At 74.2% G+C, this 55238-nt stretch carries 53 protein-coding genes (1 of these 53 running past the window's edge); 27 read left to right on the forward strand and 26 right to left on the reverse strand.

The genetic code is table 11. The annotated features are described in order from the left end of the window. Positions 1-20: 20 nt before the first annotated feature. On the reverse strand, positions 21-539 hold the full coding sequence (locus tag AB0G11_RS24640) for a hypothetical protein (protein WP_219513923.1): 519 nt from the start codon (positions 537-539) through the stop codon (positions 21-23). A 268-nt stretch (positions 540-807) separates the two neighbouring features. On the opposite strand from AB0G11_RS24640, the gene AB0G11_RS24645 reads away from it, so the two are divergent. Next, positions 808-1530 (forward strand): L,D-transpeptidase family protein, encoded by a 723-nt coding sequence (locus tag AB0G11_RS24645; protein ID WP_357588450.1) that lies wholly within the window; start codon positions 808-810, stop codon positions 1528-1530. Between the two features lie 54 nt (positions 1531-1584). Then, complete coding sequence (locus AB0G11_RS24650) at positions 1585-2112, forward strand: AAA family ATPase (RefSeq protein ID WP_219513927.1); 528 nt, start codon at positions 1585-1587, stop codon at positions 2110-2112. Positions 2113-2142: 30 nt separating this feature from the next. On the opposite strand, the gene AB0G11_RS24655 is transcribed toward AB0G11_RS24650, so the two are convergent. Genes AB0G11_RS24655 through AB0G11_RS24675 form a run of 5 tightly spaced genes read right to left on the reverse strand, consistent with a single transcriptional unit; the run spans position 2143 to position 8197 of the window. Beyond that, positions 2143-3018: an LLM class flavin-dependent oxidoreductase gene (locus AB0G11_RS24655; RefSeq protein WP_357588452.1), complete on the reverse strand. Its 876-nt coding sequence runs from the start codon at positions 3016-3018 to the stop codon at positions 2143-2145. Between the two features lie 29 nt (positions 3019-3047). Continuing rightward, on the reverse strand, positions 3048-4085 hold the full coding sequence (locus tag AB0G11_RS24660) for an ABC transporter ATP-binding protein (RefSeq protein WP_219513931.1): 1038 nt from the start codon (positions 4083-4085) through the stop codon (positions 3048-3050). After that, the gene (locus tag AB0G11_RS24665) at positions 4085-5764 is read right to left on the reverse strand and encodes an iron ABC transporter permease (protein WP_357588454.1); all 1680 of its coding nucleotides are present in this window, start codon (positions 5762-5764) and stop codon (positions 4085-4087) included. Before AB0G11_RS24665 ends, AB0G11_RS24660 begins: the two co-directional genes overlap by 1 nt. Beyond that, positions 5764-6771, reverse strand: coding sequence for an extracellular solute-binding protein (locus AB0G11_RS24670; protein WP_219513943.1), 1008 nt, complete (start codon positions 6769-6771; stop codon positions 5764-5766). Before AB0G11_RS24670 ends, AB0G11_RS24665 begins: the two co-directional genes overlap by 1 nt. A gap of 28 nt (positions 6772-6799) precedes the next feature. Beyond that, complete coding sequence (locus AB0G11_RS24675) at positions 6800-8197, reverse strand: CehA/McbA family metallohydrolase (protein WP_357588456.1); 1398 nt, start codon at positions 8195-8197, stop codon at positions 6800-6802. A gap of 243 nt (positions 8198-8440) precedes the next feature. Between AB0G11_RS24675 and AB0G11_RS24680 the strand changes: the two genes are divergently transcribed. From AB0G11_RS24680 to AB0G11_RS24695, 4 genes are all read left to right on the forward strand, one after another. Beyond that, positions 8441-8911: a hypothetical protein gene (locus tag AB0G11_RS24680; protein WP_357588458.1), complete on the forward strand. Its 471-nt coding sequence runs from the start codon at positions 8441-8443 to the stop codon at positions 8909-8911. A gap of 49 nt (positions 8912-8960) precedes the next feature. Then, positions 8961-9500 (forward strand): GNAT family N-acetyltransferase, encoded by a 540-nt coding sequence (locus AB0G11_RS24685; RefSeq protein ID WP_357588460.1) that lies wholly within the window; start codon positions 8961-8963, stop codon positions 9498-9500. A 47-nt stretch (positions 9501-9547) separates the two neighbouring features. Beyond that, a complete protein-coding gene (locus AB0G11_RS24690) occupies positions 9548-10312 on the forward strand; it encodes an SDR family NAD(P)-dependent oxidoreductase (protein WP_219513974.1) in 765 nt (254 codons plus the stop codon). Positions 10313-10386: 74 nt separating this feature from the next. Then, positions 10387-13650, forward strand: a complete 3264-nt coding sequence (locus AB0G11_RS24695; RefSeq protein ID WP_357588462.1) for a BTAD domain-containing putative transcriptional regulator — start codon at positions 10387-10389, stop codon at positions 13648-13650. A gap of 6 nt (positions 13651-13656) precedes the next feature. Here the strand turns inward: AB0G11_RS24695 and AB0G11_RS24700 are convergent, their stop codons facing one another. Genes AB0G11_RS24700 through AB0G11_RS24740 form a run of 9 tightly spaced genes read right to left on the reverse strand, consistent with a single transcriptional unit; the run spans position 13657 to position 22937 of the window. Then, positions 13657-14256: a YHS domain protein gene (locus tag AB0G11_RS24700; protein ID WP_219510017.1), complete on the reverse strand. Its 600-nt coding sequence runs from the start codon at positions 14254-14256 to the stop codon at positions 13657-13659. Between the two features lie 48 nt (positions 14257-14304). Further along, positions 14305-15735 carry an aldehyde dehydrogenase family protein gene (locus AB0G11_RS24705; RefSeq protein ID WP_357588463.1) on the reverse strand — a complete coding sequence of 477 codons (1431 nt, stop codon included), beginning with the start codon at positions 15733-15735 and terminating at the stop codon, positions 14305-14307. Between the two features lie 22 nt (positions 15736-15757). Beyond that, positions 15758-16804 carry a P1 family peptidase gene (locus tag AB0G11_RS24710; RefSeq protein ID WP_357588465.1) on the reverse strand — a complete coding sequence of 349 codons (1047 nt, stop codon included), beginning with the start codon at positions 16802-16804 and terminating at the stop codon, positions 15758-15760. Then, complete coding sequence (locus AB0G11_RS24715) at positions 16801-17982, reverse strand: M20 family metallopeptidase (RefSeq protein WP_246646062.1); 1182 nt, start codon at positions 17980-17982, stop codon at positions 16801-16803. The genes AB0G11_RS24710 and AB0G11_RS24715 overlap by 4 nt, the downstream gene beginning before the upstream one ends. Beyond that, positions 17979-18779 carry an ATP-binding cassette domain-containing protein gene (locus AB0G11_RS24720; protein ID WP_219510022.1) on the reverse strand — a complete coding sequence of 267 codons (801 nt, stop codon included), beginning with the start codon at positions 18777-18779 and terminating at the stop codon, positions 17979-17981. The genes AB0G11_RS24715 and AB0G11_RS24720 overlap by 4 nt, the downstream gene beginning before the upstream one ends. Further along, positions 18742-19662 carry an ABC transporter ATP-binding protein gene (locus AB0G11_RS24725; RefSeq protein ID WP_357588466.1) on the reverse strand — a complete coding sequence of 307 codons (921 nt, stop codon included), beginning with the start codon at positions 19660-19662 and terminating at the stop codon, positions 18742-18744. Before AB0G11_RS24725 ends, AB0G11_RS24720 begins: the two co-directional genes overlap by 38 nt. Then, complete coding sequence (locus AB0G11_RS24730) at positions 19649-20482, reverse strand: ABC transporter permease (RefSeq protein ID WP_219510025.1); 834 nt, start codon at positions 20480-20482, stop codon at positions 19649-19651. Before AB0G11_RS24730 ends, AB0G11_RS24725 begins: the two co-directional genes overlap by 14 nt. After that, positions 20479-21426, reverse strand: coding sequence for an ABC transporter permease (locus AB0G11_RS24735; RefSeq protein WP_219510026.1), 948 nt, complete (start codon positions 21424-21426; stop codon positions 20479-20481). Before AB0G11_RS24735 ends, AB0G11_RS24730 begins: the two co-directional genes overlap by 4 nt. Beyond that, positions 21423-22937, reverse strand: coding sequence for an ABC transporter substrate-binding protein (locus AB0G11_RS24740; RefSeq protein WP_357588467.1), 1515 nt, complete (start codon positions 22935-22937; stop codon positions 21423-21425). Before AB0G11_RS24740 ends, AB0G11_RS24735 begins: the two co-directional genes overlap by 4 nt. An 86-nt stretch (positions 22938-23023) precedes the next feature. Between AB0G11_RS24740 and AB0G11_RS24745 the strand changes: the two genes are divergently transcribed. The 5 genes from AB0G11_RS24745 to AB0G11_RS24765 are packed head-to-tail and all read left to right on the forward strand — an operon-like array spanning position 23024 to position 27331. After that, a complete protein-coding gene (locus AB0G11_RS24745) occupies positions 23024-23776 on the forward strand; it encodes a FadR/GntR family transcriptional regulator (RefSeq protein WP_357588469.1) in 753 nt (250 codons plus the stop codon). A gap of 23 nt (positions 23777-23799) precedes the next feature. Next, positions 23800-24765: an adenylate/guanylate cyclase domain-containing protein gene (locus AB0G11_RS24750; protein ID WP_308125997.1), complete on the forward strand. Its 966-nt coding sequence runs from the start codon at positions 23800-23802 to the stop codon at positions 24763-24765. Between the two features lie 52 nt (positions 24766-24817). Further along, on the forward strand, positions 24818-25300 hold the full coding sequence (locus tag AB0G11_RS24755; protein ID WP_357588471.1) for a SigE family RNA polymerase sigma factor: 483 nt from the start codon (positions 24818-24820) through the stop codon (positions 25298-25300). Further along, complete coding sequence (locus tag AB0G11_RS24760) at positions 25297-26322, forward strand: hypothetical protein (protein WP_219510029.1); 1026 nt, start codon at positions 25297-25299, stop codon at positions 26320-26322. The genes AB0G11_RS24755 and AB0G11_RS24760 overlap by 4 nt, the downstream gene beginning before the upstream one ends. Positions 26323-26356: 34 nt before the next feature. Further along, positions 26357-27331: an LLM class flavin-dependent oxidoreductase gene (locus AB0G11_RS24765; RefSeq protein WP_219510030.1), complete on the forward strand. Its 975-nt coding sequence runs from the start codon at positions 26357-26359 to the stop codon at positions 27329-27331. Positions 27332-27337: 6 nt separating this feature from the next. Here AB0G11_RS24765 and AB0G11_RS24770 read toward each other — a convergent pair whose 3' ends face one another. Next, positions 27338-27568, reverse strand: coding sequence for a hypothetical protein (locus tag AB0G11_RS24770; RefSeq protein WP_219510032.1), 231 nt, complete (start codon positions 27566-27568; stop codon positions 27338-27340). Positions 27569-27841: 273 nt separating this feature from the next. On the opposite strand from AB0G11_RS24770, the gene AB0G11_RS24775 reads away from it, so the two are divergent. The 4 genes from AB0G11_RS24775 (at position 27842) to AB0G11_RS24790 (ending at position 32224) form a co-directional block, all read left to right on the forward strand. After that, positions 27842-28876, forward strand: coding sequence for a helix-turn-helix transcriptional regulator (locus AB0G11_RS24775; protein ID WP_219510033.1), 1035 nt, complete (start codon positions 27842-27844; stop codon positions 28874-28876). A 117-nt stretch (positions 28877-28993) separates the two neighbouring features. Further along, entirely contained in the window at positions 28994-30103 is a 1110-nt protein-coding gene (locus AB0G11_RS24780) for a hypothetical protein (RefSeq protein WP_357588473.1), read from the forward strand. A gap of 39 nt (positions 30104-30142) precedes the next feature. After that, a complete protein-coding gene (locus AB0G11_RS24785) occupies positions 30143-30658 on the forward strand; it encodes a GNAT family N-acetyltransferase (RefSeq protein WP_357588475.1) in 516 nt (171 codons plus the stop codon). Between the two features lie 48 nt (positions 30659-30706). Then, positions 30707-32224: an acyl-CoA synthetase gene (locus tag AB0G11_RS24790; protein ID WP_219510037.1), complete on the forward strand. Its 1518-nt coding sequence runs from the start codon at positions 30707-30709 to the stop codon at positions 32222-32224. A gap of 51 nt (positions 32225-32275) precedes the next feature. Here AB0G11_RS24790 and AB0G11_RS24795 read toward each other — a convergent pair whose 3' ends face one another. Further along, positions 32276-33076 (reverse strand): NUDIX domain-containing protein, encoded by an 801-nt coding sequence (locus tag AB0G11_RS24795; RefSeq protein WP_357588477.1) that lies wholly within the window; start codon positions 33074-33076, stop codon positions 32276-32278. Positions 33077-33149: 73 nt separating this feature from the next. Then, positions 33150-34106 carry a LysR family transcriptional regulator gene (locus AB0G11_RS24800; protein WP_357588479.1) on the reverse strand — a complete coding sequence of 319 codons (957 nt, stop codon included), beginning with the start codon at positions 34104-34106 and terminating at the stop codon, positions 33150-33152. Positions 34107-34169: 63 nt separating this feature from the next. On the opposite strand from AB0G11_RS24800, the gene AB0G11_RS24805 reads away from it, so the two are divergent. The 3 genes from AB0G11_RS24805 to AB0G11_RS24815 are packed head-to-tail and all read left to right on the forward strand — an operon-like array spanning position 34170 to position 37336. Next, positions 34170-35390: an MFS transporter gene (locus AB0G11_RS24805; protein ID WP_357588481.1), complete on the forward strand. Its 1221-nt coding sequence runs from the start codon at positions 34170-34172 to the stop codon at positions 35388-35390. A 10-nt stretch (positions 35391-35400) separates the two neighbouring features. After that, positions 35401-36504 carry a glycerophosphodiester phosphodiesterase gene (locus tag AB0G11_RS24810; RefSeq protein ID WP_357588482.1) on the forward strand — a complete coding sequence of 368 codons (1104 nt, stop codon included), beginning with the start codon at positions 35401-35403 and terminating at the stop codon, positions 36502-36504. Between the two features lie 10 nt (positions 36505-36514). Further along, complete coding sequence (locus AB0G11_RS24815; protein ID WP_219510039.1) at positions 36515-37336, forward strand: PIG-L family deacetylase; 822 nt, start codon at positions 36515-36517, stop codon at positions 37334-37336. Here the strand turns inward: AB0G11_RS24815 and AB0G11_RS24820 are convergent. After that, on the reverse strand, positions 37317-39689 hold the full coding sequence (locus AB0G11_RS24820; protein ID WP_357588484.1) for a DEAD/DEAH box helicase: 2373 nt from the start codon (positions 39687-39689) through the stop codon (positions 37317-37319). The genes AB0G11_RS24815 and AB0G11_RS24820 overlap by 20 nt on opposite strands. A gap of 230 nt (positions 39690-39919) precedes the next feature. Between AB0G11_RS24820 and AB0G11_RS24825 the strand changes: the two genes are divergently transcribed. Continuing rightward, positions 39920-40348, forward strand: a complete 429-nt coding sequence (locus AB0G11_RS24825) for a hypothetical protein (RefSeq protein WP_219510040.1) — start codon at positions 39920-39922, stop codon at positions 40346-40348. 50 nt (positions 40349-40398) lie between these two features. Here AB0G11_RS24825 and AB0G11_RS24830 read toward each other — a convergent pair whose 3' ends face one another. Beyond that, a complete protein-coding gene (locus AB0G11_RS24830) occupies positions 40399-40767 on the reverse strand; it encodes a hypothetical protein (RefSeq protein ID WP_219510041.1) in 369 nt (122 codons plus the stop codon). 162 nt (positions 40768-40929) lie between these two features. Between AB0G11_RS24830 and AB0G11_RS24835 the strand changes: the two genes are divergently transcribed. From AB0G11_RS24835 to AB0G11_RS24860, 6 genes are read left to right on the forward strand one after another with little or no spacing between them, the layout of a single operon-like run. Then, on the forward strand, positions 40930-43716 hold the full coding sequence (locus AB0G11_RS24835; RefSeq protein WP_357588486.1) for a Na+/H+ antiporter subunit A: 2787 nt from the start codon (positions 40930-40932) through the stop codon (positions 43714-43716). Beyond that, the gene (locus AB0G11_RS24840) at positions 43713-44282 is read left to right on the forward strand and encodes a Na(+)/H(+) antiporter subunit C (protein WP_357588488.1); all 570 of its coding nucleotides are present in this window, start codon (positions 43713-43715) and stop codon (positions 44280-44282) included. The genes AB0G11_RS24835 and AB0G11_RS24840 overlap by 4 nt, the downstream gene beginning before the upstream one ends. Then, on the forward strand, positions 44282-45832 hold the full coding sequence (locus AB0G11_RS24845; RefSeq protein ID WP_357588490.1) for a Na+/H+ antiporter subunit D: 1551 nt from the start codon (positions 44282-44284) through the stop codon (positions 45830-45832). Before AB0G11_RS24840 ends, AB0G11_RS24845 begins: the two co-directional genes overlap by 1 nt. After that, a complete protein-coding gene (locus AB0G11_RS24850) occupies positions 45829-46368 on the forward strand; it encodes a Na+/H+ antiporter subunit E (RefSeq protein WP_357588492.1) in 540 nt (179 codons plus the stop codon). The genes AB0G11_RS24845 and AB0G11_RS24850 overlap by 4 nt, the downstream gene beginning before the upstream one ends. Beyond that, complete coding sequence (locus tag AB0G11_RS24855) at positions 46365-46625, forward strand: monovalent cation/H+ antiporter complex subunit F (RefSeq protein ID WP_219510046.1); 261 nt, start codon at positions 46365-46367, stop codon at positions 46623-46625. The genes AB0G11_RS24850 and AB0G11_RS24855 overlap by 4 nt, the downstream gene beginning before the upstream one ends. Further along, positions 46622-46972, forward strand: a complete 351-nt coding sequence (locus AB0G11_RS24860; RefSeq protein WP_219510047.1) for a monovalent cation/H(+) antiporter subunit G — start codon at positions 46622-46624, stop codon at positions 46970-46972. The genes AB0G11_RS24855 and AB0G11_RS24860 overlap by 4 nt, the downstream gene beginning before the upstream one ends. Here the strand turns inward: AB0G11_RS24860 and AB0G11_RS24865 are convergent. From AB0G11_RS24865 to AB0G11_RS24885, 5 genes are read right to left on the reverse strand one after another with little or no spacing between them, the layout of a single operon-like run. Continuing rightward, positions 46939-47460: a DUF6328 family protein gene (locus tag AB0G11_RS24865; protein WP_219510048.1), complete on the reverse strand. Its 522-nt coding sequence runs from the start codon at positions 47458-47460 to the stop codon at positions 46939-46941. The genes AB0G11_RS24860 and AB0G11_RS24865 overlap by 34 nt on opposite strands. Positions 47461-47517: 57 nt before the next feature. Beyond that, entirely contained in the window at positions 47518-49542 is a 2025-nt protein-coding gene (locus AB0G11_RS24870) for a xanthine dehydrogenase family protein molybdopterin-binding subunit (RefSeq protein ID WP_357588494.1), read from the reverse strand. Then, the gene (locus AB0G11_RS24875; RefSeq protein ID WP_357588496.1) at positions 49539-50510 is read right to left on the reverse strand and encodes a xanthine dehydrogenase family protein subunit M; all 972 of its coding nucleotides are present in this window, start codon (positions 50508-50510) and stop codon (positions 49539-49541) included. The genes AB0G11_RS24870 and AB0G11_RS24875 overlap by 4 nt, the downstream gene beginning before the upstream one ends. Continuing rightward, the gene (locus tag AB0G11_RS24880) at positions 50507-50995 is read right to left on the reverse strand and encodes a 2Fe-2S iron-sulfur cluster-binding protein (protein WP_219510051.1); all 489 of its coding nucleotides are present in this window, start codon (positions 50993-50995) and stop codon (positions 50507-50509) included. The genes AB0G11_RS24875 and AB0G11_RS24880 overlap by 4 nt, the downstream gene beginning before the upstream one ends. A 35-nt stretch (positions 50996-51030) precedes the next feature. Continuing rightward, positions 51031-51810 carry an alpha/beta hydrolase gene (locus tag AB0G11_RS24885; RefSeq protein ID WP_357588498.1) on the reverse strand — a complete coding sequence of 260 codons (780 nt, stop codon included), beginning with the start codon at positions 51808-51810 and terminating at the stop codon, positions 51031-51033. 115 nt (positions 51811-51925) lie between these two features. Between AB0G11_RS24885 and AB0G11_RS24890 the strand changes: the two genes are divergently transcribed. Further along, positions 51926-53089, forward strand: coding sequence for an acetate/propionate family kinase (locus tag AB0G11_RS24890; protein WP_357588500.1), 1164 nt, complete (start codon positions 51926-51928; stop codon positions 53087-53089). Between the two features lie 9 nt (positions 53090-53098). Here AB0G11_RS24890 and AB0G11_RS24895 read toward each other — a convergent pair whose 3' ends face one another. Next, entirely contained in the window at positions 53099-53956 is an 858-nt protein-coding gene (locus tag AB0G11_RS24895) for a hypothetical protein (protein ID WP_357588502.1), read from the reverse strand. 177 nt (positions 53957-54133) lie between these two features. Here AB0G11_RS24895 and AB0G11_RS24900 point away from each other — a divergent pair, with 177 nt between their 5' ends. Then, on the forward strand, positions 54134-55238 hold the 5' portion of the coding sequence (locus tag AB0G11_RS24900) for an ABC-F family ATP-binding cassette domain-containing protein (protein WP_357588504.1). Its footprint extends 620 nt past the window's final position; 1105 of the gene's 1725 nt are visible here — the first part of the coding sequence; it begins with the start codon at positions 54134-54136; the stop codon falls past the right edge of the window.

A 55238-nucleotide genomic window follows, 5' to 3' on the forward strand; every position in this document is an offset into this window, starting at 1 on the left:
CGCGCGGGCGCGCCCGCCGGTCAGTCGTCGTCGTGGTTGCGGTCGTGGTGGCGCCAGCCTTCCCACCAGCCGTTACCGTCGTCCCAGCCGCGGTTCCAGTCGCGGTCGTGGTCGTGGTCGTTGTGCGCCCACCACGGCTCCAGCTCGTGCTGCTTGTGGGGCCACACCGGCTTGTGGATGACCTTTCCGGGAGGGCCCTGGGGGCCCTGCGGACCCGCCGGTCCCTGCGGGCCGCGCGGACCCTCGGGGCCCCTCGGGCCGCGACGGCAGTGGTGGTGGTGACGGTGGCACTTGTGGCGCCAGCCACCCCACCAGCGGTGGCCCCAGCCGTGCCCGCAGCGGCGGTGACGGCAGCCCAGGAGGGGCTTCTCGTGCGCACCGGTGACCACGCCCGCCTGGACGGCGGTGCCGGCCACCTGAGCCGTGCTGGCGCCGGCGGCCTGCGCCGCCGGGAGAAGCATGACGCTGGCGGCAGCAGTCGCGAGGGCCAGGGTGGCGACCCGCTTGAGCGCGCGCGGCGCTCGACTCTCAGTGTTCATGGGCGATCGTTTCCGTTCATGGGTTTATCGATCTGGACGCGGGGCGCCGACTCGCTCGCTCCGCGACAGCCGCAGACATACCCGCACTCCCGATCACTCTTATCCAGTCGAACAGCAATGGATGATCAAAGGATCGCCATTTCCGCGAGGCGTGAGAGCGAAATTCAATTTGTCCGGATTTAGCGGGACAACAATGGCTCGCAGCCCTTTACGGAAAAAGGCATTTCGCCGGGGTGCGCATGCACCGAACAGGGAAACGAAGTGGCGTATGATCAACGTCTTGGTTCTCGCGGTGGGCCTGGGACTGCCCCTCGCTCCCGCCGTCCCCGCACCCGCGGCGCTCGCGCCCGCCGCCCGCGTGGCCGCCGATCCCGCCGCCCCGGCGGGCGTGCTGAGGCCCGGCGACCGGGGCCCCGCCGTGAAGCAGATGCAGCGGCGGCTGCGGGCCGGCGGCTATTTCTGGGGACAGGCCGACGGGGTTTTCGACGAATCCACCCGGGCCGCGGTGTGGGGGTTCCAGAAGAGCCAGGGAATGCGCCCGCGCAACGTGGCCGACGCCAAGGTGCTGCGCGCCCTGGAACGTCCCCGGAGAATGCGCCCGCTGGTGCCGGGCGGCCCCCGCGACCGCGTCGAGATCGACCTGCGCCGCCAGCTTCTCGCCGTTTACCGCGACCGGCGGCCGGTGCTGATCTCCCACATGTCGAGCGGCGCCGGGGTGCAGTTCTGCGAGGGCGGCCGCTGCCGGATCGCGCGCACCCCGGAGGGTGACTTCCGGGTGACCAAGCGGGCCCCGGGATGGACGACGGGGCCGCTCGGGTCGATGTACAACTCGCTGTACTTCGTCGGCGGGGTGGCGATGCACGGGTCGACGAAGGTGCCGCTGCGGCCCGCCTCCCACGGCTGCGTGCGGGTGCCGATGGACACCGCCGACAAGCTGTATCGCCTGGTCGACGTGGGTGAGCCCGTGTACGTGCGGCGCGGCGGGAGGTGAGCCGGCCGCCGGGGGCACGGACCGGCCGGACGGGGTCTCTGCCAGAATGGCCGCATGTCCCCAGCCCGCGCCCTCCTGATCACGGGCACTGTCGGCGCTGGCAAGACCACGGTGGCTGACGCGCTCGGCGACCTGCTCGCCGACGCCCGCGTCCCCGGCGCCGTGCTCGACCTCGACTGGCTGCGCCGCTCCTGGCCGTCGCCGCCCGGCGACCCGTTCAACTCGGCGATGACCGTGCGCAACCTGCGCAGCGTCGCCCGCAACTACCTGGAGGCGGGGGCCGTGCGGCTGGTCCTCGCGGGCGTCATCGAGAGCCTGGAGGAGCGGGGACGCTACCGGGAGGCGCTCGGCGTCGACCTGACCGTGTGCCGGCTGCGCGTCGAGCCCGCCACGCTCCGGCGGCGGCTGGTCCGGCGGCACGACGGCGACGAGGCGCGGCTGCGCTGGCACCTGGCCCGCGCGGGCGAGCTCGACGACATCCTGGACGCGGCCGAGGTCGACGACGTCACGGTGCAGGTGGCGGACGACCCGCCCGCCGCCGTGGCCGCCGCCGTCCTGAAGGCCACCGCCTGGGCCCCCTGACGCCGCCACGAGTCCCGGTACGGCGTTCGGTCAGGTGAGGAGGGGCCGCACCTCTTCCGCGGTGAAGCGGACGAAGCCCGCCGGGTCGGGCTCGTCACCGGTGGGCTGCAGGATCACGGTGTCGGCCCCGGCCTCGGCCAGCCGCGCGGCGGCCTCGGCGATCGCCGCGGCCGGCCCGGCGGCGCCGTACTCCGGCCTGCCGCCGAGGGCGGTCTCGGCCTCGAGCCGGGCGGGCCCGTCGGGGCCGGTGGCGGCGTGCAGGTAGCAGACGAGCTCGTGCCGGTCGTCACGCCCGGCCGCCTCCCGCCCCTCGTCGATGAGCCGGCGCGCCCGCCGTACGTCGTCCGGGGCGGTGCCGGCGACGATGACGGTGCCGTCGGCGGCCTCGCCCGACAGGCGCAGGGTGCGCGGCCCGGTGGCTCCGGCGAGCACCGGCGGCGGCGAGGCGGGCGGCGAGGCGGGCGGCCACACGAGGGCGACGTCGTCGAGCCGCACGTAACGCCCCCGCGTGGTGACGCGCTCGCCGCGCAGCAGCGCCCGGGTGGCCGCCAGGTGCTCGCGCAGCAGCGTGAGCGGCGACTCCACGCGCGCCCCGGTCTGCCCCATCCAGCTCTGCACGCCGTGACCGAGGGCGACGACGGCCCGGCCGGGGAACATCCGGTGCAGCGCGGCCGCCTCCATCGCGGCCAGCGCGGCGTTGCGCAGCGGGACGGGCAGCAGCCCGACGCCGACGCGCAGCCTGCGGGTCCAGGCGAGCGCGGCGGAGGCGGTGGAGACGCCGCCCTCGAAGAAGCAGTCCTCCCACAGCCACAGCTGCTCCAGCCCGGCGTCGTCGGCGGCCTGGGCGACCTCGCGGAGGCGTTCGGGCGGGAGCTGGGGCCGGAACACGGCGCCGAGTGCGGTCATGTGATCCTTTGTACCCGCCGGTCCGGGGCTCAGGCGAGGCCCGTGTCGCGTTCGACGACGGTGAAGCGGTCGGCCACCAGCCCGACGGTGGCGCCGGTGGCGAGCGGCCGGCGGTGCTCGAACGTGACGTGCTCGCCGCCGGGCAGCTCGGCGACGGACTCGCGGCCGGACCCCTGGAAGCTGCTGCGCACCACGGTGCCGGTGAACTGGGCGCCGGCGTCGACGAGGCGCAGGTCCTCGGGGCGCAGGGCGACGTTCACGACGGCGCCGGGCGGGCCGGGCGGCCGGCCGAGCGCGACGGTGGCGCCGCCGCCGAGCGCGAGCCCGCCGTCGGCGGTGACCTCGCCCTTCAGCAGGGTGACGGTGCCGACGAACGAGGCGACGAACGTGGTCTCCGGCCGGTCGTAGACGTCCTCGGGGGCGCCGATCTGCTCGACGCGGCCGCCGTTCATGACGGCGACCAGGTCGGAGATCTCCAGCGCCTCGTCCTGGTCGTGGGTGACGTAGACGGCGGTGATGCCGGTCTCCTGCTGGATGCGGCGGATCTCGCGGCGCATCTCGATCCGCAGCTTGGCGTCCAGGTTGGACAGCGGCTCGTCCATGAGCAGCACGTCGGGCTCCAGGGCGAGCGCGCGGGCCAGGGCGACGCGCTGCTGCTGGCCGCCGGAGAGCTGGCCGGGCCTGCGCTGCTCGCGGCCGGTCAGCCCGACCATGGCCAGCCCGGCCGCCACCTTGGCGGCGATCTCCTGCTTGGGCAGCTTGCGCAGGCGCAGCCCGTACGCGACGTTCTCGGCGACGGTCATGTGCGGCCACAGCGCGTAGCTCTGGAAGACGAACCCGATGCGGCGCTTCCACACCGGCACCCGGGCCAGGTCGCGCTCGCCGAACCGGACGCTGCCGGTGTCGGCCGTCTCGAACCCGGCGACGATGCGCAGCAGCGTCGTCTTGCCGCAGCCGGACGCGCCGAGCAACGTGACCAGCCGCCCCGACGGCACCCGCAGGTCGACCGACTCCAGGGCGGTGGTCTCGCCGAAGGACTTGGAGACGCCCTCGATGCTGATGTCCATCAGATGCTCCGGATGTTGTAGCGGCGGCGCAGCAGGTAGAGGGGGACGTAGACGGACACGAGCAGCACGGTGGTCATGGCCGAGGCGACGCCGAACGGGCTGCCGGGCTGCATGGCGTTGGTGAAGATGACCACGGTCATGGTGACCCACGGCACCGCGTACAGCATGACGGTGGCCGACAGCTCGGTGATCATCTGCAGGAAGCCGACGGTGCCGCCGGAGATGACGGCGGGCCTGATGATCGGCACGACGACGTCGCGGAAGCTGCGCCTGGGCGGCGCGCCGACGCTCATCGCGGCCTCCTCCAGCGACGGGTGCACCTGGGCGAGCGCGGTCTCGATGGACTTCATCACGTACGGGAGCCGCCGGATGAAGTAGGCGACCACGATGATCAGCGCGGTGCCGGTGAGGATGACCGGCAGATGGTTGAACGCCAGGATGAACCCGATGGCGAACACCGTGCCCGGCAGGATGTACGGGACCATGACGAGGTTGTTCAGCAGCGGGCCGGAGATCCGGAAGCGCTTGCGGGCCACGATGTAGGCCACGACCACGCCCGTGACCAGCGCGAGCAGGCAGGCGATGCCGGCGAAGACGAAGCTGAGCACGATCGGCTGCAGCGACTCCTCGAACAGCCGCCGGTAGTTGTCCAGCGTCGGCTCCCACTGCAGGATGCCCGACTGCCAGCGCAGGAAGCTGGTGAGGACGACCACGAGGTGCGGCACGAACCCGAGCAGCAGCGCCGTCCAGATCCCGCCCAGCGTCAGCGCTCTGGGCAGGCCGCGCAGCTCGCGCAGCGGCTGCTCCCGGCCGCCGGTCACGGCGAACGAGCGCCGCGCGACGATCCGCCGCTGCGCGACCAGGGCGAGCCCGGAGACGAGCACCATCACGATGCTGGCCGTGGCGGCGATGCCGGGGCTGGCGGCCACCTCGGACATGAAGTTCTGGTAGACCACGACGGGCAGCATCTGGTAGCCGCCGCCGATGAGCATGGGCGTGCCGAAGTCGGCGAAGATCCGCATCCCGGCCAGGTAGCAGCCGGTGACGATCGCGGGCACCGCCAGCGGCAGCGTCACCTTCCAGTGCGCCCGCCACGGCGTGGACCCGACCGACAGCGCGGCCTCCTCCAGCGCCGGGTCGACCGCCCGGAACGCGTCGTACACCATGAGGAAGATCAGCGCGAACGTGAACCACACGCCCACCCAGATGATGCCGCCGACGCCGAGGATCGAGTCGAACGGCAGCGGCACCCCCGCCTCGCGGGCCGCCTTGGTGACGATGCCGCCGCTGCCGAGCAGCAGCAGCCACGCGTACGCGCCGAGGAACGGCGGCGAGGTCGTCGCCATCGTCAGCAGCGTGAGCACGGCCTCCCGGCCGGGCACCCGGTAGCGGGCCATGACGAACGCGAGCGGCACCGCCACCAGCGCGGCGCCCGCCGCGACGGCGAGGCTGACGACGACGCTGTGCACCAGCGGCGCGGTGAACCGGTCGTCGGCGGCGAACGCGGCGAACCGGTCGAGCGTGAACTCGCCCGTGTCGGAGGTGAACGCGGCCGTGACGATCCACAGCTGCGGGTAGACGATGAAGATCAGCAGGACGAGCAGGGCGAGGAGGCCGGCCAGCCGCCACGGGTCGCGCCAGTTCGCCCGGGAGGAACGGGACCGGGACCGGACGGCCATCAGCCCGCGCTCTTGACCGCGTCGTCGAACTTGGCCAGGATCTCGTCCTTCTGCCCGGCCGCCCACTTCTCGTCCACGCCGGCCCGCTTGAGCTGCTCGACCGGCGGCAGCCCGGTCGGCGCGGACACGTCGGCGCGGGAGGAGCGCCGCTGCACCTGGTCGACCATCGTCTGCTGGGCCTCCTTCGACATCAGGAAGTCCACGAACGTCTTGGCCGCCTCCAGGTGCTTGGCGCCCTTGATGACTCCGGCGGAGCCGATCTGGCTGGACACGCCGTCGGACGGGTAGATCAGCTTGATCTTGGCCCCGGCCTCGATCCACTTGGCGCCCAGGTCCTCGTTGATGAACGAGGTGCCGACCTCGCCGTCCTTGACCATGTTGAACATGGCCGTGGAGCCGTCGAGCAGCCGCGCGTTCTTCGCGAACCGGGTCACGTACTCCCAGTCGTGCAGCGTGACCATGGTGGTGAGCAGGCTGTAGGAGGTGCCGGACGACTTGGGGGTGGCGAAGGCGATCTCGCCGCCGGGGTAGTCCGGCTCGGCCAGGTCGGCGAACGTCCTGGGGTGCTTGCTCGCGTCGGGGAACTTGTCGGTGTTCACGGCGATCGCCTGGAAGAGCAGGTCGGTGGCGTGCCAGACATGGTTGGGGTCCTTGGCCACGGTGGCGGCGTCGTTGGGCAGCTCGACGGGGGCGATCAGGTCGGCGTTGGCCGAGTACAGCTCGGACGAGCCGCCCCAGATGACGTCGCCGAGCGGCCGGTCCTTCTCCGCCCTGACACGGGCGAACGCCTCGCCGGTGCCCGGCAGGCTGATCTTGTTGACGGTGATGTCGGGGTGCGCGGTCCTGAACGCGGCCAGGATCGGGTCCGTGACCTCGGGGCCGCTGACGGAGTAGAGCGTGAGCGAGTTCGCGTCGCCCTGGCCGGCGCCCGCGTCGTTGTTGGTCAGCACACCCGAGCAGCCCGCCAGGGCCAGCGTGACCGCGCCGAGCATGATCCCGTACCGCATGGTGGTGTCTCCTGATCTGAGGGGGGTTTCAGCGGATCCATACCGGGTTGCCGGCGGCCCGCAGCGAGCTGTGGTCGCGCATCGAGCTGGCCCAGAAGCGGGGGTCGTGCCTGCCGGGGTCGGCGTGCGCCTCGGCCCGGTAGTAGCCGGGCCGGTCGATCACGTCCTCGACGGCGATCCGCTGCCACTCCCCCGGCCGGTCCCCGGCCGGGACCACGCCGATGATCAGCCCGTCGCGCAGCACGAACACCACGACCGGCTCGTCCGCCCGCACGTCCACCTCGACGCGCACCCGCCCGCGCCCGGTGCTCGACCCCATCGGCGCGCCGTCCACGCGCATGTCGAGGTCGGCGCCGCGCCACACGGCCACCCGCCCGGCCCGCAGCCCCGCCACGATCCCCGCCCGGCTCGCCTCCTCGGCGTGCACCACGGTCACCACCTGGCCGAGCGCCTGCGCCGGGTCGTGCGGGTCGTGGCAGTCGCTGCCCGCGACGCCGATCACCCGGTGCCCGGCCGTGAGCAGCCGGTCCCACAGGCCGATCTGCGCGTCGTTGTTGGCGCCCTGCTGGAGGTGGGCGATCTCGATGAGGTCGACGCGGTCCCACGGGGTGTCGAAGCGCCGCCACGCCTGGTCGCCGCTGAAGGCGTGGTTGACGCAGAGCAGCCCGCCCTGCTCGTGCACGTCGGCGGCCACCTGGGTCATCGTGTGCTCGGGGCGGTCCACGTACGTGTCGACCCAGCGCGACAGGCCGTGCAGGTTGGCGTGGCCGCGGTGGCTGGTGAGCTCCATCGAGCGCAGCAGCACGAGCTCGTCGTCGTGCGCGGCCAGGTCGTCCCAGTGGGCGGAGGTGAAGTGGTCGGTGACGGCCAGGAAGTCCAGGCGGGCGTCACGGGCGGCCCGCACCAGGTCGGCGACGGGCCTGCGGCCGTCGGAGTGGTGGGAGTGGCTGTGCAGCTCGCCCCGGTACCAGCCGGCGCCGCCGCGCGTGACCTCCCCCGGCGCGGGACGCTCGCGCGGCACGGTTCGCGCCGCCGCCGTCGCCGGCTCCCCGGCCGGGCGGACGCGCACGGTCAGCTCGTACGGCGCGGCCCGCTTGTGGCGGTCGAGATCGAGGCGTACGGTCCATCGGCCGGGCGGGACCGGGCCCGGGACGCATCCCGGCGTCGCGTCGTGTCGCCCGACGCGGATCACCAGCCGCCTCGGCCCCGGCCCGCCGGGACACTGCACGTGCCCCCGGAACGTTCCCGCGGGGTCGAGGAGCACCGCGTAGATCTGGACGACGTCCATGACCTTGTCGTACGCGAGCTCCAGCTCCAGCTCGCCCGCGCCCTCGGGGACGTCCAGCGGGTAGTGCAGGTAGTGCAGGTCCAGCGCGGGCTCCGGCAGGCTGGTGGCCACGCTGAGCAGCTCGATCTCCCTGATCATGGTGCCGCCGGACTCCCGTCTTCCTTGCCGATCAGTGACAGCTTTCTATCCGGGAGATGAACAAAAAGTCAACGTTTGTTAAGACATAAGGTGAATCTGTCGTATGGTCGCGGGGACATCCCGGCTTTCCGCGGAGGGGCGGAGTGCGGCAAGCCGGTTGAAATCGCCGGTCATTCACCGGCAAGCCGGTTGAAACCGCCGCATCGCACAGTGAGGCCATCCACCAGGAAGGACGGTCCTCCGATGAGCCTCTCCCGCGCCCTCGCCGGTCTCGCAGTCACCGCCACCGCCACCATCACCGTCGCCGCCCTCGCCCCCGCCGCGCACGCCGCCCCCTCCGCCGGGTCGTGGGGCCCGTACCAGGCTCCCGGGAAGCGCGCCGTCGCGGCCGGCACGCTGACCGCCACCGGTGAGGACCACGCCGACCTGCCGACCGCCGACGCCGTCCGGATCAGCGGCACCGTGCGCGACAACACGCGCGGCGCCGCGTGCGGGTGGGCGGTCTTCCGCATCACCTACCGCTCGGGCGGCGAGCTGCCGTTCCGGCACCGCTGGGCCCGCGACTGCTCCTACCGCACCCCGAAGCACTTCACGATCAGCCACGGGGACGTCTACCAGGTCGAGCTCAAGGTCTGCGCCGAGCCCAAGGCCGCCAAGCCCTCCCTCACCTGCCTGTACGCGGGCACCTGGAAGACCCTCTACCTGTCGAAGTGACCGCCGGCCGGGCCGGAAAACCTGTCGAACCGCGCCGGAGCCGGGTGGTATGCGTGTGCGGGTGGACTTCTACCTGCGGACCGACCGCCTGGCCCTGCGCCGCTTCACCGAGACCGAGGCCGACGCCGACCTCCTGTACGACCTGCACAACGACCCCGAGGTGATGCGCTACCTCAACGGCGGCAAGCCGGTCCCCCGCGAGGTGATCACCGGGGAGACGCTGCCGAGGTTCGCCGCCGGGGGCTTCTACGCCGCGTTCGACGGGGAGACGTTCATCGGCTGGTTCCTCCTGAACGGCCCCGCCGAGGGGCCTGAGCTGGGCTACCGGCTGCACAAGGCGGCCTGGGGCAAGGGCTACGCGACCGAGGGCTCGCTGGCGCTCATCGACCGCGCCTTCTCCCTCGGCGCCCGGCGCGTGTACGCCGAGACGATGACGGTCAACCGCGGCTCGCGGCGCGTCATGGAGAAGTGCGGGCTGCGCTTCGTGCGCACGTTCTTCCAGGACTGGCCGGACGTGATCGACGGCTCCGACCAGGGCGAGGTCGAGTACGAGATCACCCGCGAGGAGTGGGAGGCGCGCCGGTCCTGAACCACCCGGCCTGGTGCACTGGTCAGACCAGTCGTTAGGGTGCCTCCATGGCATACGAGCGGTTGTTCCGCCTGGACGGGCGGCGTGCGGTGGTCATCGGAGCCGGTAGCGGCATCGGCAGGGAGTCGGCGCTCGCGCTGGCCGCGCACGGCGCCGACGTCGTGTGCGCCGACCGCGACCTGGCCGCCGCCACCGCCACCGCCGAGCGCTGCGGCGGCGCCGCCCGGCTGCTCGACGTGCTCGACACCGGCGAGCTGCGCGCCGCCGCCGCGGCCGAACACCCCGTCGACGTGCTCGTGTTCACCGCCGCCACGAACGTGCGCAAGCGGCTGCTCGACTACACCGGCGAGGAGTTCGACCGGGTCGTCGACCTGAACCTGCGCGCCTCGTTCGAGGTGATCCGGGCCTTCGGCGCGGGCATGGTCGAACGGGGCCGCGGCTCCATCATCGGCTTCGCGTCGATCCGCGCCTCCGTGACCGAACCCGGCCAGGGCGTCTACTCGGCCACCAAGGCCGGGCTGGTGCAGCTCCTGCGCACCGCCGCCGCCGAGTTCGGGCCGTCCGGGGTGCGGGTCAACGCGATCGCGCCCGGCGTCGTCGAGACGCCGCTGACCAGGCAGATCAAGGACAACCCCGCCTGGTACGACGCCTACGCGGCCAAGAGCGCGCTGGGCCGGTGGGCCACGGCGGAGGAGATGGCCGGCGCGGTCGTCTACCTGGCGAGCGACGCGGCCAGTTTCGTCACCGGCTCCGTGCTCCACGTCGACGGCGGCTGGACCGCCGTCGACGGCCGCTTCGACCCACCGAACTAGCGCCCCGCCGAGACAGCCGCCTCCCGGTCCGGCTGCCGCCCGCCGGGGCCGGCGTGGCGTGGCAGAGTGGGGCCATGCGCATCGGGGTGCTCGGGCCACTGGAGGTGGTGGCGGACGGGGGGCCGGTCGACGTCGGCGGGTTCCGGCTGCGGGCGCTGCTCATCCGGCTGGCCCTGGACCCGGGCGGCATGGTGACCTCACGCGCCCTGGCCGAGGCGCTGTGGCCCGACGGCGGCCCCGCCAACCCGGCCCCGGCCCTGCACTCGCTCGTGTCCCGGCTGCGCCGCGCCCTGCCCGGCCGCGACGCCCTGCGCTCCGAACCCGCCGGGTACCGGCTCGACCTGCCCGGCGACAGCGTGGACGTGACCCGCTTCGAACGGCTCGCCGCCCAGGGGCACCGGGCGCTGCGCGAGGGCCGCCCGGACGCCGCCCTGCCCGCGCTCGCCGGCGCGCTGGCGCTGTGGCGGGGCGAACCGCTGGCCGACGCCGCCGCCCTCCCCTTCGCCGCCTCGGCCGCCGTACGCCTGGAGGAGCTGTGGCTCGGCGCGCTGGAGGACCGCATCGAGGCCGAGCTCGCCACCGGGCACCGGCCGCCGGGCGACGTGGCCGAGCTGGAGCAGCTCACCGCCGCCCACCCCCTGCGCGAGCGCCTGCGCGCCCTCCACCTCCGCACGCTCGCCGCCCACGGCAGGCAGGCCGAAGCCCTGGCCGCCTTCGAGACCTACCGCCGCCTGCTGGCCGCCGAACTCGGCACCGACCCCGGCCCCGACCTCCGCGCCCTGCACCTCCACCTCCTCCACGGCACACCCCCCACCCCCCTCCCCTCCGACCCCCCGCCCCCCGGGGCCACGCCAGACGGCGCACACCCGAGGGAACTTCAGGACCGCACTCCCTCCGTAGCGGACGAGCGCGAAGACCAGCGCCCGAGCAAGGGTGAGCGTCCCCACGGAAGCCAAACCCCGCACGGGGGCGAGGGCCCGCACGGGGCCGAGGGCGCGCACCTCCCGGGCTCCCGCACCGGCCCGTCCGGAGAGGGGCCGTTCGGGGGTGAGGGGCGGGTGCCGGTGGCCTTGACGGAGCTCGTCGGGCGGGAGGCGGAGCTGCGGCTGATCGCCGCGCGCCTGGCCGCCGGTCGGCTGGTGACGCTGGTCGGCCCCGGCGGCGTGGGGAAGACGCGCCTCGCCATCGCAGCCGTGGCCACCGGCGGGGTGCCCGCCGAGGCGCGCCGGAGCGATCCCAGCCGTCGGGTGTGGTGGGTGGGGCTGGCGGCGGTGGCCGACGCGGGGGACGTGGCGCTGGCGGTGGCGCGGGCGTTGGGGTTGCGGGTCCGGGCGGACGCCGTGGAGCAGCTGGCCGAGGCGTTCGCGGGGGCGCGGGCGCTGCTGGTGCTGGACAACTGTGAGCACGTGGCGGACCCGGTGGCCCGGCTGGTGGAGGCGCTGCTCGGCCGCTGCCCCGGTCTGCGGGTGCTGGCGACGAGCCGGGAGCCGCTGCGCATCGACGGGGAGGCGCTGTGCCCGGTGGCCCCGCTGCCGCTGGAGGAGGCCGAGCGGCTGTTCTCGGCGCGGGCGCTGGCCGTGCGGCCGGGGTTCGTCCCGTCGGGGCGGGTCGGTGAGGTGTGCGCGCGGCTGGACGGGCTCCCGCTGGCGATCGAGCTGGCCGCGGCCCGGCTGCGGACGATGACGCTGGACCGGCTGGCCGACGGGCTGCCGCGCGGGGACGGCCCGTTCCGGCTGCTGACGGGCGGCAGCCGGACGGCCTCGCCCCGGCACCGGACGTTGCGCGGCGTGGTGGAGTGGAGCTGGGACCTGCTGGACGGCGGCGTCCGGGAGGCGGCGGAGCGGGCGGCGGTCTTCCCGGCGAGCTTCACGGCGCAGGCGGCGGCCGGGGCGGGCGTCGGTGAGGACGCGCTGCACGCGCTGGTGGACAAGTCGCTGCTGCAGCTCGACGGCGACCGCTACCGGATGCTGGGGACGATCCGGGAGTACGGGCTGCTGCGGCTGGCGGAGTCGGGCCGGTTGCGGGCGGCGCGGGAGGCGCATGCCGCGTGCTTTCTCGCGCTGGCCGAATCCGCGGGGCCCGAGTTGCGAGGGGCCGGGCAGCTGGGCCGGGTGGCGCGGCTGGCGGCCGAGCGGGACCATCTGCTGGCCGCGCTGCGCACCGCGTGCGACCACGGCGACGCGGATGTGGCGGTGCGGCTGGGTGCGGCGCTGGCGATGTTCTGGACGGTGCGCGGTGAGCACGCGGAGGCGGTCGCCCGGCTGCGCGCGGCCCTTCAGGTGCCGGGCCGGTCCGCGCCGGGTCCCCGGCGGACGGCGGTGGCCGTCTTCCTGCTGAACGCCCTGATGACGGGTGATCTGGCGGGCGCGGCGGCGGCCCTCCCCCCGGGCGACCCCGGCGGTTCGGGTGAGGAGGGAGCGCTCGGGGCGTTCGCGGGGGCGTTGCTGGCGCTGGCCCGTGGCGAGGCGGACAGCGGGCTGAGCGGGCTGGAGCCGTACCTGGAAGCGGGGGATCCCTGGACGCGCGGGATGGTGTGGCTGGCGCGGTCGCTGCTGCGCGGCACCGACGCCGGGATGGCGGCGGGGCGCGCCGATCTGGTGGCGGCGGTCGCGGGGTTCCGGGAGGCCGGGGAGCGGTGGGGGCTGGCGTTGACGCTGATGTCGCTGGCGTCGGTCGAGATCGCCGCCGACGCGTACGATGCGGCCGTGGCGGCGCTGGAGGAGGCCGAGGGACTGGCCGCCGACCTGGGCACGCACCACGAGCTGGGGGTGTGGGTGGCGATGGTGCGCGTCCACGCCGGGCAGCCGGAGGGGGCCCGGGCGCGGCTGCTGCGGCTGGCCGAGGAGGGCGAGCCGGGGCCTGGCGGGCCGCGGCGGGCGGCCGTGGCGCGGGTGGCGCTGGCGGACCTGGCCCGCTGCGAGGGGGACCTGGGCGAGGCCGGCCGGCAGTTGCGGCTGGCGGGCGAGGAGGGCGACACGCCGTACCGGACGTTGTACGCGGCGGGGGCGGGGCGGCTGGCGGTCGCCGCCGGGGAGCTGGAGGCGGCGGCCCGCTGGCTCGGGGAGGCGCTGGCGCTGGCGGCGGCGATGCCGGACCCGCCGATGGTCGCGCAGGTGGGGGTGGGGCTGACGGATCTGCTGCTGCGGCGCGGCGAGCCGGTGCGGGCGGCGGAGACGCTGGGCGCCGCCGAGGCGGTGCGGGGCGGCCCGGACGCGCGTCATCCGGACGTCGTCCGGCTGACGCGCGCCCTGCTGGTCACCTCCGGGCGCCGGGCCGCCTTCGAGCGCGGCCGCCGCCTGGACCGGGCGGCCGCGCTCGCCGCGCTGCGGGCGGTGTGAGGCGCGTCAGGAGCGGGCGGCCTGCCTGGCGCGCCTGGCGACGTAGGCGTCGCGGCAGCCGGAGCAGCAGAAGGCGTGCAGGACGCCGTCCTCCTCCAGGGTGACCGCGTCGTCGTCCAGGGGCACGATCACGCCGCACATCGGGTCGCGGGCGGCGCGGCCCTCGGCGAGGTCGGTTTCGACCGGCGCGTTCAGGAGTTCCACGATGCCCTCGGACGTGGTGGCGCGCCCGTTCAGGCCGATGCCGCCCTCGGGCACGCCCAGCACGTGCACCTGCACGTCCGGGTCCCGGCCGTCGGACTCCCTGAGGACCTTGGTCGCGTACGAGACCACCGCCTCGCTCATGTCCTTGCGCCAGGGGCCGGGAACGTACACGCGGACCAGGTAGCGGGGCCGGTCGGCGGGGCCGAGGGCGCGTCCGGCGGCCACCCACACGTCCGGTTCGTGCACGACCACCTGGAACATGGACCGGAACACCTCGGCGGTCCCGTCGCCGATCAGCTCGCCTCCCCCGGTCAGCTCGTGGAGGGAGCCGAGGCGTTCGGCGACGAGGCGGCGGTCGGAGTCGAGGACGCCTTTGGGGACGAAGAGTTCGATGAACATCATGCGGCCCAGCGTGCGGCCGGGGCCTGCCGGGCCGCTGTCAGGTGGCTGTCAGGACGGGCGGATGATGGCCATCCGGGTGACGGTCAGCTCCTCGATGGCGAAGCGGGGCCCCTCGCGGCCCGCGCCGGAGTCCTTGACGCCGCCGTACGGCATGTTGTCCGCCCGGAAGCCCGGCACCTCGTTGACCACCACTCCCCCGGCGTCGATGCGCTCGATCGCGGCGAACGCGGTGGCCAGCGAGCGGGTGTAGACGGAGGCGTGCAGGCCGTACCGGGAGGCGTTGACGGCGTCGAAGGCGGCGTCGAGGTCCGGCACCGGGCGGACGCATACGACGGGGCCGAAGATCTCCTCGTCCCACACCTCGGCCCCCTCCGGGACGCCGGTGAGCACGGTGGGCGCGATGGCGCGGCCGTCGCGGACGCCGCCCGTCACGACGCGGGCGCCGGACGCGCCGATCCGGTCGAGCACCCGGTCGGTGGCGGCCGGGTCGATGAGCGGCGCGACGCGGGTGTGCGGTGAGCGCGGGTCGCCCACGGTCACGTCCTTCATCCGCTCGGCCAGCAGCGTCAGGAACTCCTCGTGCGCGGCCTCCTCGACGAGCACCCGCTGGACGGAGATGCACGCCTGGCCGGAGGCGTAGTAGCCGCCGCGCACCACGGCGTCGGCGGCGGCCTCCAGGTCGGCGTCGGCGGCGACGACGAGGGCGGCGTTGGAGCCGAGTTCGAGCAGGACCTTGGTGGGGGCGGCGGCGCGGGCGATGGCGTGCCCGGCGGCGGCCGAGCCGGTGAACGACACCGCGCCGATCCGCCGGTCCTCCACGAGCGTGCGGCCGACCTCGACGTCTCCGGTGACGAGCTGGACGGCGGCGGGCGGCAGCGCGCCGGAGGAGCGCAGCAGGTGGACGAGCCAGAGCGTGGCCAGCGGGGTGGCGGGGGCGGGCTTGACGATCACCGGGCAGCCCGCCGCGACCGCGGGCGCGATCTTGTGGGCGGCCAGCAGGAGCGGGTAGTTGAAGCCGGTGATGCCGACGACGACGCCGATCGGCCGCCGCGTCCAGAACCCGATCAGGCCCTCGCCCGACGGGAGCAGGTCGAGCGGCACCGTCTCGCCGTGCAGCCTGGCCACCTCCTCGGCGGCCGTGGCCAGGGTGACGACGGTGCGCGCGACCTCGACCTTGCAGTCGGCCAGCGGCTTGCCGGTCTCCAGGACGAGCAGGCGCTCGAACTCCTCGCGCCGCTCGCGCAGCGCGTCGTGCGCGGCCGTCAGCGCGGCACGGCGGGCGTGCGACGGGAGCGCCGCCATGATGGGGGCCACGGCCAGCGCCTCGTCCACCGCGCGGGCCGCGAGCGCGGCGTCGCCGACGGGCGCGCGGGTCACGACCGAGCCGTCGTACGGGAAGATCACGTCCGAGGTGGCCGGGGCTTCCACCCAGCCGTCGCCGACCGGCAGCCCGGCGGGCCACTCCGCCTGAAATGTCATTTCATTTCCCCCAATTGATCGCTCATCGCAGCGCGCTCGGGAACGCGTCCAGGTACGCCGGGGCGCCCTCGCGGCCCGTCGCCGCCAGGATCGCGTGCGCGACGGCCCGGCTGAACACGTCCGCCCCGGCCGACAGCAGGTCGTGCAGGTGCGCCTCGCCCGTCCCGAACACCTCCGGCTCCGCGCCCGGGGAGGGCCGCGCGCAGGTCGCCAGGCCGAAGACGGTGTCGCCGTCGACCATCGTGTGCGCCGGGCGGATCGCCCTCGCCAGGCCGTCGTGCGCCACCCCGGCCAGCTTGCCGCACTGCGCCTTGGTCAGCGTCGCGTCGGTGGCGACGACGCCGATGGTGGTGTTGAGCGACGTGACGTTCGCCTGCTCCCAGGCGGCCACGTCCCGCGGCGACGGCGGTCCCAGGTGATCGAACTCGCCCGGCAGCCCGTAGCGGGTGCCCGACAGCACCCCGCCGCCCGGGTCCAGCACCGACCCGGCGGCGTTCACCACCACCAGCGCGGCCACGGTCACCCCGGCGTCCAGGACGGCGCTCGCCATCCCCACGCCCCCGGCCAGCCCGCCCGCCACCGCCCCGGCCCCCGCCCCGACCGACCCGGCGGCGGGCGCCCCACCTGCGGCGCCGCGTCCCGTCGAGGGCAGGGCGGCGTCGCAGGCGGCGTGGCCGAAGGCGGCGTCCGGGGTCGCGCGGAAGGCGCCGCCCCGGCCGAGGTCGTAGATGACGGCGGCCGGGACGATGGGCACGACGCCGCCGTCGACGGGGAAGCCCACGCCGGCGTCCGCGAGCCGGTCCATGACGCCGCAGGCGGCGCTCAGCCCGTACGCGCTGCCGCCCGACAGGACGATGGCGTGGACGCGTTCGACGAGGTTGCGCGGGTCGAGCAGCTCGGTCTCGCGGGTGCCGGGGGCGGCGCCGCGCACGTCGACGCCGGCGACCATGCCGCCCGGCGGGGCGAGGATGACGGTGGTGCCGGTGCGGTAGCCGTCGCCGACGCGGTGGGCATGGCCGACGCGCAGGCCGGGGACGTCGGTGAGGGCGTTGGCGGGGCCGGGTCTCACGTGAGGGTCCCGGTGAGGAAGCGGCGGGCGGCCTCGGCGAACACCCGGGTGCACCGGACGATCTCGTCGACGGAGACGTGCTCGTCGGCCTGGTGGGCGATCCACTTGCCGCCGGGCCCGTACACGACGGACGGGATGCCGCCCCAGTGGGTGAGGACGGTGCCGTCGGTGGAGCCGGGGACGCCGCCGTAGACGGGCTCGGCGCCGGTGACGTCGCGGTGGGCGGCGGCGAGCGCGGCGACGACGGGGGTGGTGACGGGCACGTCGACGGGCGGCCGGTCGACGAGGACGGCCACGTCGGCGGTGATGCCGTCGCGGGCGGCCAGCGTGGCGACGCGGGCCGCGACGTCGTCGTGGGAGACGCCGGGCACGGTGCGCACGTCGACGAAGACGGAGGCGGTCGCGGGGATGACGTTGACCTGTTCCTCGGTGCCGGCCCGGACCACGGTGGGCGTGACGTACACCTCGCCGAGGTGCTCGTGGGCGGGGTGACGGCGCTGGAGCTCGGCCTGGAGGTCGCGCAGCGCGGTGAGGAGGTCGCCGACGGCCTCGATGGGGTTGCGGCCGTGCTGCGGCATCGCGCCGTGCGCCATCTTGCCGGTGAGGTCGACGCGCAGCCGCAGCGCGCCCTTGGCGACGGCGCAGATCTCGCCGGCCTCGGGCTCGGCGACGATGGCGCCGTCGACGCCGGCGGCGAGCCCTTCGGCGACGAAGTGGTGGGCGCCGAGCATGAGGCCCTCCTCGTCGGCGAGCGCGCACACCTTGATCCGGCCGGGGAACGGCCCGGCGAGCTGGAGCGCGCGGGTGGCGTAGAGGGTGGCGGCCAGGCCGGACTTCATGTCGGCGCTGCCGCGTCCCCACAGCTTGCCGTCGCGGATCTCGCCGCCGAACGGGTCGACGGTCCACTCCGACAGGTCGCCCTCGGTGACCACGTCGGTGTGGCCCTCGAACATCAGCGTCGGCCCGTCACCGCCGCCGCCCTCGACGACGGCCACCACGTTGGGCCTGCCGGGCGCGGCCTCGTACACGCTGGGCTCCCAGCCCCATTCGCGCATCTTGGCGGCGACGAGGTCGGCGGCGGGCTGCTCGCTGCGGCCGCGCGCCGGGTCGTTGGTGCTCGGGATCCGGACGAGCGCCTGGGTGAACTCGACGACTCCGCGGGCGTCTACCTCGATCAACGAAACCCCTCCAAGGTCGGTACGGCCTGCAGCAGCGTGCGCGTGTAGGCGTGGCGGGGCTCGGCCCAGACGTCGTCCACGGCGCCCGTCTCCACGATCTCGCCGTCGTTCATGACGGCGACCGTCTCGCACACGTGCCGGACGACGGACAGGTCGTGCGAGACGAAGACCAGGGTGAGGCCGAGCTCGTCGACGAGATCGGCCAGCAGGTTGAGGATCTGCCCGCGGACGGAGACGTCGAGGGCGCTGACGGGCTCGTCGGCGACGAGCACCTTGGGGCGGGGGGCCAGGGCGCGGGCGATGGCGATGCGCTGGCGCTGGCCGCCGGAGAACTGGTGCGGGTAGCGGCCGGCGGCGGTGGCGGGCAGGCCGACGGCGTCGAGCAGTTCGGTGACGCGGTCGCCGACGGGCTCGCCGAGGGCGACGAGGGGTTCGGCGACCAGGTCGCGGACGCGCATGCGCGGGTCGAGCGAGCTCATCGGGTCCTGAAAGACGATCTGCAGGCTGTGGCGCAGGAAGCGGAGCCGGCGTTCGGGCAGGCCGGTGATCTCGCGGCCGTCGAAGCGGATGGATCCGGCGGTGGGCCGGTCGAGCGCGCACAGCAGGCGCAGCAGCGTCGACTTGCCGCTGCCGGACTCGCCGACGATGCCGAAGCGCTCGCCCTTGCGGATGGTCAGCGACACGCCGCGCAGCGCGTGGACGGGCTCGCCCGGCCTGGTGAGCGAGGTGCGCGGGCGGTGGTAGACGCGGGTGAGGCCGCTAGCCTCGATCAGCGGGGTGCCAGCATGCGTGGGCATGGCCCTCTCCTGTCAGCGCCGGTGCTTGCTCGCAGGTGGTGTCGGCGTGCGGGCAGCGGTTGCGGAAGACGCATCCGCCGGGGAACGTCCCGGCGGCCGGGACGCTGCCGGCGATGGTGGGCAGCCGGGTGCCGCGCGGGGTGAGTTTCGAGGCGGCCAGCAGGCCCTCGGTGTAGCGGTGGCGGGGCCGGGTGAAGACCTCGCGGATGGGGCCGCTCTCGACGACGCGGCCCCCGTACATGACCAGGACGCGCTCGCAGACGGAGGCGACGACGGCCAGGTCGTGGGTGATGAACAGCAGCGCGGGGGCGACCTCGGCGATGAGGTCGAGCATCTGCTTCTGCACGGTCACGTCGAGCGCGGTGGTGGGCTCGTCGCAGATGAGCAGGTCGGGGCCGTTGGCGAGGGCGATGGCGAGCATGACGCGCTGGCGCTGGCCGCCGGAGAGCTGGTGGGGGTAGGCGCGGGCGACCTGCTCGGGGTGGGGCAGGCGGACGCGGCCGAGGAGCTCGGCGGCGCGGGCGCGGGCTCGGTCGCGGGGGACGCCGTGCAGGGTCATGACCTCGGCGACCTGGGCGCCGACGCGCATGAGCGGGTTGAGCGCGGTCATCGGCTCCTGGAAGACCATGGCCAGCTCGCTGCCGCGCAGGTCCTTCAGGCGTTTCTCGGGGACGCCGACGAGGTCGCGGTCGTGCAGCCGGGCGGCGCCGGTGGCGGTGACGCCCTCGGGGAGCAGGCCCATGAGCGACAGGGCGGTCAGGGACTTGCCGGAGCCGGACTCGCCGATGAGGCCGACGCGTTCGCCGGAGGCGATGGTGAACGACACGTCGTGGACGAGCTCGACGCCGTCGGCGGCGACGGTGAGGCCCTCAACGCTCAGCACGGATCCTCCTGAGCTTGGGGTCGAGGTAGTCGCGCAGCCCGTCGCCGAGCAGGTTGAAGCCGAGCACGGCCAGCGCGATGGCCAGGCCGGGCCACAGCGCCAGGCGGGGGGTGGAGAACAGCAGCTCCTGCGACTCCTGGAGCATGCGGCCCCACGACGGGGTGGGCGGCCGGGTGCCGAAGCCGAGGAACGACAGCGCGGCCTCGGCCAGAATGGCGATCGCGAACGACACCGACGCCTGGACGATGAGGACGGAGGAGATGTTGGGCAGCACGTGGCGGAAGGCGACGGCGGCGCGGCGGCGGCCGGCGGCGCGCGCGGCCAGGATGTAGTCGGTGACCATGACCTGGAGGGTGGCGGCGCGGGCGACGCGGGCGAACGCGGGCACGGTGGCGACGCCGATGGCGATCATCGCGGTGAGCGTGCCGGCCCCGTAGACGGCGCCGAGCATGACGGCCAGCAGCAGCGCCGGGAAGGCGAACACGAGGTCGTTGACCCGCATGATCAGCTCCGACAGCCAGCCGAGCGGCGTCATCCCGGCGATCACGCCGAGCGGGACGCCGATCGCCGCGGCGATGCCGACGGCCACGATGCCCACGTAGAGGGTGGTGCGGGCGCCGACCATGAGCTGGCTGAAGGTGTCGCGGCCGAACTTGTCGGCGCCGAGCAGGTAGCCGTCGCCGGGCTCGCGCAGCTTGCCGGCGGCGTCGACGAGCGTGGGGTCGTGCGGCGTCCACACGAACGACACCAGCGCGGCCAGCACGACGATCCCGACGAGGACGCCGCCGGTGACCAGGCTCGCGTTGAGCCGTCCTCTCATCGCGCCCCCCGCAGCCTCGGGTCGAGCGCGGCGTAGGCCACGTCCACCAGGAAGTTGATCAACAGCACGGCGGCCACCAGCACCATGACGACGCCCTGGACGAGCAGCAGGTCGCGGCCGGCGACGCCGTTGAGGAGCAGGTCGCCGAGGCCGGGGATGACGAACACCCGCTCGACGACGACGGCGCCGATGAGCAGCGTGGCCAGTTGCAGGCCGAGCACGGTGACGACGGGGACGGAGGCGTTGCGCAGCCCGTGGCGCCACAGCGCGCCCATCCGGCCCCGGCCCTTGGCGCGGGCGGTGCGCAGGTAGTCCTCGCGCATCACGTCCAGCACGGCGGAGCGGACGTAGCGGGTGAGCACGGCGCCCTGGACGAGGCCGAGCGACAGCCACGGCAGCAGCAGGCTGCGCAGCCATTCGGCGGGGTCGTCGGCGAACGGCACGTAGCCGCCGGAGGGCAGCGCCTGGGCCTTCACCGCGAACACGAACACCAGCAGGATGCCCGCCAGGAACGCCGGGACCGCGATGCCGACCTGGGAGAAGGCGCTGATGGCCGCGCCCAGCGGGTTGCGGTGGTGCACGGCGGCGAACGTGCCCGCCGGGACGGCGATGAGCAGCGCGATGACCATGCCGCCGAGCACCAGCGCCACCGTGACGTTGAGCCGCTCGGCGATCTGCGGCCCGATCGGGGCGCTGGTCACGTACGAGGTGCCGAAGTCGCCGGTGACGAGCCCGCCGAACCAGTCGGCGAACTGGGCCGCGGCGGGCCGGTCGGTGCCGAACTCGGCGCGCAGCGCCGCCACCGCCTCGGGCGTCGCGTTGACGCCCAGCGCGACCTCGGCCGGGTCGCCGGGCAGCACCGCCATGAAGGCGAACACCAGCACCCCGGCCACGGCGACGCTCGCGACGAACACGCCGAGGCGCTTCAGCAGGTAGAGGATCACTGCTTGGCGAGCCCGGTGAAGTCGAAGGACTCGGAGATGGCGTTCTCCGGCAGGCCGGTGACGCCCTTCTTGGCGACGATCAGGTTGGGGAACAGGAACAGCCAGTCGGCGGCGGCGTCCTGCGACAGCAGCGCGGCGGCGGCCTTGAGGTCGTCGGTCTGCTGCTGCTCGGTGCCGGTGTCGGCGGAGGCGAGCAGCTTGCCGTACTCGGGGTTGTCGTAGCGGAAGTAGTAGTCCTTGTCAGCGAAGATGCCCATGTCGCGTGGTTCGACGTGGTTGATGATCGACAGGTCGTAGTCGCCCTTGGTGAACACCACGTCCAGCCAGCGGGCGGGGAACTCCAGCGGCTCGATCTCGGCGTTGATGCCCACCTGGGCGAGCTGCGACTTGACCACCTGCGCGGAGGCGACGGCGTAGGGCAGGTTGGGGATGCGCATCTTCACGTCGTACGTCTTGCCGCCGAGCAGCGCCTTGGCCTTGGCGACGTCATGGGGGTAGTCGCCGGTGCGGTCCTCGTACCAGGGGTCGGTGGGCGGGGCCATCGAGCCGATGAGCTGGCCGCGCCCGGCCCAGGCGGTGTCGAGCAGGGCCTGGTGGTCGATGGCGTGGCGGACGGCCTGGCGGACCTTCTTGTCGTCGAAGGGCGGGCGGCCGTTGTTCATGGACAGGACGACCTCGCCGTTGGTGGTGCCCTCGATCGTCTGGAAGCGGTTGGTGTCGGCGAACTGCTGCAGCGACTCGGGCGCCTGGACGCTGGAGACGACGTCGATGCCGCCGGTGAGCAGCGCGTTGTTCATGGCCGTGGCGTCCTTGAAGTACTTGAGCGTCACGGTGGAGATCTGCGGCTTGGCGCCCCAGTACTTCGGGTTGGCGTCGAGGCGGATGGAGTCGCCGCGCCGCCAGGCGCCGAGCTGGTAGGGGCCGGTGCCGACGGGCTTGTTGGCCAGGTCGGCGACGCCGGTGCGGCTGAACATGGCGCCGAGCCTGGTGGCCATCGTGTAGAGGAAGCCGTTGCTGGGCCGCGAGAGGGTGACGACGGCGGTGGCGTCGTCCTTCTTCTCCACGTCCTCGACCATGTCGAGCTGCGACTTGATCTTGAGCTTCCAGTCGGACCTGACCCGGTCCAGCGAGAAGACGACGTCGTCGGCGGTGAACGGGGCGCCGTTGGTGAAGGTGACGCCCTTGCGCAGGGTGAAGGTGTAGGTCTTGCGGTCGTCGGAGACGTCCCACTTCTCGGCGAGCAGCGGCTGGATCTGCCCGGCCTGGTCGAGCTTGACCAGGCCCTCGTAGACGTTGACCAGCAGCGCCTGCGGGATCGCCGCGCCCTCGGTGGAGGTGAAGTCGAGGTTGGCCGGCTCGGCCACGAACCCGACCGACAGCGCCTCGGCCTTGCCCCCGGCGCCGCCGGTGCCGCCTGTGCCGCCGTCGCCGGACCCGCCGGACCCGCCGCCACAGGCGGCTACGCTCAGCAGGAGACCGCCCACGGCGATCCATGTCCCGATTCGCCTCATTGTTCAGCCTCCTGGCTAGTGCACTGGTCTGACCAGTAGGCTACGCACACTGCCAGTCCGCGACGGCTCGGGTCAAGGGGGCTTACATGGGTGGTCCACGCTTCGAGCCGGTGCGGACCGTACGCGCCTACGAGCGCATCGTGGAGCAGATCGAGGAGGCCGTCGAGAGCGGCGGACTGCCGCCCGGCGCGCGGCTGCCGAGCGAGCGCGAGCTGATGGCGCAGTTCGGCGTCAGCCGGTCCACCGTGCGCGAGGCGCTGCGGGTGCTGCAGGCGCGCGGCCTGGTCAGGTCGCGGCCCGGCGATCCCAACGGGGCGGAGGTGCTGCCCTTCTCCCCCGCCGCATTACACAAGTCGATGACCACGCTCGCCCGGGTCGACGAGCTGTCGCTGGGCGAGCTGGTGCAGTTCAGGATGGTGCTGGACGCCTCGGCCAACCTGCTGGCGGCGCGGCTGCGCACCGACGCCGAGCTGGCCGAGATGGACGCGGCGATCGGCCGGATGCGCGAGGCGGTCGGGGCGGGCTACGACGCGTTCAGCGCCGCCGACGTGGCCTTCCACGACGCGGTGGCGCGGGCCAGCCGCAACAAGCTCATCCAGATCTGCACCGACGTGGTCCGGTCGATCGTGCTCGGGCTGATCGCCGGGAAGATCGCGGGCTCGGACGACCGGGAGGCGCTGATGCTGCAGAGCATCCGCCACCACGAGGAGGTGCTGGCCGCCGTCCGGGCCGGTGACGGGCCGCTGGCCGCCCGGCTGTCGCGGCGCACGATGTACGACTACTACGTCGGCTACGTGCCGGCCGGCGAGCGGGCCGCTCTGCGGGCCCTGCTGGAGTAGGGGGGCGGGGTAGTGTGACTTCCGTGGCTGAGGAGGATGGGGACGGGGTGGCCGAGGCGTTCCTGCGCGAGCCCCGGCGCTACACCAGTCACCAGGTCGCCGAGATGGCCGGGGTGCCGGTCTACAAGGCCCGGCGGTTCTGGCGGGCGCTCGGCTTCGCCAACGTGGCCGACGACGCCGTCGAGTTCACCGAGTCGGACGTGGTGGCGCTCAAGACGCTGCTCGGCATGGTCAGCGACGGCGTCTACGACGAGGACCACGTGCTGCTGATCGCCCGCTCGCTCGGCCGGGCCGCCGCCCGGCTGGCCGAGTCGCAGGCGGAGATCGGCGCCGAGGCGCTCGACCAGGCCGGGGTGCCGCTGGCCGAGCGGCCCAAGGCGTGGCGGCGCCGGGCCGAGCGGGTGGTGCCCGACCTGGCGCGGCTGCTGGTCTACTCCTGGCAGCGCCAGCTCGCCGCCGCCGCCGGGCGGCTCGCCGTCCAGGACATGAGCACCGTACGGCTGGCCGTCGGGTTCGCGGACCTGGTCGGGTTCACCCGGCTGAGCCGGCAGATCACCGAGACGGAGCTGGCCGCGCTGATCGACAGGTTCGAGGGCCGCTCCGCCGACGCCGTCACCTCGTGCGGCGGCCGGGTCGTCAAGACGCTGGGCGACTCGGTGCTGTTCGTGGCCGACAAGGCGCACGTCGCGACCGAGATCGGGCTGCGGCTGCTGGAGGAGCACGCCCGCGGCAAGGGCATGCCGGAGCTGCGGGTGGGGCTGGCCGCCGGGCCGGTCATCTGGCGGATGGGCGACGTGTTCGGCACCACCGTCAACCTGGCCAGCAGGCTCACCGCGCTGGCCCTGCCGGGCACCATGCTGGCCGATCCGGAGCTGGCCGAGGAGCTGGAGGGCGACCGGGCGTTCCGGCTGCGGCCGGTCGACCGGCTGTCGGTGCGCGGGCTGGGCGAGCTGTCGCCGTTCACCGTGAGCCGCGCCGGGGCAACCTGATCGAGGCCTCGATGCGTCTGTACCGTCAGCAAGCTGATGGGGAGGCGCACCGGTGGCAGACAGGGCCATGTTCCAGGACTTCGTGAGCGCGAGGTCCGACCGGCTGTTACGCACCGCCTACCTGCTCACCCACGACTGGGGCACCGCCGAGGACCTGCTGCAGGAGGCGCTGGCCAAGGCGTGGTCCGCCTGGCCGGGCATCGACGAGCCGGAGTCGTACGTCCGCAGGGTGCTGGTGACCACGTACACGTCGTGGTGGCGCAGGAGGTGGCGCAGGGAGCTGCCGAGCGACACGATCCCGGACGTGGCGGTGCTCGACCCGCCCGCCGACGGCCGGGAGGAACTGTGGCGGGCGGTGGGCCGGCTGCCGGCGCGGCAGCGGGCGGTGATCGTGCTGCGGTTCTACGAGGACCTGGCGGTGACGGAGGTGGCCCAGCTGATGGGCTGCGCGGCAGGGACGGTCAAGAGCCAGACCGCCAAGGCGCTGGCCTCACTGCGGGTGGACGAGTCGATCGTGAAGGAGCTGCGGGGATGACCGTACAGGATCTGCGTGACCTGCTGCGCGAGCGCGCCGACGGGCCGCCGCCGGCGAACCCGGCCCGGCTCGCCCAGGTGCGGGCCCGGGTGAGCAGGACCCGGCGGCGCAGGCGGATCACAACGGGGGTGGCCGTCGCCGCGGCCGTCGCCGCCGGCGCGGCGGTGCTTCCAGGCGCGCTCCCGGACACTGTCACGCCGGGCGGGCGGACGACGGCCGCCACCGCCCCGGGGCCGGAGCTGCCGGAGTCCTTCACCGCGCCCGACGGCGCCGCCTACCGGCGGCTCGCGGTCACCTCGATCGGCCGGTCCGGCGAGCAGAAGAAGACGCTGACCGTCCCGGTCACCGGCAGGCCGCTCGACGTGGCGGTGGCGTGCGACGGCGAGGGGCGCGCGGACAACACCCCGATGGTGTACGTCGGCCGCGCACCCTCGCCGTCCGCCCGGATCGGGGCGTGCTCGTCCCGGATGGAGCTGCTGCCGCTGGTGGTCTCCCAGGGTGACGGGCAGGTCGAGATCACCTTCGACGCCACCCGCAGCGGCGTGTGCGGCCCGGGGATGACGGCCTGCGACGAGGCGGTCCCCGCCGCCTGGACGCTCGGCGTGTACGAGTGGACGCCGCCCGCCGAGCCGGCCGACCCCGCGCCCGTCAAGGAGTTCCCGGCCCGGTTCGAGGGGTGGAAGCTGGCCGGGTCCACCTCCGGGGTGTGGCCGCGCGACTCCGTCGTCCGGCTGGAGATCGAGGGCCACGGCCGCAAGGTCGCGCTCGACCAGCTCTGCTCGGGCGAGCTGGCGCGGCGGATGCGGTTCACCTACCGGGTGGGCGACGAGGAGCCGGCGGGCGGCGCGAACTGCGGCGTGTGGGAGTCGGGCGCGTACCCGGCCGCGCTCACCGAGGTCGAGGTGCCCGAGGGCGAGCGCCTGGTGATCACCGGCGAGGTGGCGGCGTGGGGCGAGACCACCAACCGCCCGGTCCGCTGGTCGGTCGGCGCCTACACCAGGACCGGCGGCTCCGGCGAGTAGGAACATTTCCGGCCTGGCCGCGTTGCATCCTGACATGACCAGGCTCGCGATTCTCGACCGTTCCCTCGTCCGGCAGGGGCACTCCCCCTCGGCCGCGCTGCGTGAGACCGTGCGGTTCGCGCGGCAGGCCGAGGAGCTCGGTTACCACCGGTTCTGGGTGTCGGAGCACCACAGCGTGCCCGGCGTGGCCGGCTCGGCGCCCACCGTGCTGGCGGCGGCCGTCGCGGCGGCCACGGACCGGATCCGGGTCGGCACCGGCGGCGTGATGCTCCCGAACCACCGGCCGCTGGTGGTGGCCGAGCAGTTCGGCGTGCTGGAGTCGCTGTACCCGGGCCGGATCGACATGGGCCTGGGCCGCTCCGTCGGCTTCACCGGCGGCATCCGCCGGGCGCTCGGCCACGGCAAGGAGGACGCCGACGCGTTCGGCGACCGGCTGGCGGAGCTGCTCGGCTTCTTCACCGGCGAGCAGGACGTCCATCCGGGCGTGCACGCGCTGCCGGCCGAGGGGCTGCGCCCGCAGCCGTTCGTGCTGGCCATGGGGGCGGGCGCGGACGTGGCCGCCGGGCACGGGCTGCCGCTGGTGATTGGCGGGGGCGGCGTGAAGCTGCGCGAGTCGGTCGGCCGCTACCGCGCCGCCTTCCGCCCCTCGGCCTGGGCGGCGCGGCCGTACGTGATGGTGGCGGCGAACGTCGCGGTCGGCGAGAGCGCCGAGCGGGCGGCGCTGCTTCAGGCGCCGGAGGCGTGGGCGACGGCGCGCTCGCGGACCGAAGGCTCGTTCCCGCCGCTCGAACCGGCCGGCGCGGTGATGCGGCTGGAGATGACGGCACGCGAGCGGGCGCTGTTCGAGGAGGCGCGCAAGGGCCAGATCCACGGCACGGACCGGGAGGTGGCGATGCGGCTGCACGACCTCGTCGAGCTCACGGGGGCCGACGAGGTCATGGTCACGATGAACACCTACGACCTGGAGGAGCGGCTCGACTCCTACCGGCGGCTGGCCCGGCTCGTCTGAGACGGGTCAGGCGAGCCCGTAGGCGAGCCAGACGTGGCCGATGATCCCGACGGCCGCCAGGCCGAGCGCGGCCAGGAACACCAGCACGAGCAGCATGCGGAACAGCGTGGTGACGACCTTCCTGATCTGCCGGACGGCGTAGACCAGGGTCCAGACGGAGAGCATGGCGAGCAGGCCGTAGACCATGCTGGCCATCGCGATGCCCTCAGGGGTGGGGAAGACTGTGGCGACGAGCATGTAGGGTCCCGTTGTGTGAAGCGCCGATGGGGTCGTGGACGACCTCGCAGAAACTTCAGTTAACCTTCAGAAGATCTACATCGAACTCCTAAAGATTGCATTCCCCCGATAAAGTCGCACTAATCGCCGTGCGGAGTGAGGGTCCCCTGGCCTAGAATGACCTCCCACTGTCCTGCGATCCGCGACCCGGCGCTGAACAGGAAAAATGTGCTCGCATCTGGGCATCAGTAGAGGTTTACTGAAAACACTGAAGTTCAGATGGGGGGTGTCCTCATGACGGATTCCGGTCCGGCCCTTGCACGCCGGCTCCGTTCGCTGCGCACCCGGCAATGGCCGGGCACCCGCGTCACCCAGCCCCAGCTGGCACGCGCGCTCGACGTGAGCGTCCCCCTCATCTCCTCGTGGGAGTCCTCCACCGCGCCGAAGGTCCCGCCGGCCGGCCGCCTGGAGGTCTACGCCGCCCTGTTCTGCACGCCCCGCTCGCTGCGCGGCGACGACCTCGTCCGGCTCGGCGAGGACGAGCTGACCGCCGAGGAGCAGCGGCTGCGCGAGAAGCTGCTGCACGAGCTGCTCACGCTGCGCGCCGCCGCGCTCGGCGAGCCCGGCCACACGGTCTTCCACGCCACGCGCAACCCGTGGCAGTTCGACGACGGCCAGCAGATCACGCTCGTGTGCGGCCGGCTGCCGCCGGAGCTGTTAACGCGCATGCCCTACGTCGTGCCCGAGGACCCCGACTACATCGAGCTCTACACCTACGCCGACCTCGACGCCCTGTTCGAGCTGCACGGCCACATCCGCGCCTGCAACCCGGGCAGCGAGGTGCGCCGCCGCACGCCCCGCGAGCTGGAGCCCGACGACCTGACCGCCCACCTGGTGCTCCTGGGCGGCGTCGACTGGAACGACATCACGACCGGCGTCGTCCACCAGCTCTCCCTGCCCGTCGAGCAGGTCAACGACTGGAAGGGCGAGAACGGCCCGTACTTCGACAGCGGGAGCGAGCGCTTCCACCCCCGGCTGTCCGACGGCCGGCTCGAGGAGGACGTCGCGCTGTTCTACCGGGGCCCCAGCCCGCTCAACAAGGAGCGGACGCTGACGATCTGCAACGGCATGTACGGGCGCGGCACGCTGGGCGTGGTCCGGGCGCTCACCGACAGCGTCTTCCGCGACAGGAACACCGAGTTCCTGCGCGAGCGCTTCGGCGACAGCCCCTCGTTCGCCATCCTGAGCCGCGTCGTCATCCTGAACAACCTGGTGATCACACCCGACTGGACGAGCCCCGCGTCGAGGCTCGTCGAATGGCCGGAGTGACCGCTCCGATCCCTTCTCGCACATCCCGAACGGTGAAGCCCATCCATGAAGCCTTCGCTGAGATCCGGGGACCATCACGGCTCCCACAGGCACCTGCTCCCGGCCCCGGGGGCGGCCGTGGGACCGGCCCGGATCGACGCCGTCGTCGTGCCGACCGCACGGCCCAGCCGCTACCTGGCGCACGCGCTGCGGCTGTCGATGGACCTGCGCTGCCCGCTGGTCGCGCTCTGCAGCGGGAGGTGGACCTCGGCGGCCGAGGTGCGGGCCATGGCGCCGCCCGGCGCGGAGGTCGTGGCCGTCGACGTGGGCGGGGCCGAGGGGCTGACGCTGCCCCGCTTCGAGACCTCGCAGATGCTGCCGAGGATCTTCCGGCGGGGCACCGACACGGCGGCCAAGCGCAACCTGGCGCTGGCCCTGGCGCGGATGCTGGGCTGGGCGCGGATCGTCTTCCTCGACGACGACATCGAGGTGAGCGCGCCTGACGACCTGCGGCGGGCCGCCGGGCTGCTCGACCGGTTCGCCGCCGTGGGGCTGTCCATCGGGGGGTTCCCGGACAACTCCGTGGTGTGCCATGCGTACCGGGCGGTGGGCGGGAAGCAGGACTCGTTCGTCGGGGGCGGGGCGCTCGCCGTGGAGACGACCCGAAATATCGCCTTTTTTCCGGATATTTATAACGAGGACTGGTTCTATCTGCTCGAAGCGGACGGGCTACGGCCGCTCGCCGTCACCGGCCAGGTGCGCCAGGCCCGCTACGACCCGTTCCGCAACCCCGACCGGGCCCGCACCGAGGAGCTCGGCGACGTGCTCGCCGAAGGCGTCTTCTGGCTGCTGGACGAGGGCCGCACGATCGCCGACGCGCACCGGTCCCACTGGGTCGACTTCCTGGCCAGGCGCCGCCGCTTCATCGTCAGCGTGCTCGACCGCGTCCCCGCCGCCGGTCTCGAACCCGGCGAGCGGCGGCGCATGGAGGAGGCGCTGAAGGCGTCGCTGGGCCGCCTCACGCTCATCACGCCCGAGCTGTGCCTGGGCTACCTCGACGCCTGGCGGGCCGACCTGAAGGTCTGGCGCGACTTCGTCACGTGCCTGCGCCCGGCCCGGACCGTGCGCGAGGCGCTGCGCGCGCTCACCGCGCCCGGTCACGCCCCGCCGCACCTGCAACTGAGGCTGCCGAAAGTTGCCGAAGCCCGGCCCGATCCTTCGTCGTCATCTGACAGATTGCCGGTGTGAGCTTGTGATGGGGCGTTTCGTCCCCTGATCGTGGAAGTCATGCGTCATGTCCGGATCAGGGTGGCTTCTGATGGGGATCTCTCCGCGCTCGTCCGCGCTCTGGGGCAGGGGCCGTACTTCGCCGCCCAGCTCCGGCGGCAGCGGGCGGGGCACGGGGTGCTGCTGGTGGCGTGGCACGCCTTCACGCCGGTCGGCGACGTGTACCTGTGGCTAGGCTCGGCCGAGGAGCCGGAGCTGCGCGACCGGCTGCCGGGCGTGCCCCTGCTGACGCACCTGGAGGTGCTGCCGGAGCATCGCAACCGGCGGATCGGCACCCGGCTCGTCGAGGCCGCCGAAGGGTGGCTGCGCGACCTCGGGCACGCGCGGGTGGCGCTCGGCGTCGACCTCGACAACGACCGCGCCGGCTCGCTGTACGGACGGCTCGGGTATCGGGAGTGGGGCCATCCGCCCGTCCGGACCACGCGCCGCGTCTACCGGGCCGACGGGCGGGTCGAGCAGGTGCCGGACGTCTGCCGCATCCTGGTCAAGGATCTGCGTGAGGTCCGGGCGCGCTGAGGGTTAGGATCACCGAACATAGTTCGGGCCTAGTGAGGATGTGCCGGTATGACCTCTCGCCAGCATGCCATCGGTGACCTGTTGCGGCGCTCGGCCGCCCGCTTCCCCGGCAAGACCGCGATCGTCTTCGGAGACCTGCGGCAGAGCTACGCCGACCTCGACCGCACGGTCAACCGCACCGCCAACGCGCTGGCCGCCCGCGGCGTCGGCAAGGGCGACCGGTTCGCGCTGTTCTCGCACAACCACCACGCCTTCGTGGTCGCCTACTTCGCCCTCGCCCGGCTGGGCGCCGTCTCCGTGCCGATCAACTTCATGCTCGGCGCCGACGAGGTCGCGTACATCCTGGAGCACTCCGGCGCGACCGGGATGCTCGTGGAGGAGGCGCTGGCGCCGGTGGCCGCCCGGGCGGCGGGCGAGCGCGTCACGGTGCGCGGCGTCATCGGGCGGGCCGGCGGGTGGGAGCCGTTCGACGACTGGGCCGCCCACGCCGACGACACCGAGCCGGCCGCGGAGATCGGCGACGACGACCCCATCCAGCTCATGTACACCAGCGGGACCGAGTCGCGGCCCAAGGGCGCGGCGCTGTCGAGCCGCAGCCTCATCGCCCAGTACGTGACCTGCGTCGTCGACGGCGAGATGAGCGCCGCCGACGTGGAGGTGCACGCGCTGCCGCTCTACCACTGCGCGCAGCTCCACTGCTTCCTGACGCCCGGCGTCTACCTCGGGGCCACGAACATCGTGCTGCCCGGCGCCGACCCGGCGGCGATCCTGGCCGCCATCGAGAGCGAGCGGGCCACCAAGCTGTTCTGCCCGCCGACCGTGTGGATCGCGCTGCTGCGCCACCCCGACTTCGACCGCCGTGACCTGTCGTCGCTGCGCAAGGGCTACTACGGCGCCTCCATCATGCCCGTCGAGGTGCTCAAGGAGATCGCCGCGCGGCTGCCCCAGGTGCGGCTGTTCAACTTCTACGGCCAGACCGAGATGGCGCCCGTCGCCACCATCCTCGGGCCGGACGAGCAGCTCACCCGGCTCGGCTCGGCGGGCCGCCCCGCGCTCAACGTCGAGACCCGGATCGTCGACGACAACGACGAGCCCGTGCCGCCCGGCGTCGTGGGCGAGATCGTGCACCGCAGCCCGCACGCCATGCTCGGCTACTGGAACGACCCGGACAAGACGGCCGAGGCGTTCCGGGGCGGCTGGTTCCACAGCGGCGACCTGGGCGTGATGGACGCCGACGGCTACCTGTCGGTCGTCGACCGGAAGAAGGACATGATCAAGTCGGGCGGCGAGAACGTCGCCAGCCGCGAGGTCGAGGAGGCCATCTACCAGCATCCCGCCGTGGCCGAGGCGGCCGTGTTCGGGATGCCGGACGAGCGGTGGATCGAGGCCGTCACCGCCGCCGTTGTGCTGCGCGACGGCGCGAGCCTCACCTCCGCCGAGCTGACCGCCTTCCTGCGGGAGCGGCTGGCGCCGTTCAAGACGCCCAAGCGGGTGGAGTTCGTGACCGCGCTGCCCAAGAACGCCAGCGGCAAGGTGCTCAAGCGGGAGCTGCGCGAGGCGTTCTGACAGCGCGGGTTCTGACAGCGCGGGGTTCTGACCTGCGCGGGGCGGCGGTCGCTACCAGGCGTGCAGGGCGAACGGGACCCGGTCGCGGATGTGGGCGATCGCGGCGGCCGGGTAGTCGACGGTGTCCTCCGGCAGCCGGTCGAGCGGCCACCAGGCGACCTCCGCGCACTTGTGCGGCTCGGCGTTGCGCGGCTCGCCCCGCCAGCGGGTGACGGCGTAGAAGAGGCCGACGCGGTCGGGCGCCCGGTGCATGACGTGCGCGAAGGTCAGGTCGGCGGGGTCGATGACGACGCCGGTCTCCTCGCGCGCCTCGCGCACGGCGGCGGCCACCACCGACTCGCCGGCCTCCAGGTGGCCCGACGGCAGGTGCCACAGCCCGTCGGCGTAGCCGGTGCCCGACCGCCTGCCCAGCAGCACCTGGCCGTCGCGGACGAGCATCACGTGCACGTCCACGATCGCCCGGAACCGGTCGGGCGCCGGGCCCGCAGCGGCTCCCGCCCCGCGGCCCGGCTCGGTCGCGGGGCCGTCGCGGCGGTCGAGGGCCTGGAGCCACTTGACCGCCACCGCCGCCACCTGCACCAGCTCGGCGCGCAGCGGCTCCGGGTCGCTCTCCGCCGCCGCCTCCAGGACCTCCTCCATGAGGATGTGCCGCCAGGTCAGCGCGCCGTCGCGGGCCGCCTCGTCCGTCTCCCGCCGCGCCGCGCCGGCCGCCTCGGCCGCCGCCGCGCCACCGGTGCCGTCGGGCAGCGCCTGCATGCCGAACCGCGCGTCCTGCGCCGCCCGTTCCGCCGCCACCTCGGCCAGCACCTTCGCCAGCGACCCTGGCACTCCCGCGTCACCGTCATGCGTCATGGCCGACAAGTGTGCCGCGCCCGCCCCTCGCCCGCACGACCCAGGCCCGGCTTGGCCTGAGATGCCCGGAAGATCAGGGCTGCGGGGCGGGGGCGCGGGCGTGGTCGAGGAAGGCGCGGACGACCGGGGTGAGCGGGTCCCCGGCGCGCCAGGCGACGCCGATCGTCCGGTACACCGGCGGCGACAGCGGGATCTCGACCACCCCGGACGGCACGGGTCCGGCACTGGGCAGGCCGGTGCCGGGCAGGCCGGTGCCGGGCAGGATCGCGACGCCGAGCCCCGCCGCCACCAGCCCGCGCACGGTCTCGGACTCCTGGCCTTCGAAGGCGATCCGGGGCTCGAACCCGGCGGCGGCGCACAGGTCGTCGACGATCCGGCGCAGCCCGTACCCGTGCTCCAGCATGATCTGCTCCTCCCCCGCCAGCTCGGCGGCCCGGACGCTGGAGCGCCCGGCCAGCGGGTGGGCGCGCGGCACCGACAGGACGAGCTCCTGGTCGGTGAGCGCCCGGCAGGCCAGGGCGGGGTCGCCGTCGGGCAGCGGCGCGACGAACACCAGGTCGATGTCGCCTTCGCGGAGCCCGTGCAGCATGTCCTGGCGCGAGCCCTGGACGAGGCTGAACCGCACGCGGGGATGGCGGCGGCGGAAGCTCCGGATGAGGCCCGGCACGAGGGAGCGGCCGAGCAGGTGCAGGAAGCCGAGCCTGACGTGGCCGCTGCCGGGGTCGGCCTCCTCGCGCACCTCCCTCACCCCGGCGGCGACGGTGGCGAGCGCGCGGGCGGCGGAGGCGGCCAGGGTGCGCCCGGCGGCGGTGAGGCGGATGCCGCGCCCGGCGGGGACGACGAGGGGCGCGCCGACGGCGTCGGCGAGGGCGGAGAGGCGTCTGCTGGCGGTGGGCTGGGGGATGCCGAGGAGTTCGGCGGCCCGGGTGACGTGGCCGGTCTCGGCGACGGCGGCGAGCAGCGCGAGGGCGGGGGCGAGCGTGGCGGCGAGCCGGGCGTCGGCGGATTCGTCCATCAATTCATCCAGCACGGTATGAATTATGGCTCATGCCGGTATTGGACGTATTTGTTAGCTTTGCTTAGCGTCGGGTGAGTGGTTACCGATCTCCGCGCCCCCGTGAGCACCGGGCGGGTCAGCGCCGCCGTCGCCGCGGCGGGCGTCTCGTCCTTCGCCCTGCTGTACGCGCCCCAGGCAGTGCTGCCGCAGCTCGCCGGGGCGTACGGGCTGGATCCCGGCAGCGCCTCGCTGACGGTGGGGGTGGCCACGACGGCGCTCGCGCTGGCGGTGCTGCCGCTGGCCGCGCTGTCGGAGGTGGTGGACCGCCGGAAGATCATCGTTTGGTCCGTGATCGGCTCGGCGGTGCTCGGGCTGCTGCTGCCGCTGGCTCCCGACTACCGGGTGCTGCTGGTCATGCGGGTGTTGCAGGGGGTGGCGATCGCCGGGTTCCCCGGCGTGGCGGCGGCGTACCTGGCCGACCAGGTGGGGGCGGCCAGGCTGCCCGCGGCCGTCGGGGCGATGATCGCGGGCAACTCGGTGGGCGGCATGCTGGGGCGGCTCGGCGCGGGCTTCACGGCCGAGCCGCTGGGCTGGCACGGGGCGCTGCTCGTGGTGGCGGGCGTGTCCGCGGCCTGCGCCGTCTTCGCCGCCGTCACGCTCCCCCGCACCGTCCGGCCCGCGCCCGCCCCCGCGCGGAGCGGGCCCGCGCCGGACCGGAGGTGGATACGGCGCATGGCCGTGCCGTGCGCGGCGGGCTCGCTGGGGATGGGGGCGTTCGTCGCCGTCTACAACGCCGCCGGGTTCCGGCTGACCGCGCCGCCGCTCGACCTGGCCCCGGCGGTGGCGTCGCTGGTGTTCCTGGCGTACGCGACGGGGACCGTGTCGTCGGCGGCGGCCGGGCGGCTGGTGGACCGGCTGGGACGCGGGCCCGCGCTCGTCGCGGCGCTGGCCACGACGGTCGCCGGGACCCTCCTGACGCTGCCGGACGCGGTGCCCGTGGTGGCCGCCGGATTCGCGATCCTGACCGCCGGGTTCTTCGCCGCGCACACCGTGGCCAGCGCCTGGGTGGCCGCCGAGGCGCCGCCGAGGGCGCGCGGCCGGGCGGCGGGCCTCTACACGCTCTGCTACTACCTGGGCAGCGGCGCCGGAGGCACGGCCGGCACGGCGGTGTACGGGCACGCGGGCTGGCCGGCTCTGGTGGCGCTGATCGCGGGCTGGCTCCTGCTGGCGCTCGTCACCGTCCTGGTGACGCGCCGCCCGCCGCGCGGGCGCCGGGGTTCGCCGGCGCGTAACCCGCAGGCCACCTCGGCGCTCTAACGTCGCGCGCATGACGATGCGCGCGTTGATCGCCGGTGTGCTGGCGGTGCTGTGCGGCGGTACGGTCGCCGTCGTGGTGTTCCAGACGACTCCCGCCGCCGCCGAGCGCCGCGGCCACGACCCCCTTGTCATCGCCCACCGGGGCGCCAGCGCCCTGCGTCCCGAGCACACGCTGCTCTCCTACGAGACGGCCATCGCCCTGGGCGCCGACTACATCGAGCCCGACCTGGTCTCCACCAAGGACCACGTCCTGGTGGCCCGGCACGAGAACGAGATCTCCGGCACGACCGACGTGGCGGCCCGGCCCGAGTTCGCCTCCCGGCGGGCCACCAAGACGATCGACGGCCGCCCGGTGACCGGCTGGTTCACCGAGGACTTCACGCTGGCCGAGCTGAAGACCCTGCGCGCCAAGGAGCGGGTGCCCGACCTGCGCCCGGGCAACACGGCGTTCGACGGGCTGGCGGAGATCCCCACGTTCGAGGAGGTCGTCCGCCTCGCGCGGCGGCACGGCGTCGGCGTCTACCCCGAGACCAAGCACCCGAGCTACTTCGACTCCATCGGCCTGTCGCTGGAGGAGCCGCTGCTCGACGTGCTGGAGCGCCACCGGGTGCGCAAGGCGTACATCCAGTCGTTCGAGACCGCGAACCTGCGCGAGCTGAGCGGCCGCACGCGGCTGCCGCTCATCCAGCTCATCACGTACGGCGGCGCGCCGTACGACTGGGTGGCGGCGGGCAACGGGCGCACCTACGACGACATGGTGACGCCCGAGGGGCTGCGCGAGGTGGCCCGCTACGCCGACGGGATCGGCGTCGACACCCGCCGCGTCATCCCCGTCGGCCCGGACGGCAGGCTGCAGCAGCCCACGACGCTGGTCGCCGACGCCCACCGCAGGCGGCTGGACGTGCACGTGTGGACCGTCCGCAACGAGAACTCCCAGCTTCCCGCCGATCACCGGCTCGGCGATCCGGCCAGCCCGGTGTACGGGCGCGCGACGGGCGACGTGGCGGGCTGGCTGTCGCGGCTGCTCGACGCGGGCGTGGACGGCGCGTTCTGCGACGATCCGGGCATCGGCCGGGCGGTGGTGGCGCGCCGTTCTGTCAGCCGTGGCGAGTAGGGTCTCAGGCATGGATCAGCAGCTCACCCTCATGGTCGTGCACGCCCACCCCGACGACGAATGCCTCAGCACCGGCGGCGTCCTGGCCCGCTACGGCGAGGAGGGCATCCGCACGGTGCTGGTGACCTGCACCAACGGCGAGCAGGGCGACGGCCCCGGCGGCGTCAAGCCCGGCGACCCCGGCCACGACGCCGACGAGGTCGCCGAGCGCCGCCTGGCCGAGCTGCGCGAGTCGGTCGAGCACCTCGGGGTGGAGCACCTGGAGCTGCTCGGCTACCGCGACTCCGGCATGCAGGGCTGGGAGACCAACGAGCACCCCGAGGCGTTCGCCAACGTCGCGGTCGACGTGGCGGCGGCCCGGCTGGGCGAGCTGATGGAGCGCTACCGGCCGCAGGTCGTGGTCACCTACGACGAGACCGGCGGCAGCGGCTACTTCCACCCCGACCACGTGCAGACGCACCGCGTCACGATGGCGGCGGCCGAGAAGACCGGCATCCCGGCCAAGCTCTACCACACGGCCATCCCCCGCGCGGCGATCCAGCGCATGTTCGAGCTGATGCGCGACAGCGGCGTGGAGACCGACTTCGAGCCGTCCGACGACTTCGGCACCCCCGACGAGCTGGTGACGACCGTCGTCGACGTCACCGCGTTCACCGAGCGCAAGCTCAAGGCGCTGCGCTCGCACGAGAGCCAGGGCGAGAACATCTTCCTGCTGAAGATGCCTCAGGAGGCGCAGCAGCAGGCGTTCTCGCACGAGGCGTTCACCCGGGTGTTCAGCCGCGTCAGCGCGCCGTCGCACGAGGAGGACCTGTTCACGGGCCTGCGTCCGTAGCCGCCGGGCCGCCGGTGGCCAGGCGGAGCTGCTCCTCCTCGACGATGCGGCGGGCCAGCTCGCGCTCCGACACGTCGAGCGCCTCGGGCGTCGACTCGGCCAGCTCGCTGCGGCGGGCATAGGCGTCGAAGAGCGCCGTCTTGGCGTGCAGCAGCCGCAGCATGCGCTCGTCCACGCTGTCGGGCGACAGCAGGCGGTGGGCCTGCACGCGGCGGGCCTGGCCCATCCGGTGGGCGCGGGCCACGGCCTGGCTCTCCAGCGTGGGCTTGATCTGCGGCTCGCAGAGGATCACCACGGAGGCGGCCTGGAGGTTGAGGCCGACGCCGCCGGCCTGGATCTGGCTGAGCAGCACCGCGTGGCCGGGCGCCGCCGCGAACGCGTCGACGATCTCCTGGCGGCGCTCGGCCGGGACGCTGCCGGAGATCGGCCCGAAGCAGCCGCCGAGCTCCCCCTCCACGGCGGCGAGCACGTCGCGGAAGTAGGAGAAGACGACGACCTTGTGCCCGCCGCTGGCGGCCTCGCCGACGAGCTCGCGCAGCCGTTCGAGCTTGGCCGACTTCTCCGGCACCGCGTAGGCGGCGCGGCGCATGGCCATGAACCTGCCCGCCTCGACGGCCTCCCGGTAGGCGGCGGCGTCGGCGGCGCTGAACTCCTCCCACTCGTCCACGTGGACCAGGTCGGGCAGCTCGGTGAGCACGTCCTCCTGGTTGCGCCGCAGATAGACGGGGGCGACCGCGCGCCTGAACGCCCGCGCGCCCGCCACCGCGTCGCTCTCCCTCAGCCCGGCCAGCGCGCCCGGCTGCAGATAGCCGACGAGCGTCCGGAACTCCTCCACCCGGTTCTCCATGGGCGTCCCCGTGACGAACAGCACCCGCTCCACGCGGGCGCACCAGGCGGCGACGGCCAGCGAGCGCCGCGCCTCCGGGTTCTTCACGTAGTGGGCCTCGTCGACCACGAGCATGCCGACCGGCGGCCCACCCCCGGCCCGCTCGCCGTCGAGCCGCCGCAGCCCCTCGAACGTCGTCACCGCGACGCCGCCGCGCTCGGCCCACTCCGCCTCGGCCAGGGCGCGCTCGCCGCCGTGCAGCCGGTAGGCGCGCAACGTGCTGCGCGTCTCCACCTCGCGCACCCAGTTGACCAGGACGCTCGCCGGGCAGACGACGAGGAAGCGCGTCTCCCCCCGGGCGGCCAGGTGCGCGAGCGCCGCGATGGCCTGGACGGTCTTGCCGAGCCCCATCTCGTCGCCCAGGACGACCCGCCGCTGCGCGAGCGCGAACCGGGCGCCGAACGCCTGGTAGCCGCGGAGCGAGACGCGCAGCAGGGTGTCGTCGAGCTCCTGCCCGCGCACGCGCGCCGACAGGTCGTCGGGCAGGAACCCCTCGGCGGCGGCGCGGTCGCGCGGCTCCACGGCGGCGAGCTCGGCCAGCAGGTTGTGATACTCGGCGGCGCGCAGCTCGTAGTCGATCCACGCCTCCATGCCGCCGAGCGCGGGGCGGAGCAGGTCGGCGGTGGCCTGGTTGATCAGCAGCCGCGTCTCGGTCTCGCCCTCCAGCAGCCCGCCGATCCTCCGCACGGCCTCCGTGGCCGCCGCCCGCCGCCGCCCGCCCGCGACCAATCCCCGCCACCAGCTCGCGGCCGGCCGCGCCACCGAGACCAGCTCCCCCAGCCCTCCGGCGACACCAGAGGAGGCGCCGGTGCCGCCGGCCGCGACCCCGGGACCGGCGGGCCTCCCAGGACCGACGAACCCCCCAGGGCCGACGGTGGAGGGGGCGGGCCCCGCAGCGTCGGCCGGGCCGGTGCCGGTGGTGGCGTTGGAGGGCCCGATGGGGGTACCGGTGGGGATGCCGGTGAGGGCGTCGGCGGTGCGGCGGGCGCGGGGGAGGTCGGGGCCGGCGGCGACGAGCCGGTGGAGGGCCGTGAGCAGCGCGGTGGTCTCGGGGTCCTGCCGCTCGACGTCGATGTGGACGGTCTCGGCCGCCTCCGCCGCGCGGGCGATCTCGCGGGCGGCGGCGTGCGCCTGCGCCTGCGTGCGGGGGCCGATGCCGGGGACGCGCTGGAGCTCGTACGGGGTCGCGTCCAGCACGTCGAGGACCGTGGCGTAACCGGCGGACTCCAGGGCGCCGAGCCGCAGCCGGCCGCCGGTCGCGTCCCTGAGCCTGCTGATCGGGATGGCGCCGAGCCCCGTCCTGGCCTGGCGCCCGCGCAGCACCGACAGGGCGGCGTGCACGGCTTGGCGGGCGGCGTCGTGCTCCTGCCGCAGCGCGCCGGCCTCGCCGAGCAGCCGTGCGGCGCGGCGCAGCAGCTCGCGCACCTCGGCGCGGCCCGGCGCGATCGGGGGAAGGGGGTCGGGCATGGCCTCACTGTGCCACGCCGCCCCCACCTCCCGCGCCGCCGCCCGAGTGTCCCGCCTCCCTGCCCGCACCCGTGCGGCGCGCCGCCGCTCGTGCCGCGCACCCCGCCCGGACCCTGGCCGGACGCTGCCCGTACGGAGCGTGCCGGGTAGGTCGGGCCGGTGGGCGGGCGGTTTGGGGTGGGGGCGGGCGGGCAGGCGGTCGGGCACGGGATGGGGAACGGGGGTCGGTCATGGCGGAGTACGAGGCCACGCGGGGGATGCCGGCGGACAGCACGCTGGTGTACGGGATCGCGTCGGACGTCTCGATGGTGAACCGGTGGCTGCCGCACGGCCTGTGGGTGCGCGACAGCGGGCCGAACACGCTGGAGGCGGGCGGCGAGGTGGTGCCCGGCGAGGGCAGGCACGAGGGCCTGTTCAGCGCCTCGCCGGACCAGCTGCGGGTGGAGTGGGGCGGCCGGGACCACCCTGGTTACGCCGGCTGGCTGCAGGTGGCCGACGGGCAGAGCGGCGCCAGTGAGGTGACCGTGCACATCTCGCTCATGGACGAGCCGGGCGAGAAGACCTCGCGTGACCGGGCCGACGAGGTGCAGGCCATGCTGGAGGACGCGCTGCGCCGGCTGGCGGACGAGGTGGGCCGCCGGGTCACCGACGCGGGCTGAGGCGCGTCGGCCAGGCGCAGCGGGCTGAGGGCAGCGGCCAGGCGCAGCGGTCAGGCGTCCTCGCGGCCGGGGTTCTCCAGCCGGAAGAAGTTGCTCTGCTTGCCGTCCTTCTTGTGCTCCTGGTAGATGAAGTTGAGCCCGCGCTCGTCGAAGGTGCGGAACCAGTCGTCCCAGGAGATCTCCTCCAGGTCGTCGCCGCCGTAGCCGGGGAAGTCGAACCGGAGCACCCCGGCCCGCCCGTCGTGCTCGGTGCCGGGGACGGTGGCGGGGCGGGCGCCGCGCTCGTCGGCCCACTTGCGGATCACGTCGTGGTCGGTGGTGATGAGGCTGCGGCCGGGCCGTTCCTCGTGCTCGCCGGTGGAGCCGATCTCCTGCTCGTACTTGTGCTCGCCCTCGACGGGGCGGTTCTGCTCGGACATGGCGCTTCTCCCCCTGTTGTCGTGCCCCTCCCGATACCCGTGGCTGTGGGCGGCATGTTCATGGGCTGGTGAGGTTCCGGTCAACCCGGGTCGCGCCTGCTCCGTGCCGGGTCCGGCAGGCGGGAGATTGGGGGAAGTGCCCACGCCTGTCCCGAGGAGACCATGGAGTCGCTGCTCATCCTGCACGCGGCAGCCGCCCTCTGCGCTCCTTGGCTGACCCGGCTGCTGGGGAGGGACGCGTTCCCGCTGCTCGCGCTGGCTCCGGCGGCCGGCTTCTGCTATTCGCTGTGGGTGCTGGCCTCGGGGGTGCCGGAGGTGTCGAGCTCGTCGTGGGCGCCGGCGCTGGGGCTGTCGCTGTCGTTCCGCGCCGACGAGCCGGGCCTGCTGATGATGGCGCTGGTGACGGGGGTGGGGCTGCTGGTCATGGTCTACAGCTCGCGCTACTTCCCGGCGGGCGAGGCGGGGCTGTCCAGGTTCGGCGGGTTCATGCTGGCGTTCGCGGGGGCGATGCTGGGGCTGGTCATGGCCGACGACCTGTTCCTGCTGTACGTGTTCTGGGAGCTGACGACGGTCTTCTCGTGGCTGCTGATCGGCTACGACCCGGAGAGCCGGGCGAGCAGGCGGGCGGCGATGAAAGCGCTGACGCTGACGACGCTGGGCGGGCTGGCGATGCTGGCCGGGTTCGTGGTGATCGGGCAGGCGGCGGGCACGTACCGGCTCTCGGCGATCGTGGCGGACCCGCCGCGGGGCGGGCCGGTGGCGGCGGGCCTGGTCCTGGTGCTGGCGGGGGCGCTGGCGAAGTCGGCGATCTTCCCGTTCAGCACGTGGCTGCCGGCGGCGATGGCGGCGCCGACGCCGGTCTCGGCGTATCTGCACGCGGCGGCGATGGTCAAGGCGGGCGTCTACCTGCTGGCCAGGCTGGCGCCCGCGTTCGGGGACGTGCCGGTGTGGCGGGCGGTGGCGGTGCCGCTGGGCGTGCTGACGATGGTGCTGGGCGGCTGGCGGGCGCTGCGGGAGACGGATCTGAAGCGGCTGCTCGCGTACGGGACGGTGAGCCAGCTCGGCTTCCTGACGATCCTGTTCGGGATGGGCACCCGGGACGCGGCGCTGGCCGGGGTGGCGATGCTGCTGGCGCACGCGCTGTTCAAGGCGGCGCTGTTCCTGGTGGTGGGCGCGGTGGACCACGCGGCGGGCACGCGGGACCTGAACCGGCTGAGCGGGCTGTGGCGGTCGGCGCCGTGGCTGTGCGCGGCGGCGGTGCTGGCGGGCGCGTCGATGGCGGGGGTGCCGCCGCTGGTGGGGTTCGTGGCGAAGGAGGCGGCGCTGGAGTCGCTGCTGACGTGGGAGACCTTCGACACGCTGGCGCTGGCGGGGGTGGTGGCCGGCTCGGCGCTGACCGTCGCGTACACGCTGCGGTTCCTGTGGGGGGCGTTCGGCACGAAGCGGGGGCTGCGGCCGTCGCGGGCGCATCGCACGCCGGCGGCGATGTTCGCGCCGGCGGCGCTGCTGTCGGCGCTGGGGCTGGCGCTGGCGCCGCTGGCGGGCGTGTACGACGCGGCCGTGTCGGGCTACACGGGCTCCTTCCGTGACGCGGGGCACGGCACGCATCTGGCGCTGTGGACGGGCGCGGTGGTGCCGCTGCTGCTGTCGCTGCTGATCTTCGCCGTGGGCGGGCTGCTGTTCTGGGCGCGGCGGCCGGTGGCGCGGATCGGCGCGGCGTTGCAGTTCGCCGACTCGGCCACGCTGTTCTGGACGGTGATGCGGCGGCTGGACCTGTTCGCGATCCAGACGACCGGCATCGTCCAGCGCGGCTCGGTGCCGGACTACCTGCTGATCACGCTGGCGTCGGTGGCGGCGCTCGGCCTGTTCTCCTTCCTGTACGTGACGCCGCCGGACCTGGATCTGCGGATCGTCGCCTGGCAGCAGCCGGAGCAGCCGTTCGTCGTGGTGCTGATGGTCGCGGCGGCCGCGCTGGCGCTGGCCGCGCGCGCGTACGTGCTGCTCGCGGTGGTGACCGGGCTGACCGGGTACGGGACGGCGCTGCTGTTCCTGGCGCACGGCTCTCCTGACCTGGCGCTGACGCAGTTCCTGGCCGAGACGCTGAGCCTGGTGGTGTTCGCGCTGGTGCTGCGGCGGCTGCCGATCGAGCCGGTCCAGGCGCGGCTGCGCTTCCCGTTCCGGCTGGCGATCGGGCTGGTGGTGGGGACGGTGACGGCGGGCGCGGGGATGCTGGCGATGGAGGCGCGGCAGGCCGAGCCCGTCGGCGGGCTGATGGCGGGGGCGGCCGAGCGGGCCGGGGCGCACAACATCGTCAGCGCGCTGCTGCTGGACATCCGCGCCTGGGACACGCTGGGCGAGAGCACCGTGCTCGTCGTGCTCACGCTGGGCGTCACGAGCCTGGTGTTCCTGCGGCGCACCTCGTACACGATCGAGCGGGACGAGGGCGGCACGGCCCGGCCGCCGGGGCGGCCGCACTGGCTGAGCTCGGCGCTGCCCCGGGGGGAGCGGGCGCTGGCGTTCGAGGTGGCGGCGCGGCTGACGTTCCACACGGTGCTGGTGCTGTCGGTCTACCTGCTGCTCGTCGGGCACAGCCTGGTGGGCGGCGGGTTCGCGGGCGGCATCGTGGCCGGGCTGGCGATCACCGTGCGCTACCTGGCGGGCGGCCGGTACGAGCTGGCGGCGGCGGTGCCGGTGCACGCGGGCGTGCTGCTGGGCGCGGGGCTGACGCTGTCGACCGGCACCGCGCTGGCAGGGCTGCTGTCGAGCGGCGCGGCGCTGACGATGCTGGCCGCCGACGTGACGGTGCCGCTGCTCGGCACCCTGCACCTGTCCACGAACCTGCTGTTCGACCTCGGCGTGTACGTGACCGTGATCGGGATGGTGCAGGACGTGCTGCGCGCGCTGGGCGCCGAGCTCGACCGTCAGATCGAGAAGGAGAACGCCTCGTGACGATCCCGCTGCTGCCGTTCGCCGCCTCCGGGGTGCTGATCGCCACCGGGGTGACGCTGATGCTGGAGCGGAGCCTGGTCCGGCTGCTGGCCGGCGTGGTGATGCTGGGCAACGGGGTGAACCTGCTCATCGTCACCTCCAGCGGCAGCCCGGGCAGCCCGCCGATCCTGGGCCGGTTCCCGCAGGAGGAGATGGCCGACCCGCTCCCGCAGGCGATGGTGCTGACCGCGATCGTCATCACGCTGGGCGTGACCGCGTTCCTGCTGGCGATGGTGCACCGGTCGTGGCAGCTCACCGGCAGCGACGAGGTGCAGGACGACACCGAGGACCGGCGGGTGCGGCTGCGCGCGCGGGCGGGCGAGCTGAGCGAGGCGGTGCGGCGCAGGCAGGAGGAGTACCGGCGGCTGCTGGCCGAGGAGCGGGTGCAGCGGCCCACGGAGAAGGAGGCCCGGCGGCGGCTGCGGCTGCGGCGGCGCGAGGCGCTGCGGCTGATGCGGCACGCCATCCGGCAGGAGCGGGCGCGGCAGGCGCTGGCGCTGGACCCGGAGCTGGAGGGCGACGACTGATGGAGAGCCTCGTCGCGGTGCCGGTGCTGCTGCCGCTGCTGGCGGCCGGTGTGAAGCTGGCGATCGGCGCGCGGCTGCGCCATCTGCAGTCGCTCATCAGCATCGTGACGCTGACGATCACGGCCGTGGTGTCGCTGGTGCTGCTCGTGGAGGTGGACGCTCACGGGCCGGTGGTCACCGAGCTGGGCGGCTGGGAGTCGCCGCTGGGCATCTGCCTGGTGGCCGACCGGCTGTCGACGCTGATGCTGGTGGTCTCGACGCTGGTGACGCTGTGCGTGATGGTGTACGCGGTGGGCGGCGCGTACGCCGACCAGGAGCACGACGCGCCCATGGCGATCTTCAATCCGGCGTTCCTGGTGATGGTGGCGGGGGTGGCGGACGCGTTCCTGTCGGGTGACCTGTTCAACCTGTTCGTGGCGTTCGAGATGCTGCTGAGCGGCTCGTACGTGCTGCTGACGTTCGGCGGCACCCAGTCGCGCATCCGAGCGGGGGCCACGTACACGGTGATGGGGCTGGCCTCGTCGATGCTGTTCCTCATCGCGCTGGCCGTCACGTACGCGGCGACGGGGACGCTGTCGTTCGCGCAGCTCGCCGAGCGGTTCGGGCCGCTGGACACGCACGTGAAGCTGCTGATCGAGCTGACGCTGCTGCTCGCGTTCGCGATCAAGGCGGCGATCTTCCCGCTGTCGGCGTGGCTGCCGGACTCCTATCCGACGGCGCCCGCCCCGGCGACCGCGGTGTTCGCCGGGCTGCTCACCAAGGTCGGCGTGTACGCGATCATCCGGCTGGAGGCGCTGCTGTTCCCCGGCGGGCCGGTGGCGACGCTGCTGATGTGGGTGGCCCTGGCGACGATGCTGGTGGGGGTGCTGGGCGCGGTCGCGCAGACCGACATCAAGCGGGTGTTCTCCTTCACGCTGGTCAGCCACATCGGCTACATGGTGTTCGGGGTGGCGCTGTCGACCGTGCAGGGGCTCAGCGGGGCGATCTTCTACGTGGTGCACCACATCACGGTCACGACCGGGCTGTTCCTGGTGGCGGGGCTGATCGAGCGGCGGGCCGGCACCACGCGGGTGGAGCGGCTGGGCGGGCTGATGACGGCCACGCCGCTGATCGCGCTGCTGTATCTGATCCCGGCGCTGAACCTGTCGGGCATCCCGCCCATGTCGGGCTTCCAGGGCAAGCTGGCGCTCATCCAGGCCGGGCTCGCCGACGGCAGCCCGCTGGCGCTGCTGCTGGTCGCGGGCAGCCTGACGACGAGCCTGCTCACCCTGTACGCGGTGGCCAAGGTGTGGGGCAAGGCGTTCTGGCGGGCGCCGGAGCCGTCGGTCACCGGGACGGTGGTGGAGAGCGACGAGTCCACCGGCGAGGACCCGGTGGTGACCACGACCACGATGCCGCTGACGCTCGTCGGGTCCACGGCGGCGCTGGTGGTGCTCGGGCTGTCGTACACGCTGCTCGCCGGGCCGCTGTCGGCGCTGACCGACCGGGCCGCCGCCGAGCTCATGTCCCGGGGGCCGTACGTCTCCGCCGTGCTGGGGAGGGGCGAGTGACGTCGAGGCTGCTCACGCCGAGGGTGTTCGGCAGGCCGGTGCCGGTGCCGCTGGTGGCGTGGCTGACGCTGGTCTGGGTGATGCTGTGGGGCAGCGTGTCGCCGCTCACGCTGGCGGGCGGGGTGGTGGCGGGGGCTCTGGTGGTGTGGCTGCTGCCGCTGCCGGTGCTCGACCCGGGCATCCGGCTGTGGCCGGTCGCTTTCGTGCGGTTCGCGGCGTGGTTCGGGCTGGACCTGGTGACCTCGACGGTGCGGGTGGTGTTCTGGGTGCTGCATCCGGGGCCGCCGCCGACGGGCGTGGTCCGGGCGCCGCTGCGCACCTCGTCCGAGTCGATGATCATGATGGTGATGGTGGCGGTGTCGACCGTGCCGGGGAGCCTGGTGCTGGAGTACCTGCCGGAGCGGCGCGAGCTGGTGCTGCACCTGCTGGGGCGGCGCGGGGACCTGGACGAGATCGGCCGGGCGGAGGTGGCCGGGCTGGAGTCGCGCATCGTCCGGGCGTTCGGCACCTCGGCCGACCGGGAGGAGCTGGGATGACTGCGGTTTATGTGGTGACGCTGGCGCTGCTCGCCTGCGGGGCCGCTGCGGCGCTCTACCGGGTGGCGCGCGGGCCGTCGATGCTGGACCGGGCGGTGTCGCTGGACGTGCTGACGTCGCTGGCGATGTGCGGGCTGGGCGCGTTCGCGGCGGTCACGGACGACTACTCGGACGTCCCGATCCTGCTGGTGCTGTCGCTGCTCGGGTTCGTCGGGTCGGTGTCGATCGCCCGCTTCTTCCCCGGCCGGTCGCGGTGAGCGTGCTGGACGTGGCGGCGGCCGCGTGCCTGCTCACCGGGGCGGTGCTGGCACTGTCGGCGGGGGCCGGGCTGATGCGCTTCCGCAACACCCTCGACCGCATGCACGCCGGCACCAAGCCGCAGGTGCTGAGCGTGCTGCTGGTGCTGCTGGCGATGTGGCTGCGCGAGCCCACCCTGTGGCTCGCCGGGCCGCTGCTGATCGTCGGCGTGTCCCAGGTGATCACGGTGTCGGTGGCCGCGTACGTGATCGCCAGGGCGGCCCACCGCCGCCGAGCCCCCGAGGACGACGACGGCACCGCGCTGCCGCCCGATCACTCCCCCGCGCCGGGCCGGGAGCGGCGCTGAGACCCGCCGTCGTCCCCGTTGGAGTTGTGCCGGTCGATGGCCGGCTGGGCGAACCACGCCCACGCCGCCAGCGCCGCGACGACCCCCGCCGTGCCCCAGGCGAGCGCCGAGTCGAACAGGAAGTCCACGACCAGCATCGTCGCCGCCGTCATCGACATGGCCAGCGCCAGCGCCCCGGCGATCCCGTAGAAGTTGGAGCGCCGCACCAGCCGCTCCTTCATGCCCTGCCGGAACAGCACCCGGTGCTGGTTGGCGGGCGCGATGTAGCAGATCGACGCGATCGCCGCGCTGACCAGCGCCACGTAGAACAGCCACCGGTCGAACGCGCTCAGCCGGACGAACCCCTGCGAGAACGGCACCGTCAACAGGAACGCGAACAGCACCTGCACCCCGGTGACCGCCACGCGGGCGCCCTGCAGCAGCTCGACGAAATTACGGTCGGCCCGCTCCTGCCGGGTCTCCCTGTCCTGCTCCGGCACCTGTTCCATACCCGCCCTCCCTGACCTCGCGCCTGCCGGGGATCTCCTCTTCCTTGAGGAAGCGGGTCAAAACCCCGCCAGCAGCTTGGCCGGGGTGATCGGCAGGTCACGGACCCGGACGCCGGTGGCGTGGTGGACCGCGTTGCCGATGGCGGCGGCCGTGCCGACGATGCCGATCTCGCCGATGCCCTTGGCGCCCATCGGGTTGAGGTGCGGGTCGTCCTCGTCGATCCAGTACGCGCGCACGTCCGGCACGTCGGCGCACGCCGGGACGTGATACTGGGCCAGGTCGTGGTTGCCGAACCCGCCGAACTCCGCGTCGGTGACGCTCTCCTCCATGAGCGCCATGCCCAGCCCCATCGTCATGCCGCCGACGAACTGGGAGCGGGCCAGGTCGGGGTCGATGACGCGGCCGGCGGCGAACACGCCGAGCAGCCTCGGCACCCGCACCTCGCCGGTGTCCGGGTCGACGCGCACCTCGGCGAACTGCGCTCCGAACGCGTGCCTGGCGTAGTCGCCGCCCCTCCCCGCCTCCCCGGCGGTGTCGGCGGCGCCGTGCTTCCCGTCGCGCAGCAGCTCCTCGCAGGCCCGTACGACGGCCGAGCCCCACGAGGCCAGGCCCATCGAGCCGCCGGCGAGCGGCGCGGCGGGCAGGTCGCTGTCGCCGAGCTCGACCCGCACCCGGCCGGCGGGCACGTCGAGGGCGCCGGCGGCGATGGCGGTGAGCGCCGTGCGGGCGCCGGTGCCGATGTCGGCGGCGGCGAGCCTGATCACGAAGGCGCCGTCCTCGGCGGTGGCGGTGGCCTGGGAGGGCCTGGTCATGGCCGGGTAGGTGGAGGCGGCGACGCCGGTGCCGACCAGCCAGCGGCCGTCGCGCCGGACCCCGGGCGCCGGGTCGCGCCCCTCCCAGCCGAACCGGCGGGCGCCCTCGCGCAGGCAGGCCACCAGGTTGCGGGAGCTGAACGGCAGCCCGCCCTCCGGCTCGGCGTCCGGCTCGTTGATCACGCGCAGCTCGATCGGGTCGATCCCGGCGGCCACGGCCAGCTCGTCCATCGCCGACTCCAGCGCGTACATGCCGGGGCACTCGCCGGGGGCGCGCATCCACGAGGGGCTGGCGACGTCCAGGCGGACCAGCCGGTGCGCGGTGCGCAGCGCCGGCGTGGCGTACATGGTGCGGGCGGGCACGGCGGCCTGCTCGGCGAACTCGACGAGCGTCGAGCTCTGCACGCGCACCTCGTGGTCGAGCGCGGTCAGCCGGCCGGTCGCGTCGCAGCCGAGGCGCAGCCGGTGCATGGTGGGCGTGCGGTAGCCGGTGACGTCGAAGAGCTGCTGCCGGGTGAGCGCGATCTTGACCGGGCGGCCGGTGGCGCGGGCGGCGAGCGCGGCGAGTATCGCGTGCGGCCGGGTGGTGCCCTTGGACCCGAAGCCGCCGCCGACGTGCCGCGACACGACGCGCACGCGTTCCGGCGGCAGGCCGAGCGTGCGCGCGATGGTGTCGCGGTCGGCGGCGGCGCCCTGGGTGGAGTCGTAGACGGTCAGCCGGTCGCCGTCCAGGACGGCCAGGGCGGCGTGCGGCTCCATCGGGTTGTTGTGCAGCGGCGGAGTGCTGTAGGTGACGTCCACGGTGACGGCGGCGCCGTCGAGCCCGGCGGTCACGTCGCCCTTCACGGTGTCGGCGGGGAAGGCCGGGTTGACCTTCTCCGGCCGGTAGAGGCCGGGGTGGTCGGCGCGCAGCAGCACGTCGTGCGGCTCGGCCGCGTAGGTGACGCGGACGGCACGGGCGGCGGCGCGGGCGTTCTCGTAGGTGTCGGCGACGACGGCGGCGACGATCTGCCCCCGGTAGGCGACGTCCCGGCTGCTGAACAGGCGCAGCTCGGGGTCGGCGTCGCCGGCCAGGTCCGGCGGGTCGTCGCTGGACAGCACGGCCAGCACGCCGGGCATCGCGCGGGCCGCCTCGGCGTCGATCGCGGTGACGCGGCCCTTGGCGATCCCGGACTGGACGGCGTAGGCGTGGGCGACGCCGTCCACGGGGTACTCGGCGGCGTAGAGGGCTCGGCCGGTGACCTTGTCCCGGCCTTCGACACGGTTCACGGGGTCAGCTCCTTCAGCGCGCGCACGATCACGTTGCGGGCCATCGGCACCTTGTAGGCGTTGCGCGGCAGCGGCCTGGCCTGGTCGAGCTCGGCCTCGGCGGCGCGGGCGTAGGACTCCTCGCCGGCGGGGGCGCCGAGCAGCGCGGCCTCGGCGCGGGCGGCGCGCCAGGGCGCGTGGGCGACGCCGCCGAGCGCGAGCCGGACGCCGGTGACGATGCCGTCGGCGCCGACGTCGAGCGCGGCGGCGACCGACACCAGCGCGAACGCGAACGAGGCGCGCTCGCGCACCTTGAGGTAGGCCGAGCGGCCGGGCGGCGGGGGCGGCAGCTCCACGGCGGTGATCAGCTCGCCGGGCTCCAGCACGGTGTCTCGCTCGGGCTCGTCGCCGGGCAGCCGGTGCAGGCCGGGCATCGGCAGCACGCGCGAGCCGGCCGGGCCGGTCACGTGCACGCGGGCGTCGAGCGCGGCCAGCGCCACCGCCATGTCCGACGGGTGCGTGGCCACGCACGCCTCCGAGTGGCCGAGCACGGCCAGGTGGGAGTGGTCGCCGGGGATGGCCGGGCAGCCGGAGCCCGGCCGCCGCTTGTTGCACGGCTTGGAGACGTCCTGGAAGTACGGGCAGCGGGTGCGCTGCAGCAGGTTGCCGCCGACGGTCGCCAGGTTGCGGATCTGCCCGGACGCGCCCGACAGCACGGCCCTGGCGAGCATCGGGTAGCGGGCCAGCACCAGCGGGTGCGTGCCGAGGTCGCTGTTGCGCACGGCCGCGCCGACGCGCAGCCCGTCGCCGGCCGCCTCGACGCGGTCCAGCGGCAGCCTGCTGACGTCGACCAGGCGCTCGGGCTCGGCCACGCCGAGCCGCATGAGGTCCACCAGGTTCGTGCCGCCGCCCAGGTACATGTCGCCGGGCCGGAAACCCGCCACCGCGGCGGCCGGGTCGGCGGCGCGCGTGTACTCGAACGCCTTCACCGCGCCACCTCCGCGATCGCGGCCACGATGCCCTGGTAGGCGCCGCACCGGCACAGGTTGCCGCTCATCCGCTCGCGGATCTCCCCGGCGGTCAGCTCGGGCTCGGCGGTCAGGTCCTCGGTGACGGCGCTGGGCCCGCGCTCGGCCAGCATCCCGGCGGCCGAGCAGAGCTGCCCGGGGGTGCAGTAGCCGCACTGGAAGGCGTCGTGCGCGATGAACGCCTCCTGGAGCGGGTGCGGCGCGCCGTCGCCGGCCAGCCCCTCGACCGTCGTCACGGCCTGCCCGTCGCAGGCCACGGCCAGGAGCAGGCAGGCGTTGGCCCGCCGCCCGTCCAGCAGCACCGTGCAGGCGCCGCACTGGCCGTGGTCGCAGCCCTTCTTCGAGCCGGTCAGCCCGAGCCGTTCGCGCAGCAGGTCGAGCAGCGAGGTGCGGGGATCCACGGGCAGCGTGCGCTCGTCTCCGTTCACGCGCAGGGTGATCTCCATGGCCGCTCGACTACCCGGGCGCCGCCGGGGACAAGCTACTCGTCCAGGAAATTCTGGATGACCCTGGCGAACGCCTCGGCCTGAAACTCCAGCGGCACCATGCCGCCCTCGATCACCGCCGTCCGCGCGCCGGGCAGCCGCCCCGCCAGCGCCTTCAGCTCCGGGAAGGCGTACGGGTCGGCCGACGCGCCGACGACCAGCACCGGGCAGCGGATCAGCCCGAGCCGGTCCTCCATCCGGTACGCGGCGACCGCCCGGTGCCCGAGCTCCACGTCGGGCCAGACGGCCAGCGCGTCACGCACGAACCGGGCCAGCAGGTCGGGCCGCTCCGGCGGGTAGAAGCCGGCGCGGCCCGCCCACAGCGCGGTCAGGTGCGAGCCGTCGGCGCTCTCCTCGGCGTGGTCGACCGGCGGCCTCTCGCGCCGCACCCGCCTGCCCTCGGCGTCGACGAGCGGCGTGGACGACAGCACCAGCGCGGTGACCCGCTCCCGGGCCCGGCTCGCCGCCTCGATCGCGATCACGCCACCGGTGTGGTGCCCGGCGATCGCGGCGCGCTCCAGGCCGAGCGCGTCCATCAGGGCGAGCACGCCGCCCGCGTACGCCTCGACGGAGTGCTCGGGCGGCGACGCCGAGGCGCCGAACCCGAGCGTGTCCATGGCGACGGCCCGGCGCGTGCGCCCGAGCAGCGGCAGCACCTCGCGGTACTCGTCCCACGACCGGGGTGACTGGTGCAGCAGCAGGACGGGTTCGCCCCGCCCGCACGAGGCGTAGTGGATCTGTCCGAACGGCGTGCCGGCATACCCGAACTCGATCATTCGCGGCCCTTCCTGGCGACGTGCTCCCCCGGCAGCGTAAAGGGCGGGCCAGGGCATGTGTCACGCCATGCCTCACGGGTAGCGCCGACGGGGACGGCGATCGGCGGGGAGGGACATGACGGCGCAGGTGTGGGACGGCGGCCCGGCGGCGGTGCTGACCGTGAACGCGGGGTCGTCCAGCCTCCGCCTCGACCTGGTCGACGGCGGCAGCGTCGTCGACAGCGCGCACGCCGAGCGCGCCATGGAGCCGGACGCCGCCCGCGAGGAGCTGTCCGCCTTCCTCGGCCGCCACCTGGACCGCGACGTCGCGGCCGTCGCGCACCGGCTGGTGCACGGCGGCGACCTGGTGCGCGCCCCGGTGGTCGCCGACGACGAGCTGGCGCGCGGGCTGCGCGAGCTGACCGGGCTGGCGCCGCTGCACCTGCCGCCCGCGCTGGCGCTGCTGGACGCGGCCCGCGAGCTGCTGCCCGCCGTGCCGCACGTGCTCTGCCCCGACACCGCCTTCCACGCCGCCCTGCCCGACGCCGCCGCCGTCTACCCGCTGCCGCGGCCCTGGCGGGAGCGCTACGGGCTGCGCCGCTACGGCTTCCACGGCCTGTCGTACGCGTGGGCGTCGGGCCGCGCCGCCGAACTGCTCGGCCGGCCGGTCGCCGACCTCGGCCTGGTGCTGGCGCACCTGGGCGGCGGGGCGTCGGTGTGCGCGGTGTCGGGCGGGCGCAGCCTGGACACCTCGATGGGCTTCACGCCGCTCGACGGGCTGCCGATGAGCAAGCGGTCCGGCGCGGTCGACCCCGGGATGCTGCTGTGGCTGCTGGAGGACGGCCGGCTCACGCCGGACGAGCTGCGCCGCGGCCTGGAACGCGAGTCGGGGCTGCTGGGGCTGTCCGGCGGGCGTTCCGGCGACACCCGCGACCTGGTGGCGGCCGAGCGGGACGGCGACCGGGCGGCCGGGCTCGCGCTGGAGGTGTTCTGCCACCGGGTCAGCAGGGAGATCGCCGCCGCGGCCACGTCGCTGGACCGCCTGGACGCGCTGGTGTTCACCGGGGAGATCGGCTGGGACCAGCCGGAGGTGCGCGAGGCGGTCTGCCGCAGGCTGGGGCTGCTCGGCGTGGCGACGCCGGTGCGCGGCAACCGGGCCGACGACGGCCCGGTCAGCGCCCCCGGCGCGGCCGTCCCGGTGCTGGTCGTCGAGGTGCACGAGGAGCTGCAGCTCGCCCGCGAGTGCCTGCGCGAGCTGTACGGGCCCGTCGCGCCGCAGGAGGCCGACCGCGGCCCGTGAACCCGGTGATCACGTGTGGGCCTCGCCCAGATCCGTCCAGTCGCGTCCCGGGGCGCGCCCGCGCCACCCGGCCAGCAGCTCGGCCGCCCGAGACGGCGGCGCCGCCAGCCACATCCGCTGGGTTCCGCCCTCGGCGGCGTGCCGCTCCTGCTCCACACTGCCCTCGCTGCAACAGGCGCACAGCACCCGCACGTTCCCGGCCGGCTCGGCGCCCAGCCCGGCCGCCGCGAACAGCTCCACCAGCTCCACCACGTCCGCGCCGCTCCCCGTGACGGTGACCGACAGCGTCGGCAGGTCGGACGTCGCCCACAGCATCAGCTCGTCGAACACCGGATAGCGCACCCCCTCCACCACCCGCTCGCCGCTGGGCGCGCCGTCGTGCAGCACGATCTCGCCGAACCTGCGGTCGGCCGCCAGCGGCACGCTGACGACCCTGGCCCGCGCCGGGCACACCCGCCGCACCCACACCACCTCCGGCTCGCCGTCCGGCTCCAGCCGCACGCACGCCATACCGAGATCGGCGTCGATCTCCCCCTCGCCCGGCGGCAGCGTCAGACCGTAGCCGGCCCAGGCGTCCCTGGCGGTCGCCCAGTCACGCATGATCGTGGCGGCGATGCCGAGGTTCCAGAACGCCGGCTCCTGCTCGCCGCGCGGATAGCGGGCCGCCGCCTCCTTGCCGATCTCGTACGCGTGCGCCCAGTCCTTGCGGAACTTGTGCGCCAGCGCCAGGTCGAACCACCACGCCGGGCTCCGCTCGCCGTCGGGCTCCAGCGCCACCAGCTCGGTCAGGCCCCGCACCGCGCCGTCCCAGTCCTCGCGGTCCCACGCGGCGTACGCCGCCCGCTCCAGCTCGCCCGGCGCCGTCATGTGCGCTTCCCTTCCCGTCAGCGATCTGATCGCCCGACGTCATGGCAACCATCTCCCGATATGCGGCTGTGCGGCAACATCGCGTAACCTGGTGCCATGTCGACGCCCCGAGTTTCCTAGCTGAGGACCCGCTTCCACGCCAGAAGTGTGTCCTCAGCTTTCTCGGAGCGTCATTCCATGATCACCGTTCGTGACGTCGAGCTGCGCGCGGGTTCCCGCCTGCTGCTGTCCGGCGTGTCCTTCACCGTCTCCCCCGGCGACCGCATCGGCCTCGTCGGCCGCAACGGAGCGGGCAAGACCACCCTGCTGACCGCGCTCGCCGGTCACGCCCGCCCGGCCGCGGGCAGCATCACCGCCACCGGCCCCACCGCCTACCTCTCCCAGGACGCCCGCCCCACCTCCCACCCCGCCGGAAAGGCGCCGAACGGGACCTGGGACTCCCCCGAGGACCCGAGAGAGTCCGCCACCCCGGGCTCGCCCGCAGGGCAGGGCGGAGGCGTCGCGTTTCACTCCCCCGAAGGGTCGGCGCTGACGGTGGCGGGGCGGATTCTCGGGGCGCGGGGGCTCGGGGAGGCCGTGCGGCGGTTGCGGGCCGCCGAGGCCGCGATGGCCGGGGCCCGCGACGAGGCCGCGCTGGAGCGGGCCATGGCGGAGTACGCGCGGGCCGAGGCGGCGTTCCAGGCGGGCGGCGGCTACGCGGCGGAGGCCGAGGCTGCGCGCGTGGCCGCCGGGCTGGGGCTGCCCGCGCGGCTGATGGACCAGCCGCTCGCGACGCTGTCCGGCGGCCAGCGGCGGCGCGCCGAGCTGGCCCGCATCCTGTTCGCCGGCCACGACGGCGTCCTGCTGCTGGACGAGCCGACCAACCACCTGGACGCCGACTCGCTCACCTGGCTGCGCGGCTTCCTCCAGGGGCACCGGGGCGGCCTGGTGGTGATCAGCCACGACACCGGCCTGCTGGAGGCGGTCGCCAACCGGATCTTCCACCTGGACCCGCACCGCGCCACGATCGACGTGCACAACACCGGCTGGCGTGCCTACCTGGCGCAGCGCGGGAGCGACGAGCGGCGGCGCACCCGGCAGCGGGCGAACGCCGAACGCAAGGCCGCCGCGCTGCACGCCCAGGCGGACCGGATGAAGGCCCGCTCGGCGACCGCCACAATGGCCAGGAGCATGGCCCGCCGCGCCGACCGCATGCTGGCGGACCTGGAGCCGGCCCGCCGGGCTGACCGGGTGGCGCGCATCCGGCTGCCCGACCCGGCCCCCTGCGGCCGCACGCCGCTCG

The sequence above is a fragment of the Nonomuraea sp. NPDC023979 genome (assembly GCF_040639085.1).
In the GTDB taxonomy this organism is placed as follows: Bacteria; Actinomycetota; Actinomycetes; order Streptosporangiales; family Streptosporangiaceae; genus Nonomuraea; species Nonomuraea ceibae.

Bases quoted from the DNA above. Each gene is read 5' to 3' on its own strand.
- AB0G11_RS24640 (WP_219513923.1), bottom strand. From the start codon at position 539: ATGAACACTGAGAGTCGAGCGCCGCGCGCGCTCAAGCGGGTCGCCACC.
- AB0G11_RS24765 (WP_219510030.1), top strand. From the start codon at position 26,357: ATGACCAGGCTCGCGATTCTCGACCGTTCCCTCGTCCGGCAGGGGCAC.
- AB0G11_RS24695 (WP_357588462.1), top strand. From the start codon at position 10,387: ATGCGCATCGGGGTGCTCGGGCCACTGGAGGTGGTGGCGGACGGGGGG.
- AB0G11_RS24675 (WP_357588456.1), bottom strand. From the start codon at position 8,197: ATGATCAGGGAGATCGAGCTGCTCAGCGTGGCCACCAGCCTGCCGGAG.
- AB0G11_RS24720 (WP_219510022.1), bottom strand. From the start codon at position 18,779: ATGCCCACGCATGCTGGCACCCCGCTGATCGAGGCTAGCGGCCTCACC.
- AB0G11_RS24885 (WP_357588498.1), bottom strand. From the start codon at position 51,810: ATGATCGAGTTCGGGTATGCCGGCACGCCGTTCGGACAGATCCACTAC.
- AB0G11_RS24815 (WP_219510039.1), top strand. From the start codon at position 36,515: ATGGATCAGCAGCTCACCCTCATGGTCGTGCACGCCCACCCCGACGAC.
- AB0G11_RS24665 (WP_357588454.1), bottom strand. From the start codon at position 5,764: ATGGCCGTCCGGTCCCGGTCCCGTTCCTCCCGGGCGAACTGGCGCGAC.
- AB0G11_RS24825 (WP_219510040.1), top strand. From the start codon at position 39,920: ATGGCGGAGTACGAGGCCACGCGGGGGATGCCGGCGGACAGCACGCTG.
- AB0G11_RS24685 (WP_357588460.1), top strand. From the start codon at position 8,961: ATGCGTGTGCGGGTGGACTTCTACCTGCGGACCGACCGCCTGGCCCTG.
- AB0G11_RS24660 (WP_219513931.1), bottom strand. From the start codon at position 4,085: ATGGACATCAGCATCGAGGGCGTCTCCAAGTCCTTCGGCGAGACCACC.
- AB0G11_RS24700 (WP_219510017.1), bottom strand. From the start codon at position 14,256: ATGATGTTCATCGAACTCTTCGTCCCCAAAGGCGTCCTCGACTCCGAC.
- AB0G11_RS24830 (WP_219510041.1), bottom strand. From the start codon at position 40,767: ATGTCCGAGCAGAACCGCCCCGTCGAGGGCGAGCACAAGTACGAGCAG.
- AB0G11_RS24770 (WP_219510032.1), bottom strand. From the start codon at position 27,568: ATGCTCGTCGCCACAGTCTTCCCCACCCCTGAGGGCATCGCGATGGCC.
- AB0G11_RS24690 (WP_219513974.1), top strand. From the start codon at position 9,548: ATGGCATACGAGCGGTTGTTCCGCCTGGACGGGCGGCGTGCGGTGGTC.
- AB0G11_RS24745 (WP_357588469.1), top strand. From the start codon at position 23,024: ATGGGTGGTCCACGCTTCGAGCCGGTGCGGACCGTACGCGCCTACGAG.
- AB0G11_RS24785 (WP_357588475.1), top strand. From the start codon at position 30,143: ATGCGTCATGTCCGGATCAGGGTGGCTTCTGATGGGGATCTCTCCGCG.
- AB0G11_RS24730 (WP_219510025.1), bottom strand. From the start codon at position 20,482: ATGAGAGGACGGCTCAACGCGAGCCTGGTCACCGGCGGCGTCCTCGTC.
- AB0G11_RS24820 (WP_357588484.1), bottom strand. From the start codon at position 39,689: ATGCCCGACCCCCTTCCCCCGATCGCGCCGGGCCGCGCCGAGGTGCGC.
- AB0G11_RS24650 (WP_219513927.1), top strand. From the start codon at position 1,585: ATGTCCCCAGCCCGCGCCCTCCTGATCACGGGCACTGTCGGCGCTGGC.
- AB0G11_RS24655 (WP_357588452.1), bottom strand. From the start codon at position 3,018: ATGACCGCACTCGGCGCCGTGTTCCGGCCCCAGCTCCCGCCCGAACGC.
- AB0G11_RS24810 (WP_357588482.1), top strand. From the start codon at position 35,401: ATGACGATGCGCGCGTTGATCGCCGGTGTGCTGGCGGTGCTGTGCGGC.
- AB0G11_RS24645 (WP_357588450.1), top strand. From the start codon at position 808: ATGATCAACGTCTTGGTTCTCGCGGTGGGCCTGGGACTGCCCCTCGCT.
- AB0G11_RS24855 (WP_219510046.1), top strand. From the start codon at position 46,365: ATGACTGCGGTTTATGTGGTGACGCTGGCGCTGCTCGCCTGCGGGGCC.
- AB0G11_RS24895 (WP_357588502.1), bottom strand. From the start codon at position 53,956: ATGACGGCGCCGGGCGAGCTGGAGCGGGCGGCGTACGCCGCGTGGGAC.
- AB0G11_RS24760 (WP_219510029.1), top strand. From the start codon at position 25,297: ATGACCGTACAGGATCTGCGTGACCTGCTGCGCGAGCGCGCCGACGGG.
- AB0G11_RS24670 (WP_219513943.1), bottom strand. From the start codon at position 6,771: ATGCGGTACGGGATCATGCTCGGCGCGGTCACGCTGGCCCTGGCGGGC.
- AB0G11_RS24835 (WP_357588486.1), top strand. From the start codon at position 40,930: ATGGAGTCGCTGCTCATCCTGCACGCGGCAGCCGCCCTCTGCGCTCCT.
- AB0G11_RS24680 (WP_357588458.1), top strand. From the start codon at position 8,441: ATGAGCCTCTCCCGCGCCCTCGCCGGTCTCGCAGTCACCGCCACCGCC.
- AB0G11_RS24890 (WP_357588500.1), top strand. From the start codon at position 51,926: ATGACGGCGCAGGTGTGGGACGGCGGCCCGGCGGCGGTGCTGACCGTG.
- AB0G11_RS24845 (WP_357588490.1), top strand. From the start codon at position 44,282: ATGGAGAGCCTCGTCGCGGTGCCGGTGCTGCTGCCGCTGCTGGCGGCC.
- AB0G11_RS24790 (WP_219510037.1), top strand. From the start codon at position 30,707: ATGACCTCTCGCCAGCATGCCATCGGTGACCTGTTGCGGCGCTCGGCC.
- AB0G11_RS24880 (WP_219510051.1), bottom strand. From the start codon at position 50,995: ATGGAGATCACCCTGCGCGTGAACGGAGACGAGCGCACGCTGCCCGTG.
- AB0G11_RS24865 (WP_219510048.1), bottom strand. From the start codon at position 47,460: ATGGAACAGGTGCCGGAGCAGGACAGGGAGACCCGGCAGGAGCGGGCC.
- AB0G11_RS24705 (WP_357588463.1), bottom strand. From the start codon at position 15,735: ATGACATTTCAGGCGGAGTGGCCCGCCGGGCTGCCGGTCGGCGACGGC.
- AB0G11_RS24740 (WP_357588467.1), bottom strand. From the start codon at position 22,937: ATGAGGCGAATCGGGACATGGATCGCCGTGGGCGGTCTCCTGCTGAGC.
- AB0G11_RS24795 (WP_357588477.1), bottom strand. From the start codon at position 33,076: ATGACGCATGACGGTGACGCGGGAGTGCCAGGGTCGCTGGCGAAGGTG.
- AB0G11_RS24775 (WP_219510033.1), top strand. From the start codon at position 27,842: ATGACGGATTCCGGTCCGGCCCTTGCACGCCGGCTCCGTTCGCTGCGC.